Raw genomic sequence first — 56211 nt, 5'->3', positions numbered from 1 at the left:
CACCCTGGACACGGTTCCGATACCATAACCTGATATACGTGCAATATCCTTTATTGTCATAAGCTGTATCCCACTTTTCTCTTTTATTCCCAATAATTATATTATCCCAATATGTGGAGGTCAAGAAAATACTCTACTTATCATTTCCCGGTAAATATTTTTAGAGAGTACTTTTTCACATCTTGCTTCTCCCGGTCATCAGTGTAAGTCTGCCTATTTCCTCTGCAAGATCATCATCCGTATCGTCGGATATCATGCGCCACCTCCAGTTATCGCCAACTGTGGATGGCTTATTCATCCTCGATTTATTGTCTAGCCCCAAATAATCCTGCATCGGTATAATACAAAGATCTGCAATACTTCTCATAGCAAGCGTGATAAATGGGACATTGATCAGACGGTCCGGTGTATAATGAGCTGCCATATAATCCCTTGCCATGTCTCTGGATCTCTGATCTATACTGCTCCACCAGCCAATAAGGGTCTCATTGTCATGGGTTCCCGTATATACAACACAATTTCGTATGTAATTATGTGGAAGATAATCAGATGCCGCCCCGGTGTCTCTCACATCAAAGGCAAACTCCACAACCTTCATTCCCGGAAATCCGGAATCATGCACAAGCTTTCTGACCGAATCAGTCACAAAACCAAGATCCTCGGCAATGACATCTCTCTTACCCAGAGCTTTTTCTATATTCCTAAACAGATCCATCCCTGGGCCCTTTTTCCACTTGCCATTCACAGCTGTTTCCTCACCATATGGAATGGCATAATATTCATCAAAGCCTCTGAAATGATCAATCCGGACTACATCATAAAGCTTATAGCTATGTCTCATTCTGGCTATCCACCAGCTGTAACCGGTCTGCCTGTTCAGCTCCCAGTCATATATTGGGTTTCCCCACAGCTGTCCGGTCTCCGAAAACCCATCAGGCGGACATCCGGCAACCTCGTATGGTCGCCTGTCCTCATCAAGCCTGAAAAGCTCCGGGTGTGCCCATACATCTGCGCTGTCCATAGCTACATAGATTGGGATATCTCCTATGATCCTTATATGGTTCTTGTTGGCATAGCTCTTTAGTGCATTCCACTGAGTATAAAACAAATACTGCATGTACTGCTGAAAATGTATCTCATCCGCAAGCTTAATCTGCATCTGCTGCACCGCATCAGGCTGCCTGTTTCTTATATCCTGCGGCCACTCTGTCCACGGAATTCCACCAAGCGAATCCTTTACAGCCATAAATAGTGAATAATCATATATCCACTCTTTGTTCTCATCCATGAACATGGAAAACTCCATGCTGTCAGTCATTTTCCATCTCTCATATGATTTTCTCAGGATTGGATATCTTCCTTCATATATTGTTCTATAATCCACATATCTGCCATCGTCGCCCCAGTCTATCTCTCTGCACTCGCGGTCTGTGAGCAGTCCCTGATCCACAAGTGTATCAAGATCTATAAAATATGGATTTCCAGCAAATGTCGAAAATGACTGATACGGCGAATCCCCATACCCGGTGGGACCCATGGGAAGTATCTGCCAGTAACTCTGGTGTGCAGACCTAAGCCAGTCAACGAAACGATATGCCTCTTTTGAGAAGCTGCCAATTCCATACTTTGACGGGAGGCTTGATATAGCAAGCAGTATTCCTGCTGATCTTTCCATCTGAAATCTCTCCTTTTAACCAATTTCAGGCGGCTGAGAATCTCACAACCGCCTGTTTTTTTACACTTAATAGTATTTTATCTTACTATCCCTTTACAGCACCGGCTGCAACACCCTTGATGATGTACTTCTGTGCACAGAGGTAGAATACAACAACTGGAATGATCGCCATAACAAGACACGCCATGATCGCTCCCATATCTACTCTTCCGTAGCTGCCCTTCATATACTGAACAACTATAGATATCGTCTTGTATTTCTTGATGTCGAGTACCAGATATGGCAGAAGGAAATCATTCCATATCCACATAGCCTCAAGTATTCCTACAGATATGTAAGTAGGTTTCATGATAGGGATAACAACCCTGAAAAATGTATTGAGCGGCGTACATCCATCTATCATCGCAGCCTCCTCGACCTCCAAAGGAATGGACTTGATAAATCCGCAGAACATGAATACTGCAAGACCTGTTCCAAATCCAAGATACACGATCACGATTCCCCATGGAGTAGTAAGGTGAAGTGCATCCGCAGTTCCAGCCAAAGTAAACATAACCATCTGGAAAGGTATTACCATAGAGAACACGCAGAGCAGATATATGATCTTTGTCACCATATTCTTGACTCTGGTTATATACCAGGCTGTCATAGAGCAGAACAGTAGAATTGCTGCTACTGAGAGAACCGTTATCACAACTGTCCAGCCCACTGCCTTTATGAAATCATACTGTGTTATAGCCGTTTTATAATTGTCCAGGCCTATGTAGCTGTGCTCATTTGGCAGTTCAAATGTCTCCAGACTGATAAACGTCTTGGCTTTCAGAGAGTTTATAATTACGATTATTATCGGTGAAACAAATATTATGGAAATAATGGTAAAGAATAAAGTAGCCAGAATTCCCATAGCCGTCGGTTTTCCTTTCACTCTGTATACCGGTTTTTTATCCGCTGTATTTGCCGTTTTCTGTATCTTTGCCATTACTGCTGCACCTCCTTTGATCTTGTAAGCCTAAGCTGTATGAGTCCTATCGCTACTACCAGTATAAAGAATATGACTGCCTTGGCCTGACCTACTCCCTCATATCCTACTCTTCCATAAAACGTCTCATATATATTGAGCGCAAGCATCTCTGTCTTATGAAGAGGCTCGCCTCCTGTGAGTGCCAGGTTCTGGTCAAACAGTTTGAACGAGTTGGTTATTGTGAGGAATGTACATATAGTTATGGATGGCATCATGTTCGGGATCGTAACTCTGAAAAGTCTCTGTGTTCTATTTGCGCCATCAATCATGGCCGCTTCCTGAATGTCTTCAGGTATTGCCTGAAGTCCTGCAATATAAACAATCATCATATATCCTATCTGCTGCCAGCACACCAGTATAACCAATCCCCAGAAACCGAGGACTTCATTGAGTTTCAGGGCTGTGTCAAACTTTGAGAATATGGCATCAAATATAAGCTGCCATACATATCCAAGTACGATACCACCTATAAGATTCGGCATAAAGAATATCGTTCTGAATACATTAGTTCCTTTGATCTTCTGTGTAAGTGCCAGTGCCACAAGAAATGCAAGAACATTTATAAGCACAAGTGTGACAATCGCAAATAATGTTGTAAACTTAAATGCATCCGGGAATGTTGAGTCCTTGAATGCGTCTATATAATTCTGTAATCCTACAAATTCAGCGTCCCTTATGGTCGTGAACTTACAGAAGGACAGATATATTCCCTCGGCAAATGGCACGATAAATCCTATAACAAACGCAGCCATTGTCGGTATCAGAAACACCGGCCAATATCTTTTTATCGTTTTCTCCATAATTTTTTTGATAACCTCCACTCTGTTGCATATCAATTTTCTTTCCAATATCTTTTGAGTCTAAAAATGGATATGTAGACATATTTGCATATGAATACATATCCATCTCTAGTCTGGCACCTCCGGGTATGAGCTGCCTTTGCAAAGCTGTTAGCCTTCCTGGTGTCCTGCAGCTTGCAGGACTTTATTCATATTTTAAGTTGGGTTTATTTTGTGATGTTTTTTATTTTTGGGTTGTGTACTATTGTTTATTTGTTAATATGTTTTATTTTGACTTTGCTGCAGCAGCCTCTTTAGCCCATCCATCTACAAATGCGCTCTTTACAAGATCCCAGTTGGCATCTGTCTGATCTGCCGCATATGTTGTAAGTGCTGATCCGAGGTCGTTCTTCCACTGCTCTGATGGCATTGTTGTGAAGTTCCAGCTTACAGGTGTCTTGCCCTCTGCTACATACTCATTTGCAATGTTTACAAGAAGGTTTGTTGACTCAATGTTCTTCTTGAATGGTGTTACAAATCCCATTCCATCAGCTCCTGATGGCATAGCACCCTCTGAACCACAGATTGCCTTAAGTGCGACATCATCTGTAGCACACCACTCCATGAAGTCAAGAGTTGCCTGGATATCTTCCTCTGAAGCCTTAGCATTTACACACCAGTAATTCTCACTTCCTGTACAGAGTCCCTGATTCTCCTCACCATCTACTCCGATATAGATAGGGAGCATTCCGAGGTTGTCATCGCCAAGTGATGATACATCTGAGTATGCCCATGTACCATTCTGATAAAATACTGCCTGTCCTGAAACAAACTCTGCAACCGCATCATCACCAGTCTTTGTGCTGAGCTGCTTTGGATCGGTTGTTGAGTTGTTGATGTACAGATCCCATACATTTCTGTAATTATCAAGATATGTACCCTTGATCGCATCTGTAGTATCGATTCCATCAGCCTTGTATTCATAGTAGATTGGAAGATTTGCAAGATGTGTCTTGAATCTCCAATCTGATGATCCGTCCATTCCAGCTGATGTAAATGCTGAGAATCCTAATTTGTCTGAGTTAGCTGTTATATCCTCTGCCACCTTCTTGAGGTCTGCAAATGATTTGATATCATCCTCTGTGTATCCAGCTTTGCTTAAAAGCTCTTTGTTGTAAATGATTCCGTATGACTCTATAACATATCCGATTCCTGCGACCTTATCGCCATCCTTAAGTGCAAAGTCCTCAGATGTGAGTTCTTTATACACCTGTGATGATCCAAGATCATAACAATAGTCCTTCCAAGAAGCAAGACCAACCGGTCCATTTACCTGGAACAGGGTAGGTGATTCTGACTTACCCATCTCACTCTTAAGAGTAGTCTCATACTGACCAGAAGCTGCTGTAACTACCGTAACATCAACGCCTGTCTTCTCTGTGTACACCTTAGCAAGCTCCTGCCACTGTGCATCCTGCTCCGGCTTGAAGTTCAGATAATATACAGAGCCCTTTGCATCTGCCTTCTTTCCCGCTCCATCTGAATCTCCTGAGCCACATCCTGTCAACATGGTACCTGCCATCATAAGTGACAGTCCAAGTGCCGCAATACCTTTCTTGTTCATATTGGTTCCTCCCATAAAATAATAAAAATTTTTCCTTCAGTCATCTCTTATACGAGCTGCTTAATGGTTACTTTGTTTTTTCGGAAACGTTTTTGGAACCGTTTCCATTTGATATATCTTATATTAGTTGTTTATGTACAAAATGTCAATACTATTTTCAATTTTTTTATCACTTTTTGCATTTTTTCACATAGCTCACAATCCAGGTTACATAAAAATGTATAATTTTTGTCATATTCTATCCTTTCTGAATACTATAAATAGAACTATTAAATCTGAAAGGACTATCCTATGAAATGCAACAACCATTGTTCTCCGAACAGACCTGACTGTCGTGACAACATCTGCACTATAGACCTCCGGGATAAAGCGTTACAGAACCACAATTACCGCGAAACCGTGTGGACCGGCTGTTTCATGCAGATGACAGTCATGTGTATACCTGCCTGCTCAGACGTAGGTTTGGAAATCCATGATAATACCGATCAGATCATCCGGATCGAACAGGGACAGTGTTCAGTCAGAATGGGCTGCTGCCCAAACGAACTGTGCTTCCGTCAGAATCTTTGTGCAGGAGAATGCGTCTGTATACCAGCCGGCACATGGCACAACATCATCAACATTGGCAATAATCCACTGAAACTCTCATCCATATACGCCCCACCACATCATCCCAGGGGAGAGACACAGACCACCAAAGCCAGGGCTATGGGAATGGATTGCTGATATGTTTTCATGTGACATGAGGTAGAACGCATTGCCGGATTTATTGTCCCATTGTTTTTAGCATGCTTCTGTCCTCCATCAAAAAAGACACCAAATTCTGCCTGCCCGTCTGATATTGGGCAAGCGGCATTTAGTGTCTTTGCTGTTTCTGTATTAATTTTTCATACACATGCCATAATACATTGCCATGACCAAGTTATTTTTAATCTCGGTCAGTCGACATAGATATATTTATAGTAAATACCTCGCCGGCAACCTCCGCGCTCACCTCATGTCCCAGCTTGTCTGCAAGGCACCTTACTATGTAAAGTCCCAGCCCTGCGCCCTCCTTCTGTCTGGACTTTCCACGGCAGAACGCATCGAATATCATATCCACATCTATCTCATCGTCCGAATCTATGTCAGAGTGCCGCCACGTCCACGTCTACAGTCTCTATCGCATCGTCCAAGAACGGATTCCACCCTGACAAGCAGCTCATCCAGATCAAACGGCTTTGTGATATAGTCATCAACTCCATAAAAAAAATCCCGAAATATCGACTCCTGTCGATACTCCGGGATCATATACATTCTTTATGAATACGATGAAAGGAACTGTTTTGTCCTCTCCATCTTCGGATTGTCAAATACCTGGTCAGGTCTTCCCTGCTCAAGTATATATCCATCATCCATGAATATGACCTGACTTGCAACATCCTTTGCAAATGCCATCTCATGGGTAACAATTATCATGGTTGTCTTTTTGTCTGCAAGGTTTCTGAGAACCTTAAGTACCTCTCCTGTGAGCTCCGGATCAAGAGCCGATGTAGGCTCATCGAAACACAGGATGTCCGGCTGCAACGCAAGCGCCCTTGCTATAGCAACTCGCTGGCACTGTCCGCCTGAAAGCTGGTGAGGATAGTTGTTCATTCTTTCCTCAAGTCCCATCTGGCGGAGAAGTTCCTCTGCCTGGACTCTTATCTCGTCGAGTATATTCTTCTTGTTTACTTTGAAATCCGGTCTCTCCTTTGCCAGAAGCTCTCTTGCGAGCATCACGTTCTGAAGTGCCGTGTACTGCGGGAAAAGATTAAATGACTGGAACACCAGTCCAAAATGCAGTCTCTTCTTGCGCACCTCCGACTCCTTAAGGGTTTCCGGCTTGTCTGTATCAAGCAGGATCTCATCTTTTACACGGATTACTCCGTTATCCGGCATCTCCAGAAAGTTCAAACAGCGAAGAAGTGTTGTCTTTCCACTTCCTGATGATCCTATGATAGAAAGGACCTCGCCCTGCTCCAGAGAAAAGCTTATATCCTTGAGCACATCTGTCTTGCCAAACTTCTTTTTTATATGTTCAACCTCTAATATAGCCATTTGCGGCTCCTCCTATTTAATATGTATCGCCCCTCTGCTCCGCAGCGGGGCAGGTTGTCAGAGCCGATTCCGAGTATGAACTGCGTTCATTGCGGCTCCTCCTATCTAATATGTATCGCCCCTCTGCTCCGCAGCGGGGCAGGTCGTCGGAGCCGATTCCGAGTATGAACTGCGTTCATTGCGGCTCCTCCTATCTAAAAAAATCAAGTTTCTTCTCTAATTTGCCAAGTAAAACTGTGAGTACGCCATTCCATATCAGATAGTAGAATGCGCAGAAGAAGAGTGGCCATATCGCACCAGAGATTCCCTGTGAACCCTTCATGAATGCCTGTCCTGCCCAGATTATCTCCTGAAGTGCGATGATACGGGCAAGGGACGTATCCTTGACCAGAGTTATGATCTCGTTGGACATCGCCGGAACTATCTTCTTTATCATCTGCAAAAGCTTGACCTTGAAGAATATCTGCTTTGGAGTCATGCCAAGCACAAGTCCGGCCTCCTCCTGTCCTACAGGAATACCCTGAATACCTCCACGGTAAATCTCTGAGAAATAGCAGGCATAGTTCACTATGAATGACACCGATGCCGCTACAAATCTTCCGCCTTCGCCGCCGCCCCATACCGGGTTGTGGAATACAAGTCCCGGGAAATAATATATGATGAGCAGCTGTATCATAAGTGGTGTACCTCTCACTATCCATACAATGAACTTCATAAGATAGCTGAGCGGTTTAAACTTTGACATGGAACCGAGTGCTATGAGAAGTCCAAGTGGAAATGCACCGAGCAATGTCACGAAGAACAATTTTAATGTCTGTATAAATCCTGTATTAAGAGCTCCAAGTACGACCGGGAGCTGTTCAAAAAACAAATCCATAATAATTTTTCTCTCTAAGTGATGGTAAAAATACTAATTATATCTTATCTATTACTTTGCAAGTGCAGCCTGTACCTTATATGTCTCAGCACACTTCTCCATTGAACCGTCAGCCTTACTGTCTGCAAAGAACTTGTTGAGCTCAGCTACAAGATCTGAGTCCTTTCTGAAGCCAACGCCATACTCCTCGCTGTTGAGACCTACGGTATATGTGAGCTTGTCATAACCTGTTCCCTCACCAACCATAGCTGCTGCCATAAGCGAATCAATGATTGCTGCATCTGATGTTCCAGCTGCAACTTCCATGAGTGCATCTGCCTGTGCCTTTACCGCTGTATAGTTGAGACCAAGCGCCTTGGCCTGATCCTCGCCTGCGCTTCCTGCCTCTACAGCAAATGTAAGCTCCTTGATGCTGTCTACTGTCTGATACTTGTCTGCCTTATCATTTGGCACGATAACTACCTGAGCATTGTTGCAGTATGCATCTGAACATGCCATTGAGCTTGTAACCTCATCTGTAAGTGTCATACCATTCCATACACAGTCGATGGTCTTGCCGTCAAGCTCCATGATCTTGTTGTCCCAATCTATCTCTACGAACTCTGCCTTTACCCCAAGGCTCTCTGCAAATGCTGATGCCATATCCGCGTCAAATCCGATCCAGTTGCCTGACTCATCCTTGTAATCCATCGGTGCGAAGTCTGTAACGCCGACAACGAGAGTTCCCTTATTCTTTACATACTCCAGATCACTCTTTGACTCACTCTTAGATCCGTTATCAGATCCGCCACATCCAACCAGTGAAAGTCCCATTGCTGCCACTAAGAGCAGTGATAATAACTTTTTCATACTTTTTTCCTCCTGAAATATACTTAAATATACTTGGCAGATGCATGAAACACACTACACTGGGCATCTGCATGATATACAGCCCTATTAGGGCACAACACGGTAACATAGTAACAGTTTATCATGGTAAAGTCAAATCTAAGATTATGAAAAAACATGTAAATATATTATGTAATAATAATAACCACAGAAGGTCTTACTCTTCTGTGATCAGGATGCTCACCATCTGGAATTATTTTACATACGCTCTGTCAATATGTATCACACAATAGTAATTTTTATTGTACTCACTAACTTTTTCCTTGATATAGGATATTATCTGTTCTTCTGACATTTGATATCCATGTGGCAAAACCACATCAAAAATCAAATTGGAATGTGTTGAACCCTTTACCATTCTAAAGTCGTGAAACTGAACATTTTCATTTTTTCTGCTATCCTTATTAAGTGATTCTATAATTTCAGTGATCCGCGCTTTCACAGCATTTGTCTCCTCATCGTCATCTACTATCGGGTCCATGTGAATGACAGGCTCACAATTTAGTTCTTTTCTGAGAGAGAATTCTATCTGATCGATCAGATCATGCAGTTCAAGAATATCTTCCTTATAAGGAACTTCTGCGTGCAAGCTGACCATAAGTCTGCCAGGTCCATAATCATGGACCACAAGATCATGAATACCAAGGATCCTTTTATCACACCTCACGATCTTCTCGATCTCATCCACAAGCTCTGGTTCCGGTGCCTGACCAAGCAATGGGCTGACCGTATCCTTCATTGCAGTGATGCCAGCTATGAGTATCATTACGCCCACCAATAACCCGCAATATCCATCTATAGGTATTTTCCAGAAATGAGCAGCAAGTGCAGATGCAAGAACAACCATTGTGGAAAATGTATCAGATAAACTGTCTTTCGCCGTCGCTATCATGGTCGCACTCTCTATCTTTCTGCCTATACTCCTGTTGTAGAAATACATATATATCTTTACTCCAATTGAAACAACGAGTATAACGGCAACTAGACTGCTGAATTTTGGAAGTTCCGGATGTAGGATCTTTCCGATTGAATCTTTAATAAGCTCGTAGGCCATCAATATGATCATGACTGCTACAAATAAGCCTGATATATACTCTATTCTTCCATGTCCAAACGGATGATCCGGGTCCGGTTTTCTGCCAGATAACTTAAAGCCTATCATAGATATAAACGAGCTTCCTGCATCTGATAAATTGTTGAACGCATCCGCCGTGATCGAGATGGCACCCGAAAGTAATCCAGCGAAGAATTTTCCCAGAAACAATAATACATTCAAAAATATACCAACAGCTCCGCAAAGAACACCATATTTCTCCCTCACCTTGCTATCCTTATAATTATCTGATTTGATCCACAGCTTCGACAATAATGTCACCATATCTTTTGTTCCTCCTAATCTGAATCTCAAAAGTTCTGAAAAAAAGAACCCACAAAAGCGTTGGACTTCTGCGGGTTCTTGATATATCTGAAATGATATATAATTATCTCTTTGTTAACGTTTTGAGAACGAGAAAAGCCCATAAATAGAGGATTTGTGTATGGCAGTGTTGCATATGTGTTGTATGCGGTTGGCTGCCCACACATTCCCAGAGCTACTCATTACTTTAGCAAAAAAGGACTACTACTATGAAAATACATTTTGCTTACTACAACCAATACAAGAATGGAATTGACATTGCTTTTGCTGATAATACACTTCTATTCTTATCCTGTGCTGAAGCTAAAAAGAATCTCCATACTACACCTAACTCACAAAGGCTTATTGATAACCTTGCAATTGATAATCCACTTATGTATGCTGCACTTGCTCTTGATTGCGAGTTGCAGGCTTGGGCTGATGCTATGGATGAGGATTGGAATGTGTAAAAAAGTTTATCCTCACTTATTTTTGAATATAGGATTATTGGCAAGTTCCAGTAATCCTTGTAATTTTTGCGGTTCCTTAATTATATCAGTCATCACACTAAACATTGCCGCATCACTTTGCTGTTTTTCGTTGCTTTCAAGAGCATTTTTGTGTTCAATCTGCATTATTTCAATTTTATGTTTATGCTCCTGCTCACATTTCTCAGTTTCAAGCTGATGTTTTTCTTTTAATGATTCAATATCAACCTCATGTTGCTTCATTAGCTTTTCTATCTCATGCTTATTGCTTTCTTGTAATGTTGCAATTTCTGCTTTAACTTTCTTATTTGCCGTCAAATAAGAAATTATTCCTGTAATAATAGCAGGTACGCATGAAACCAATAACGTATTTAATATTTCTTTCAATTCTTTTACTCCTCCCACTCTTTATCATTTATCTTATATAGGTTACTTTATTGTTGCTTCTATTCGGTTCTTCAATCGTAATGGAATATCATCTTCCTTTTCCCACATAATCGTATTGACCTGTGCTATATCAAAATGTAATTCAACACCTTTTTTACATAATTGAATTACGTTTTTCCCTAGTCCCATTGCATATCCTTCTTCAAAGTAGGCTCCATTATTTTTATGCGTTAAATCAGCTACAACAAATCGACTCTTACTAATTCTGTTTAATAACTCTGGTGTTATAAACCCATTGTGTTCAACTTCGTCAATAAATACTGCATGATATCCTGCATCAAAAACGCCTTTTCTAATTGCTTCTCTTAATTTACTAGTTTCATTCCCAAATCTCATTGCCACCAATACATCTTTTCCATCATCACTATTTTTTTGTAATTTATCTATTCTGTCATAACCCTTAGGAGTAATTGAAATCCCTCCGTAATAACTCTCTTCGCTTGAGACATCACCATTTACACAATTTATCCCTTGAATATATCCTATTTCATACAAATATGCCGTCATATATAATGCTTGATTTACTAATTCTTTATCATCTAATTTTTCCCCACTATCCGGATTAAATCTTCTTACAAACATACAACTTAAAAAAGATGGAACATCTAGCATTATGTCCTGACCAACAAAATCTGTCAATTCATTTAATTTAAGCAAAATCATATCTATTTTTTGAGAAAAACTTTTTGGAAACCACAATGAAATAATATCTTGATCCATATGAACCGGCATTCCAGCAATGTTATTACCATTTCTGAATTCTGTTGTATATGTATCACAACTTTCTCTTGATTTTGTAGAATAATACCTGTGTTCTACTCTGCCTTGCTTATTTCTAAACCCCTCATAAAATAAAAATGGTGCTAATTCATTATAATCTAATTCTTCATATGTACTATTCTCCATTGAATATTCATATTGTCCACAAACTGGACATTCGTAAAAAACCGAATTAGGATCATAGCATACTTTCTTTAATATTCTTCTTCTACCACATACAGGGCACTGTTCATCATCATTCATATTTCTCATCTCCTAATTATTTATACATCATCTTTTTCACATCAGTATCTTCAAATTTTGATTGAGCTTAACTCCCTCTTTTTTATTAGTTCATAACCAAACACACTTTGCAGTATAATACTGATACCCGATTAGCATGGAATTAATAGCATACACTATCTAACCAGTAGTATATCTATATAGAAAATTATTTGTGCGTCTTTTTCCAATATTCATAATTTCTTTTTAATCTTGCAATGTCATTTCCTTGTTCTTCTTGAACATCAAAATATCCATCTAACGAAGTATATGTCAACTCTCCTCTATACTTCTTATATCCAGCCCAATAATCTTCATATATGTCAATTCCTAACCCGGAAAATGGACCTTCTCCATTTACTAAATATTCCATTCTATTTGTTTTAAAAGAACCGATATTTTCTGTATTTCCACTTCCTGGCTTATCACCTGATATTTTATATTTTTCTTGTACAAATACCTCTACATCTTTGTATGGCACTGGCAACTTACCCAAATCCTTAATATCAAACATTTGACCTTCTGAAGCATTGTCATTTCTAGTATATACAAAACCAATTACATAATGCTTTGCATATTGGTCATATGGAAATGAAATATTTTTCTTCCCATCTCGCATATATGAAGCAAAAGAACCTAATGTAAACACATATCCCGATGGCTGTCCATTCTTCAAAAACTTTCTGTATGTAGTCTTTATATCAACAGCAATTTTTTCTGTATCCGCTTCACTTTTCATTAATGTAAAATCTGGATATACTGTTTGCTGTTGAGATGGATATAAAATCAGTCCATTCTCATCTGCTATTTCTTGTAAAATATTGTACGAAATCAACTCGAAAATTCGTCCAATAAGTTTTGAATCACTTCCAAGTGAAAACAGCTTTCCATCTGGAGATGCTAATGCACTGACTTCCCAATCAATATCTTTTTCTTCTAACTTCTTGTTAAATAACCTTATAAAGTCTAATCCCATTTCATTCCTCCTCGTATATTGCTAAGCATTTGCCACTTCATCCAAAAAAGACATCTGGATATATGACTCCTCATTTTTTTTCATTGCTGGAACATTTTGTGGATTATAATTCATTAAAAGCGCTTCCAACATCGAATTCCTATTAGATTCCTTTGCCCCAACATGATAAAAATGTTCTTGATTTACCTTCCAACATTCTTTCCAAACTGTGTCGATATACTCATTTTTTCTATACTTGTTTTTGTCCCATGTAGATAACATAAAATGAGCTCCGGAATCTACTAGCACATCATGTAATCTAACCTCGTGATTCTCATCCCAACTATCATAATAATCAACATGTCTTCCAATATATGGTGGATCACAATATATAAAAGATTGAGTATCAGCTTCGCTTATTGTCTGTTCAAAAGATTGGCACTTAAATTTCCAATCGACATCTGGAAATATATCTTCCAGTCGTTTAACCTGATTCACTATCTTTGTAACATATGCCTTTGCAAATCTCTTCGGTTTATGTCCATATGGAACATTGAATTGATAATTTCGATTAAATCGAATCATTCCATTAAAACAACTTCTATTCAAAAACAAAAAATCAAGTGGATTATGCTCTTCATTAAATCTATCTCTAATATAATAATAATGCTTTTCGTCTTTTTCTTCTAATTTCTTTCCCTCCTTCTCCAAAAATTCTCTAACATCATATGATGTGATTTTTCCACTCTGTATGGCATTATATAATGCTATAGTATGCGGATTTGTATCAGCAAAAACCGCGTGCTTAGGTGCTAAATTTAATCCAACAACACCAGACCCCATAAAAGGCTCAATCCAAGTAATATTATCATCTACCCACGCAACTTCTGAAATAAGAGGAACAATTTTTGTTTTTATTCCCTGTATCTTTATTGGTGGAACATATACTTTATCAATCATTTTATCATCCTTTCAGCATACACATATATCTTTAGATGATATATGCGTAAAATCATGTTCTATTCTTTTATTTTTGTATTTAGTCCTTAAATCAATATATTTCAATAACTCTGGTTTATCATCTAGAAACATATATGATATAGGCACTCTAAAGCCAGAAATATCTTTCTCCATCCTACGCATATCAATTGGTTCTATTTCTTGAAAAGAAAATATCGGCATAGCAACTTTATTTCTAGTAAGATAATCTTTTATCCTTTCAACTGCTTCTTCATCATAGCTGTATTTTTCAAGCCAATCTTCGATATTTTCAGGTTTTCCCAATTCAACAATCGCAACCAATTGTCTATATGGCAATCCAATATATATATATGCTTCCACTGGCTCTTTACAGAATCTTTTCCTATGCTCATATATTTTCTCCCCTGATTTTAACTGTTCATACCATTCGAAGCTAAAACTTAATATCATTTTTCTCATAGAGAATCCTCGCTATTTAAATTGCAAAATATCATCAGCAGAACAATCTAAGGTTCTACATATCTTTTCTATTGTCTCCATAGAAACATACTCATTATTACCCAATCGTGCTAATATATTACCACTTATCTTCGCAGCCTTTTGCAATTCAATTTTCTTCATATTTCTATTTTTTAATATATCCCATAGTTTGCTATATTCTACACTCATACAGTCCTCTCCATTTTATATAACAATCTTCATATAGGATATCACGATATCGGTATGTTTTCAACTTATATTTTCCTAACCGTCGATAATAATATATATTTCATCGACACTTAAATAGCTGTTTCCCATTCCCAATATTATTTACTATACACCTCCCACAATCTCTCCTGCTCCGCGCCAATCCTCAATATCTCCTGCAAATCCCTAGCCATAGTCTCGACATTGGCATCCATCTGCTCAACTGTCCCCGTCCTATTACCAGCCTTAATCTCCCATTGGATTGTCTCTTTAGTAAAACAGAAAATGGCATCAAAAAAGTTCCAATAGCAGACAAAATTCTGCCATATTACAAGGCTTGGTATGAATCCTGCCCTGAATGTGAATATTTACTTCATACAGAAGATGGAAAACATTTTGAATACAGAAACTACTACGATAGCTATTTCAAGCCATTGATGGAACAGCTAGGTATTAATCGTACACCGCACTGTTGCAGACACACATGTATCTCAATGTTAGCAGAAGCTGGTATTAACCAGACGATTATCAAAAAGATTGTGGGGCACTCTGGTGCAATTACACTCACCGAAAAAGTGTATACCCACTTTGATATAAAGGAGCTTGTAGATGCGATTAATAGAATTTAAATTAAGAAAGGACATTCCCCAGTGTTTCTACTGAAAAATGTCCTATACATATCAATATCTTTGTTGCATACCTGCTGCATATGTGTTGCATTCGATGTAAATTCCAACACATCTGACAGCATTCCACAACTTCTGTAACCCTTGAAAAATGGGCTTTTCTTGATATCTTCGTTCTTGAAAAATTATCTCTTTGAGAACTGTGGAGCACGACGAGCGGCCTTGAGACCGTACTTCTTTCTCTCCTTCATTCTTGGATCTCTTGTAAGGTATCCAGCCTTCTTAAGGATTGGTCTGTACTCAGCATCAACCTCAAGGAGTGCTCTTGAAATACCATGTCTGATAGCTCCAGCCTGACCTGTGAAACCACCACCACATACGTTAACGAGTACATCGTACTTGCCCTCTGTGCCTGTAGCAACGAGTGGCTGCTTTACGATAACCTTGAGTGTATCAAGGCCAAAGTACTCATCCATATCCTTCTTGTTTATAACGATCTTACCAGTACCTGGAGTGATGTAAACTCTGGCGATACTGCTTTTTCTTCTTCCTGTTCCATAGAACTTTGTTGTCTTAGCCATCTGTTAATCTCCTCCTTCTTAGTACTTAATCTCTAATACTTCTGGCTTCTGTGCCTGATGCTTGTGATCTGCACCAGCGTATACGTGAAGCTTTGTGATCATCTCTCTGCCAAGTGGTCCCTTTGGAAGCATTCCCTTAACTGCAAGGTAGATAACATCCTCTGGCTTCTTAGCCATCTTCTCACGAAGAGTTGTCTCTTTCATACCACCTACATAATCTGAGTGGTTGTAGTATACCTTCTGATCTAACTTCTTACCAGTTACCTGGATCTTGTCAGCGTTTACTACTATTACATAATCACCTGTATCAATGTGTGGTGTAAATGTTGGCTTGTTCTTTCCTCTTAAAATGCTTGCAATCTCTGATGCAAGACGACCTAAAGTATGTCCTGTAGCGTCAACTACATACCACTTTCTCTCTATTGTTGATGGGCTTGCCATAAAGCTCTTCATCGTGGTACCTCCTAAATTATTCTTTTATAATCTTCTTTACTAATGTATATTCAGCACATTCCTTACCGGGGCATTGGTTCGAAACGCACTTATAAACTTCGCATACTTTGCAAGTATATTATAATTACATTTTGTTGTCAACTATTTTTTCCAACAAAAATATCCGGCAATACATGTGCACCGCCGGATACCATATTATCATTCATTCTTCTGTCTGTAAATACTATCTTTTATTTAGAAATCCACCTCTGTGTCATAGTAGCAGCACTTCAGCAGCTTCTCCATCTCCTCCTGGCTTGGCTGTCTTGGGTTGGAGCCTGTACATGCATCAAGTATCGCATTTGCAGCGATCTCAGGAAGTCTCTCAAGGAATACGTCCTCCGGAACAAAGCCCTGCTCACATGGATAGCTGTCCGGTCCATAATTCTTGATACAATGAGGAATGTTAAGCTCGTCATTCATCTTGCGCAGATACGCAATAAGAAGGTCTACCTTCTCGTCGAGTGTCTCTCCGCCAAGGCCCATGAAATCTGCTATCTCGCCGTAACGAATCTTTGCTGTCTCATCCTTTGCATTGAAAGCGATAACCTTCGGGAGATACATCGCATTTGCTGCTCCGTGGATGATATGTGCACCATAATCGGCAAATGCTGCTCCGGTCTTGTGTGCCATTGAATGTACGATTCCAAGCAGTGCATTTGAAAATGCCATGCCTGCAAGGCACTGCGCATTGTGCATTGCGTCACGCTTCTCCATGTCTCCGTTATATGATCCAACCAGATCATTCTGGATCATCTTGATGGCATGAAGTGCCAGTGGATCTGTGAAATCGCAGTTTGCTGTCGATACATAAGCCTCGATTGCATGTGTCATGGCATCCATACCGGTATGTGCAACCAGTTTCTGTGGCATGGTCTCTGCGAGCTCAGGATCAACGATCGCAACATCTGGTGTGATCTCGAAATCTGCAATAGGATACTTGATTCCCTTCTCGTAATCTGTGATGATCGAGAACGCTGTAACCTCTGTTGCAGTTCCCGATGTTGAAGAAATAGCACAGAAATGAGCTTTCTTTCTAAGTTCAGGGATTCCAAATACCTTACACATATCCTCAAATGTCGCATCAGGATACTCATACTTTATCCACATAGCCTTTGCTGCATCTATAGGTGAACCACCGCCGATGGCCACTATCCAGTCAGGCTCAAATTCAAGCATGGCTGCTGCGCCCTTCATAACTGTCTCAACCGAAGGATCTGGCTCAATTCCCTCAAATAACTTAACTTCCATTCCAGCTTCCTCAAGGTACTGAACCGCCCTGTCAAGGAATCCAAATCTCTTCATGGATCCGCCTCCGACACAGACCATAGCTCTCTTACCCTTGAATGTCTTGAGTGCCTCCAAAGCACCTTTTCCGTGATATAAATCTCTTGGTAACGTAAATCTTGCCATTGTTTGCCCTCCTAAAATCAAAATTAAAAAAACAATCATGTTATCTTCACTGAAACACCTTGAAATATTCCGAACACTTCGAAACAATTCCTGACATATCCGTCATGTAGCAGCATTTCAATGTAATTATAACATGATTGGCTCTTATTTTCATTATTTTTTGTGCATTTCAGACAATGTTTTTCATTTATTTTTCACTGTTTTGCTAGATGTTTTCCACTTTTCATTCTTATTTCTAGATTATTTCAAGTCCACTTTTCCAAGTTATAATATACAGAATATAACCACGCTGTTTTGTGAACTGCCAACACATTATCAGCAATTTTATCTTATCCCGGCAGATATTATACGTCTGCAACCGTTTACGTTTACAGATATTTTATCTCCACAAGAGTAAGCCCCTTTGCTTCGGCTTTCGGCCCTGCTTTCGTCCTATCCTTCGCCGCAAGTATTGACTCCATACAGTCCTCCGGCCAGATTCCAAGACCTATCTTCATCAAAGTTCCCACTATGATGCGGACCATATTGTACAGGAAACCATTGCCACTGATCCTTATATGTATCATGTCGCCCGCCTTGTCTATGGTTATATCTGTTATTGTACGGACTGTATTCTCCACCTGAGACCTTGATGAACAGAAGCTCTTGAAATCATGCTCCCCAACCAGCACCGCCGCAGCCCGCTTCATCTTATCTATATCAAGTGGATAATAGACGAATGTCGAGTAAAGACGCTCCGTCGGCATATCAAATCTTCTGTTTAATATCTTGTATTCATATGTCTTGATCGTGTCACAGTATCTCGGATGAAAATCGTCAGCCACCTGGCATGACTCCTGTATCCTTATGTCTTCCGGGAGCCGCTGATTAAGCGCAAATGAAAACTTCTCTCCAGGTATTCCTGATTCTGTATCGAACACCGCCACATTTCCCAGTGCATGTACACCGGAATCCGTTCTGCTGGCTCCTATAACCTTTATATCCTCATGACAAAGCTCGCTGAGTGTCTTATTCAGGACTTCCTCAACCGTTATTCCATTTATCTGAACCTGCCATCCACAATAATTTGTTCCATCGTAGGCTACGATCAATTTTACTCTCTTCATATTCATACTAGGGATGTATCTGACACATCCGTATCCTTTTCTATATTATCGATGTATCTGAATTACGCTCCAATTCTTAATCAAGCCCGATCGTCATTGACTCTGTAATGTTTAAAACAAATCTATATACAAACGACTTTTGATCCCGAAGTGCGCATGTATCCCGAAATAAGATTGCATGATTTCCTACATCACACATCTGTATACTATCATGCATCCCAGATACACCAACACTATAGCATAACTTACATAGTCTGTTCCACTGTATTTTAACGGATTCATGCGGCTCCTGCCTTCGCTGCCGTCAAAACATCTGGCATCCATGGCCTGGGCAAGATCTGTGGCCCTTCTTATCGCCGATACAAATAATGGTACAAATACAGGTACATAACTCTTTATCCTCTTGAATATATTGCCACTCTCGAAGTCCGCACCTCTGGAAAGCTGTGCCTTCATGATCTTATCCAGCTCCTCCATAAATATCGGGATAAATCGCAATGCGATCATAAGCATCATGGCCATATCAGACACCGGAACCTTTATTTTCTTCAAGAATCCCAGACTGCTCTCCAGTCCATTTGCCAGATTCATCGGTCTTGTAGTGTACGTCATGACAGATGAGCCTATTATGAGGTATACAAGACGTATAACCACAAGCACCGTAGTCATCACACTGTTATCTGTTATGCGAAGTCTGTGCCAGCTCCAAAGTACCCGTCCGTCCCCGTTGAACACGCTGAATATTGCTGTAAACAGAATAAACATCCATATGACCTTCAGTCCCCTGCAAATGTATGTTATCGGCACCCTGCTCACCGCCACATATATACAGAGGAATGCCGTTGCGGCAAGTATCATGATCCAGTCCTTGCAAAGAAACAGCGATATGGCATATAGAAATGTTATTGCAAGCTTTGTTCTCGGATCCATTCTATGTATCACAGAATTGCCACTGTAATATTGTCCTATTGTAATATCTCGTATCATAGTAAATCTCCTATTCCGGGCCCCCGGGAACATCTATACCGTACTGCTCAAGTAAGCTCCTGTCCTCAAAAAACTCACCTGTCCCTCCATCATACACTATCCTTCCATGCTCCATAAGAAGAATCCTCTCTGACATCTCATACACATCCTCCATGTCGTGGGATACCAGTATGATCGTCACATTTTTCTCTCTGTTGAGCTTTCTGACGAGATTCCATAACTGCTCTCGGCTCTCTCCGTCAAGTCCGCATGCAGGCTCATCGAGGATCAATACGTCTGGCTCATATGCCAGTATTCCCGCTATTGCCACCCTCTTTTTCAAACCACCAGACAATTCGAATGGAGAATACTCCGCATATTTCTCCGGTACTCCCACCAACTCAAGCGCCTTTCTGGCTGCATCCTCAGCCTCTCTCTTTGACATTCCAAAGTTTATCGGACCATACATTACATCCTTGAGCACCGTATTCTCAAACAACTGGGCCTCAGGGAACTGAAATACATACCCTATCCTCCTGCGGATATCCTTGATATTCCTTACACTCTGCACATCCGTATCATACAGATATACCTTGCCACTCTGTGGAACTATCAGCTTATTTATCATTTGAAGCAGTGTACTCTTTCCCGAGCCGGTCTGCCCTATTACAGCGACAACCTGTCCTTCATATATCTTGATGTTTATATCAGAAAGCGCCTGAAATGACTCATTTCCATTCACATACGAATATGATACATTCTGAAGCTCAACTATACATTTTTCTGAATTATCTGCAGTCTTCTCATCCTCAGCATGATTACTCTGCGCATTGTTCATATCGCTGCTTATATCCATATGCCTGTTCTTATATTTATAGCAGATATCGATCGGTATTCCGGCCCTACGCTTCATATCAACCGGTATCTCCAGTCCATAGCTCTTAAGCCGGTCAACATCTGTGAATACATCTCCAGGTGTACCCTCTGCCACGATCTTACTATTATCCAATATGTATACTTTATCCGCCATAAGTGCCTCAGCTATCCTGTGAGTCACCATTATTACGGTTATTTTCTTTTCTTTGTTCAATCTCTGCACAAGCTCCAGCATATCCTTTGCTCCCTGCGGGTCAAGCATGGATGTCGCCTCGTCTAGCACTATACAATCCGGAGTCATCGCCATGGACGATGCGATTGCAAGCCGCTGTTTCTGTCCACCGCTTATTCTTGACGTATTGGCATACTTATAGGCTGTGAGCCCTGTGAGCTCCAGCATCTCATCTATCTTCTTCCATATATCTTCGCTGGAGATGCCAAGATTCTCCAGCCCAAATCCTATATCCTCAGCGAGGGTGTTGCCGACTATCTGGTTATCGGGATTTTGAAACACCATTCCTACCTGTCGTCTGACGGATGTAAGCTCTCCCATCTCCGCCATGTCTTTTCCACCTATGACTATCGAACCCTCATGCGGTGCAAGCAGTCCATTCAAATGTCTTGCAAACGTAGACTTCCCTGAACCGTTTCTGCCAAGGATCGCGATTATCTCCCCCTTGTCGGCAAGAAAATCTACATCCTTTATTGCCCAGTTCTCCCCTATCTTATTGCCGTCTTTGTCCTTTATATTAAATTTATGAGATAGTCCTTTTACATTTATGAAGCTCATAATCTTTCCAATCTATATCAATGAAATCTCTCTATATTTCACTAAATTTTATTAAAAAACAGGGCCGCCGTACACGAACGTAAACTAATACGTCTATGTACTGCAGCCCTGTTTATTTATCTGTATAATATCAATCTATCAATCGATTATACTAACTCGAGAATAACCTCAAGAGCCTGATCACCCTTACGCTGACCGATCTTGATGATTCTTGTGTAACCACCCTTACGTCCTGCGTACTTTGTACCATACTCATCGAATAACTTCTGTGTTAAGTCGATCTTCTTAGTACCGGCCTTCTTACCAGCAGCATCTGTAGGAACTTCAACAACTGGATATAAAACCTTGAGCATCTCTCTTCTGGCATGAAGTCTTGAAGGCTGATCCTTCTTAACTGTCTTCTCAACTGTGTCGTATACTGTAACCTTCTTACCGTCTACAACTTCCTTGATTCTCTTGCCATCTTTATCCTTCTTAGCAACCTTAGCCTGAACTGTAACCTCATCGTAGTTGTCCTTCTCAGCAACTGCTAAAGTGATGAGCTTCTCTGCGATCTTAACAACTTCCTTAGCTCTTGCCTCTGTTGTCTTGATCTTTCCATGATACAGTAACTGAGTTACCTGGTTACGAAGTAATGCGTTTCTCTGTGCGCTTGCTTTTCCAAGCTTTCTATACTTTGCCATTTTAATTATCCTCCTATACCCTTTGCGGGTCTTCACTGTGCTTACTATTATTCAGCTTGAGTGGTATACGGGAACTGCTATTAGTCCTCGTTCTGATTAAGTGATAAGCCTAACTCCTTAAGCTTAGCTAATACTTCATCCAGTGACTTACGACCAAGGTTACGAACCTTCATCATATCCTCTGGTGTCTTGTTTATAAGTTCCTGAACTGTGTTGATGCCAGCTCTCTTCAAACAGTTGTATGAACGAACTGATAACTCGAGCTCATCGATATTCATCTCAAGAACCTTTTCCTTCTCGTCTGTTGTGCTCTCAACCATAACATCTACAAGACGTGCGTTCTCTGATAAATCTACGAACAGCTTCAAGTGCTCTACCAGAAGATTTGCAGCAAGACTTACTGCCTCATCTGGAGCAAGAGCTCCGTTTGTATATACATCAAGAGTTAACTTATCATAGTCAGTAACCTGACCAACACGTGTATTCTGAACTGTAAGGTTTACTCTTTCAACAGGGGTGAAGATTGAGTCAATAGCGATGACATCAATTGGTGCATCTGCTTCCTTGTTCTTGTCAAGGCTTACATATCCACGTCCGTTGACAATTGTAAGCTCCATCTCAAGCTTTGCGTCCGGACCACTAAGGTTTGCGATTACAAGATCAGGATTTACGATCTCTATATCTCCGTCAACCTTGATATCTCCTGCCTTAACAACGCGCTCACCAACAACATCGATGTATGCCTGCTTTGGCTCAAATGTATCTGAGTTATTCTTGATAACGACATTCTTGATGTTCATTATTATCTCAGTAACATCCTCTTTTACACCTGGTATTGAGCTGAACTCGTGTAAAACACCCTTTATCTTAACGTGGCTTACAGCGGTACCTGGTAATGAAGAAAGCATTATTCTTCTAAGTGAGTTACCAAGTGTTATACCGTAACCTCTCTCTAAAGGCTCGATTACAAACTTGCCATATTTGTTGTCATCTGAAGTCTCAACGATCTCGATTTTTGGTTTTTCAAACTCAAACATCTAAGCCCCTCCTTTACGGGTTTTAAAATGCTACACTCCAAGTTACAAAATGTATAAATAAAGAACAAATCTTACTTAGAATATAACTCGACGATGAGAGTCTCATTTACAGGAACATCGATCTGCTCTCTGCTTGGCTTCTCTACAACTTCACCTGCGAGGTTATCTCTGTCTGCTGTTAACCAACCTGGTACGAGAACACCCTCTGTTGCAGCCATGATATCCTTGTATCTCTGAAGAGACTTGCTCTTCTCTCTGATCTCGATCTTATCGCCTGGCTTAACTGAGTATGAAGGGATGTTTACACACTTGCCATTTACAAGTACGTGCTTGTGATCTACGATCTGTCTAGCCTCTCTTCTTGTTCTTGCAAAGCCTAATCTGAAGATGATGTTGTCAAGTCTAAGCTCAAGTAATGTCATGAGGTTAGGACCTGTTAATCCCTTCTGCTGCTCAGCCTTTGCATAAAGGTTACGGAAAGGCTTCTCAAGTACACCATAAATGAACTTAGCCTTCTGCTTCTCGCGGAGCTGAAGTCCATACTCGCTCTGCTTTCTATTTGATCTGTTTGGTCTTCTGTTTGACTTCTTGTCTATTCCGAGATACATTGGCTCCATGCCTAAAGATCTGCATCTCTTAAGAACTGGGGTTCTATCTACTGCCATCTTGTTTGTACCTCCTCTAATTAAACTCTTCTTCTCTTTGGTGGACGACATCCGTTATGTGGAACCGGAGTAACATCCTTGATACTAACTACATCTATACCACATGCTGAGAGTGCACGAATTGCAGCCTCTCTTCCTGAACCTGGTCCCTTGACAAATACGTCGATTGTCTTGAGTCCGTAAGGTGCAGCAGCCTTTGCGGCTGTCTCTGCAGCCATCTGAGCAGCATATGGAGTTGACTTCTTAGAACCCTTAAATCCTAATCCACCAGCGCTTGCCCATGAAAGCGCATTGCCTTCAGCGTCTGTTAATGTAACAATTGTATTATTGAAAGATGACTGAATATGAGCCTGTCCGTGCTGTACGCTCTTTCTGACACGCTTCTTAGCCACTTTTTTAGTTGCCTGCTTAGCCATTAGCCTAAACCTCCTATGGTTTTTTACAAATATATTCTATAAATATTACTTCTTCTTATTAGCAACAGTCTTCTTAGGACCCTTACGAGTTCTAGCGTTAGTCTTAGTCTTCTGTCCACGAACAGGAAGTCCCTGTCTATGACGCTTACCACGATAGCAAGCAATCTCCTGTAAACGCTTAATATTGAAGCCTATCTCTCTACGTAAATCTCCCTCTACTACCTGAGTTGCCTTGATAACCTCGCTGAGTCTTCTAACCTCATCGTCAGTCAGATCTGCGCAACGTGTATCAGGATTAACGTTTGCTTCCTTAAGAATACGCTGTGATGAAGGAAGTCCGATACCATAGATATAAGTAAGACCAATTTCAACACGTTTCTCTCTTGGTAAATCAACACCTGAAATACGAGCCATTATAATAACCTCCGTAAAATCTTCTTTTAAGCTGAATCCACAAATGTATCCCATAGCACACGCTATGGGGTGAAATGCATACACCGCAAACTTCAACTAAGTTGTATATTTCTATAATTGTATTGGCATATCTACGTATGCCACAGCCGCTTTTAAATAATACAGTACATTAGATATATGTACTGACGCACGAAAATAAGTATACTTCCGGATGGGCTATCATCCATATACTTCTTTTCCTTTTTTGATTAACCCTGACGCTGCTTGTGCTTTGGATTCTCGCAGATAACTCTAACGATTCCCTTTCTCTTGATAACTTTGCACTTATCGCAGATAGGTTTTACTGATGCTCTAACCTTCATTAGAAACTCTCCTTTCAAAAAAAGTCCGCTACGAATTAGCATTCTATCATTTTCATTGATAAAATGCAATAGGGAAATTCATTTTTTTATTATTTATCTCTCCAAACGATTCTTCCCTTGGTAAGATCGTATGGTGATAACTCTATTGTAACTTTGTCGCCAGGAAGAATCTTTATATAATTCATTCTCAGCTTTCCACTTATATGAGCAAGAACCTTGTGTCCATTCTCAAGTTCTACCTGAAACATGGCATTTGGAAGTTTCTCAACTACTGTTCCTTCTACTTCAATTACATCTGCTTTTGACATTTTCAAAAATCCTCCTATATATATAAATCAACTTATGAGTTCTCCATGATATAATGAATATGTCATCGTGCTTACGAACGACGACATATGATATCACATCTACAGCTCAATTCCATCGGCCCTTGAAAGTATCTCAGGCTCTCCATCTGTTATAAGTATTGTATTCTCATAATGTGCCGCCAGTGATTTGTCTGCGGTGACGACCGTCCATCCATCCGGCATCCACTTCACTTCGTAATCGCCAAGTGTGATCATCGGTTCTATCGCTATCGTCATTCCTGCTTTCAGCTTCGGTCCTCTTCTTCTTGTTGCGAAGTTTGGGACCTCCGGCTCTTCATGAAGATTTTTTCCAACTCCATGTCCCACCAGATCGACAACAACTCCAAGTCCACACTCATCGGCATAGGACTCGACCGCTATTCCTATATCCCGCACATGATTTCCCGCACGGGCCGCTGACAGTCCTTCAAAGAAGCTTTGCTTCGTTGCCTCTATGAGATACTTTGCCATATCAGATATCTCGCCAACTCCATATGTTCTGGCTGAGTCTGAATGGTAACCCTTATAGATAACACCGGCATCAAGACTTACTATATCTCCATCCTGAAGCACTCTGTTCTTTGATGGAATTCCGTGTACCACCTCATCATTTACAGATACACACACCGACGCCGGATATCCCTGATAGTTCAGAAATGATGGTTCACAGTGATAACTTCTGATAACCTCTTCACCGAGCTTATCTATATCATATGTGGTCATTCCCGGCTTCAATGCTTTTCTCATCTCCTCATGAGTTATCGCCAGAATTCTTCCAGCCTCTCTCATAAGCTCAATCTCTTTCTGGGATTTTATGGAAATACCCTTCATATTTACTCACCTAATATATCAGTGATAGCAGCGAATACATCCTTCATATCTACGGTTCCGTCAACCTCTTTCAGGATGCCCTTTGCCTTGTAGTAATCGATGAGAGGCTGTGTCTGCTCATGATATACATTAAGTCTCTTCTCTACTGTCTCTGGCTTATCATCGTCTCTAAGGATGAGATCAGCTCCACATGCATCACACTTGCCCTCAACTTTTGTTGGGTTGTATACGATATGGTATGTTGCTCCACAACCTACACATGCACGTCTGCCTGACATTCTCTCGATGATATTCTCATCAGGTACCTCAACATTGATAGCGTAATCAACTGAATCGCCGATTGCTGAGAGTGCCTTGTCAAGTGCCTCTGCCTGTGGGATAGTTCTTGGGAATCCGTCAAGGATATATCCCTTTGCACAGTCATCAGCCTTGAATCTATCTATTACCAAGTCGACAACGAGCTCATCTGGTACAAGAAGTCCCTTATCCATGTACTCCTTTGCCTTTGCACCAAGCTCTGTGCCGTTCTTTATGTTCGCTCTGAATATATCTCCTGTTGAGATATGTGGTACGCCGTACTTTGCAGCGATCATCTTTGCCTGTGTTCCCTTGCCTGCGCCTGGTGCGCCTAACATGATTATCTTCATATATTCAACCTCCATTTTTTTGAACGTTTCCCATTCTTATCAAATACTATTCTCTCTATAATACACGAATAGGAAGTGTACTATACGGCACACTCCCATTCGTGTTTATTGCCACGTCATATTTTAGTCTAAAAGGAATCCCTGATAGTTCCTTACCAGCATACGTGACTCAATATTCTTAATTGTCTCTATAACAACACCTACAACGATGATAAGTGATGTTCCTCCAAATGAAACATTTGCTCCAAAGAAACCACTGAAGAACATTGGTATACATGCTACTATGATAAGTCCTACAGCACCTATAAATATGATGTAGTTTAAAATCTTATTAAGGTAATCCTGTGTTGACTGTCCAGGTCTTATACCAGGGACAAAACCGCCACTCTTCTTCATATTGTTGGCAATCTCCATTGGATTGAATGTGATCGCTGTGTAGAAATATGCGAAGAAGAACACAAGTAAAATATATACGATCAAACCGATCGATGCCCAAGGATAAGATCTGTTAAACCAGTAGCCCTGACTCATACCCTGGATTATCTTTGCTCCTACACCAGATGTCTTGATGTTGAACAGATTCACTACGATCTGTGGAACAGACAGTATGGATGATGCAAAGATGACCGGAATAACACCTGCAGTATTGACCTTAAGTGGAATATGAGAGGACTGTCCGCCCATCGTCTTTCTTCCTCTTACTGTCTTGGCATACTGTACAGGAATTCTTCTCTCTGCGCCCTGAAGTGCACATACAAATACTACTGTAATAACTACAACTGCAAGGATAATGAGTCCTACAAGTGTAAATCTTACAAAGTCTCTGCCCTTCATGAACTGTGTGTATAAATTCTTGAAGTCATTTGGCATTGTTGAAACAATGTTGATCAAAAGGATTACTGATATACCATTGCCAACACCCTTCTCTGTTGCTCTCTCGCCAAGCCACATTACTATAGCACTTCCTGCCGTAAGAATGACTACGATGCAAAGAACTGTCCAGAAGTTATAATTCTCAATGACTCCCTTGTTTCCAAATCCTACTACAAGACCAGCACTCTCAAGAATAGCAAGACCTACTGTCATATATCTTGTGATAGCGGTGATCTTCTTTCTACCATCTTCTCCGTCTTTCTGCAGTTCTTCCAAAGCCGGTATAGCAATGGTGAGAAGCTGTATGATGATGGAAGCTGTAATGTAAGGTGTTACCGACAATGCAAAAATCGACATCTGCTCGAACGATCCTCCGGTGAATGAACTGAAGATGTTCAGTGAATCACCGAGTGCATTCTGCATGTACTCTCTTATTGCATCCGCACTTATTCCCGGAACGGTAATCAGACTACCAAGTCTGACTACCACGAGAATGAAGAACGTATATAAAAGTCTTCTTCGTATATCCTGTACCTTAAATGCATTGATTAAGGTTTTGAACATATTACATCACCTCTGCTTTTCCGCCAAGAGCTTCAATTTTCTCAGCTGCTGACTTTGAAAAAGCATTAGCCTTAACATTGAGCTTTTTAGTTAACTCTCCATTTCCAAGAATCTTAACTCCATCACGAGGATTCTTAATGATACCTGCCTCTACTAATGTCTCAACAGTTACGTCTGAGCCATCCTCGAATCTCTCAAGAGCTGATACATTGATTGCAACGATCTCTTTGTGATTGATGCAATTAAAGCCTCTCTTAGGAAGACGTCTATATAATGGCATCTGTCCACCTTCGAAACCTGGTCTAGGTGATCCAGAACGTGCCTTCTGACCCTTATGTCCCTTACCTGCAGTCTTGCCATTTCCTGAACCATGTCCACGGCCTACACGGAAATTAGCACTGTGCTTTGAGCCTTCAGCCGGCTTTAATGTAGATAAATCCATGATCTGCGTATCCTCCTTCTCTTATACTTCCTCAACCTTTACCATATAACTTACCTGCTTAACCATTCCAAGTGTTGCAGCGTTATTTGGGAGCTCTACTGACTTATTAACCTTCTTAAGTCCAAGAGCCTCTACTGTCTTTCTATGCTTTGGTACAGCACCGATAGGGGACTTTACCAAAGTTACCTTTAACTTATCTGCCATCTTCTAATACCTCCTTAGTTAAGTATCTCATCAACAGATTTTCCACGAAGTCTTGCGATATCCTCTGGGTTCTTGATCTCTGTAAGGCCCTTGATTGTTGCAAGAACTACGTTCTGCTTGTTGTTTGATCCTAAGGACTTTGTACGGATGTTCTTATATCCTGCAAGCTCAAGTACGCTACGAGCAGGACCACCAGCGATGATACCAGTACCTTCTGGAGCTGTCTTCAGAAGAACTGAAGCACTGCCGAACTGTCCATTCCAGTCGTAAGGGATACTACCAACTTCATTTACAGGAACTGTAACTAAATGCTTTGCAGCATCCTCCTTACCCTTACGGATAGCTTCTGGAGTCTCAACTGCCTTGCCAACACCAACGCCAACGTGGCCATTTCTATCACCAACAACTACGAGAGCTGCAACTCTAGAATTACGTCCACCCTTAACAACCTTTGTTACACGCTTGATGGCAACAACTTTATCTTCTAACTCTAACTTACTTGCATCAATTATTTCACGCTTCATACGTTGTTCTTCCTCCTTACTAGAATTCCAGACCAGCTTCTCTCGCTGCATCTGCTAATGCCTGAACCTTACCGTGGTATACGAAACCGCCTCTATCATAGATAACAGTCTTGATACCCTTCTCAAGTGCTCTCTCAGCAATAACCTTACCAACGTAAGCTGCTGCATCAACATCATTTGTCTTCTCAAGCTCATCCTTAATAGCCTTCTCTGTTGTAGATGCTGCTACTAATGTCTTACCAACTGAATCATCAATAATCTGAGCGTACATATGATTATTACTTCTGAATACAGCTAAACGTGGTCTCTCTGTTGTTCCAGCTAAACGATTACGAACACGCATATGCTTCTTTACACGAATTGCGCTTCTTGATTCTTTATTAATCATCTTATCTCACTCCTTTATTATTTCTTACCAGTCTTACCAACTTTACGTCTGATAGTCTCATCCACATACTTGATACCCTTGCCCTTGTATGGCTCTGGTGCTCTCTTCTCTCTGATCTCAGCAGCGTACTGGCCAACCTTTTCCTTGCTGATTCCGCTTACTATGATCTTGTTTCCATCAACTGATGTTTCGATACCATCTGGATCAACCATCTCAACTGGGTGTGAATAACCAAGAGCAAGAACAAGCTTATTACCCTGCTTCTGAGCTCTGTAACCTACACCGTTAACCTCAAGCTCCTTCTTGTAACCCTCTGTAACACCTACTACCATGTTGTGGATAAGTGTTCTTGTGAGTCCGTGAAGTGATTTCATCTTCTTTAAGTCGTTAGGTCTTGATACTGTGATTGTATCGCCGTCTAACTTTATATCCATTTCCGCAGGGAGAACTCTCTCAAGAGTTCCCTTTGGTCCTTTAACAGTCACTTTATTATTTTCTGCTATATCTACAGTTACGCCTGCAGGTACAGCGATAGGCATTCTTCCGATACGTGACATTTTGCCGTCCTCCTTTTACCAAATAAACGCAAGTACTTCTCCACCTACGTTCTGTTTTCTAGCTTCCTTATCTGTTAATACACCCTTGTTTGTGGAGATAATAGCAGTTCCAAGTCCACCAAGTACTCTTGGAAGCTCATCCTTGCTTGCGTATACTCGAAGACCAGGCTTTGAAATTCTCTTAAGACCTGTGATGATCTTCTCGTTCTTATCTGCACCATACTTCAATGTGATCTTGATTGTCTCGAACTTACCGTCCTCAACGATATCTACAGCCTTAACATATCCTTCTGATAAAAGTATGTCGGCAATAGCTTTCTTCATCTTTGAAGCAGGGATTTCTACTGTATCATGCTTTGCTGTATTAGCATTACGAATTCTTGTAAGCATATCTGCAATTGGATCGCTCATTGACATAATAAATTTCCTCCTTCTTACTCTTACCAGCTTGATTTCTTAACGCCAGGAATCTGTCCCTTATATGCTAACTCACGGAAGCAGATTCTACAAATTCCGTACTTCTTTAAAACTGAGTGTGGACGTCCACAAATGCTGCAACGTGTGTACTCTCTTGTTGAGAACTTCTGCTTGCGCTGCTGCTTAACTTTCATTGATGTCTTAGCCATTTCTCGAATCTCCTCCTTTATTATTTGCTATAAGGCATGCCGAACAGTGTAAGTAACTCACGAGCTTCCTCGTCAGTCTGTGCTGTTGTTACGCAAATTATATCCATACCTCTAACCTTATCTACCTTATCGTACTCGATCTCAGGGAAGATAAGCTGCTCCTTAATACCGAATGCGTAGTTACCTCTTCCATCAAATCCGTTTGGATTGATACCTCTGAAGTCACGTACACGTGGGAGTGCAAGATTTACAAGACGATCAAGGAACTCATACATCTTCTCGCCACGAAGAGTTACCTTACATCCGATAGGCATTCCCTCTCTCAGCTTGAAGTTAGCTACTGACTTCTTTGCTCTTGTTACAACTGCCTTCTGACCTGTGATTGTCTCAAGATCCTTGATAGCAGCGTCGAGAACCTTAGCGTTCTCTCTAGCTTCACCAACGCCCATATTGATAACGATCTTATCGAGCTTTGGTATCTGCATTACATTCTTATATCCAAATTTCTCAACCATGGCGCTCTTAATTTCAGCGTCATACTTTTCTTTAAGTCTACTCACCTAAGACGACCTCCTTCCAATTAATCTATCTTCTCTGTCTTGCCATCAACTTTGGCTACACGAACCTTATCCTTACCAGTTCCTTCAAAACCAACTCTAACTGGCTTGCCCTTGTAAAGATACATTACATTAGAGATGTCAAGTGGGGCTTCCATCTCGATGATTCCGCCCTGCTGGTTAGCCATGCTTGGCTTGCTATGCTTAAATACTTTGTTGATTCCTTCAACTACTACGGTACCATTCTTCTTATCTACTGAAACGACCTTTCCGCTCTTGCCCTTGTCCTTACCAGCGATAACCTGTACCATATCATCTTTCTTAATCTTCATTGTTGCCATAGTCACACCTCCTTATAATACTTCAGGTGCAAGTGATACGATCTTCATGAATTTCTTATCACGGAGCTCTCTTGCAACTGGTCCAAAGATACGTGTACCTCTTGGATTCATATCGTCTTTTATAATTACAGCAGCGTTCTCGTCAAACTTGATGTATGAACCATCCTTACGACGAGCGCCATGCTTTGTTCTAACTACAACGGCCTTAACTACATCGCCCTTCTTTACAACTCCGCCTGGTGTTGCATCCTTAACAGAGGCAACGATGATATCGCCGATATTCGCATATCTTCTAACTGATCCGCCTAACACTCTGATACAAAGTAACTCTTTTGCACCTGTGTTATCAGCAACTTTAAGTCTTGTTTCCTGCTGAACCATTTAATTTGCCTCCTTACTTTGCCTTCTCGATGATCTCAACAAGTCTCCATCTCTTATCCTTTGATAATGGTCTTGTCTCCATAACCTTTACTCTATCGCCAATCTTGCACTCGTTATTCTCGTCATGAGCCTTCAGCTTTACTGTTCTCTTTACAATCTTACCATAAAGAGGATGCTTAACATTATCTACGATAGAAACAACGATTGTCTTATCCATCTTGTCACTTGTAACTATACCAACACGTGTTTTTCTCAGATTTCTTTCCACAATAATTCCTCCTTCCAAGATAATTAAGCATTAGCCTTCTGGGCTATAACTGTCTGTATTCTTGCTATATTCTTTCTAACGTCCTTGATTCTGCTTGTGTTGTCAAGCTGATTTGTAGCATTCTGGAATCTCAGGTTGAATAATTCCTTCTTTGCAGCTACTAAATCTTTCTGGAGATCGTCAACGGACTTGCTATTTAATTCGTTCATAAAATCCTTAGTTTTCACTGCCTGCTACCTCCTCTAACTCTTCCTTTGATGCGATCTTACACTTAAGTGGAAGCTTGTGCATAGCGAGTCTGAGAGCCTCTTTAGCTACCTCCTCAGGTACGCCCTGAACCTCAAACATAACTCTGCCTGGCTTAACTACTGCTACCCAATACTCAAGTGCTCCCTTTCCAGAACCCATTCGGGTCTCAGCTGGCTTTGCTGTAACTGGCTTGTCAGGGAAAATCTTGATAAATACCTTACCACTACGCTTCATATATCTTGTCATTGCAATTCTGGCTGCCTCGATCTGGTTTGACTTGATCCAAGCTGGCTCTAATGCTACGAGACCATACTCACCGTTTGTAATCTTATTGCCTCTAAGTGCCTTACCAGCCATTGTTCCTCTGAACTGCTTACGACGCTTTACTCTCTTTGGCATTAACATTATTTATTTCCCCCTTCCTTTACTGTCTTTGTTGGAAGTACTTCACCATGGTAGATCCATGTCTTTACGCCAACCTTACCATATGTTGTATCTGCTTCAGCAAATCCGTAATCGATATCAGCACGGAGTGTCTGAAGAGGAATTGTTCCCTCGCTGTAGAACTCTGTTCTAGCCATATCAGCACCGCCAAGACGACCTGAACATGCACACTTGATACCCTGTGCGCCTGACTTCATTGTTCTACCCATGCAAGACTTCATAGCCTTTCTGAATGCGATACGATTCTCAAGCTGTGCTGCGATGTTCTCTGCAACGAGCTGAGCGTCAGCATCCGGCTTCTTGATCTCCTTAACGTCGATAAAGAGCTTCTTATCTGTTAACTTCTGAGCGTCAGCCTTGATCTTCTCGATTCCGGCTCCACCCTTTCCGATTACTACTCCAGGCTTAGCTGTGTATAATACGATCTTTACATTCTTTGCTGATCTCTCGATCTCGATCTTTGAGATGTTTGACTTGTAAAGAGTTGTCTTTAAGTATTTTCTAAGGATCTGATCTTCTGCTAAGTTCTTAGCAAACTCGTCATTTCTCTTGTCAGCATACCAGTTTGAATCCCAATCTTTGATAATGCCGACTCTTAAACCATGAGGATTAACTTTCTGTCCCATATTTTACCTCCTATTTCTCGTCAAGCACGATTGTGATGTGGCTTGTTCTCTTCTCGATTCTATATGCTCTACCCTGTGCTCTTGGATGAACTCTCTTCATTGTAGGTCCCTTGTTAGCGTAACACTCTGCTACGTAAAGGTCCTCCTTCTTCATGCCATTGTTGTTCTCAGCGTTAGCAATAGCAGACTTCAAAAGCTTCTCTATAACGCTTGAGCCATATCTTGGGTTGTATTCTACGATAGCAAGTGCTGTCTGAACATCCTTACCTCTGATAGCATCAAGCACAAAACATGCCTTGGTTACTGATACTCTTGCGTATGAAACCTTAGCTGATGGTCTTGTATCTTTGTTCTCATTTCTGAGTCTCTTGTCATGGGATCTATGTCCTTTAGCCATTTTGAAAAGTCCTCCTTTCAAATATTCCTAATATTATCTTCTACCCTTCTTTTCGTCCTTACCATGACCTCTGTATGTTCTGGTAACTACGAACTCACCGAGCTTATGTCCTACCATATCTTCTGTTACATATACTGGTACGTGCTTTCTTCCATCATGAACGGCAAATGTGTGGCCAACGAATGATGGGAAGATTGTTGAACGTCTTGACCAGGTCTTTATAACTTCTGTCTTATTAGCAGCGTTTAAAGCATCTACCTTCTTAAGCAGATGTGCATCTGCGAATGGTCCTTTTTTTAATGAACGAGCCATATTTCTTCCTCCTTAACTATTTAACATTCTTACCGTCTCTACGTCTTACGATCAACTTATTAGACTGCTTGTTCTTCTTTCTTGTCTTGAGACCCATTGCTGGCTTGCCCCATGGAGTAGAAGGACCTGGACGACCGATAGGTGCTCTACCTTCTCCACCACCATGTGGATGGTCATTAGGGTTCATGACAGAACCACGAACTGTTGGTCTAACGCCCATATGACGCTTACGACCGGCTTTACCAATGTTAACAAGGCCATGCTCGATGTTTCCTACCTGTCCAACTGTTGCTCTACAGATAATCGGAACCATTCTCATCTCGCCTGATGGAAGTCTAAGTGTTGCATACTTTCCTTCCTTAGCCATGAGCTGTGCAGCGTTTCCTGCTGAACGAACTAACTGTCCGCCCTTACCTGGATAAAGCTCGATGTTGTGTACCTGAGTACCAACTGGAATATTCTGAAGTGGAAGACAGTTACCAACCTTGATCTCTGCCTCTGCGCCATTCATCAGCACATCGCCAACTGCAAGCTTGAAAGGAGCAAGGATGTATCTCTTCTCTCCATCTGCATAGAACAGAAGTGCAATATTTGCTGATCTGTTTGGATCATACTCGATTGCAGCTACTGTTGCTGGAATACCATCTTTGTCATTTCTCTTGAAATCTATTATTCTATACTTTCTCTTAGCACCACCACCGTGATGTCTTACTGTTATCTTACCCTGATTGTTACGACCGGCTGTCTTGCTTGTTGAAACAACGAGTGACTTCTCTGGAGTTGTCTTTGTGATCTCTGAGAAATCAAGGCCAGTCATATTTCTTCTGGAAGGTGTATATGGGTTATATGTCTTAATTCCCATTGTTGTTCTCCTTTCGGTTCAATTTATTCTCACGCTTTGATTGCGTATACAACTAATGTGATGAGCAGCTATACTGTGCAGCCACCCACGGCTATATCTTAAAGTCCCTCGAAGATCTCGATGTCCTTGCTGTCAGCTGTAAGCTGAACGATAGCCTTCTTGTACTTTGCTGTGTTACCAAGTGTCATACCACGTCTCTTGACCTTACCGTCATTGTTCATTGTGTTGACCTTTGCAACCTTTGTTCCCTCGAACATCTTCTCTACAGCTTCCTTAACCTGTGACTTGTTTGCTTCTGGATGAACAAGGAATGTATATTTCTTCTCAGCCATAGCGTTCATGCTCTTCTCTGTGATCACTGGCTTAAGTATAACGTCATAATATTTGATATCTGCCATTATGCGTACACCTCCTCAATTGCTGCAACTGCTTCCTTAGTAAGAACAAGCTTCTCATACTTGAGAATATCGTATACGCTAAGTGAATTAGCTACTGTTGTCTTAACTGTTGGAATGTTGTTTGCTGAAAGAACAACGTTATTGTTCTTATCCTTTGTTACTACAAGAGCCTTAGGAGCTGAAAGCTTTGCAAGGATCTTTGCAAATACGCTTGTCTTAGCCTCCTGAAGATCAAGCTTGTCAACTACTACCAGCTTGTTCTCAGCAACCTTTGATGAAAGTGCTGACTTCATAGCAAGCTGCTTCTCTTTCTTATTCATCTTAACTGAATAATCTCTTGGCTTTGGTGCGAATACAACTCCGCCGCCTGTCCACTGTGGAGATCTTGTTGAACCCTGTCTAGCATGACCAGTTCCCTTCTGTCTCCAAGGCTTTCTTCCACCACCAGAAACTTCTGAACGTGTCTTAGCGCTCTGTGTTCCCTGACGGTTGTTGGCTAACTGACCAACTACAGCCTTATGCATTATATGCTCATTTATTTCTACACCGAAAACTGCATCATTGAGCTCTAATGTCTCAACTTCTTTGCCTTCAATGTCATAAACCTTAACTGATGCCATTGTTGTCTCTCCTTTCCAAAGCCCTACTTACCAGACTTTACTGTATCTTTAATCATAACCAATGACTTCTTTGGTCCTGGAACAGCGCCCTTAACCAAGATTACATTGTTCTCAACATCTATTTTAACTACCTCAAGGTTCTGGATTGTAACTCTTACGCTACCCATATGTCCAGGCATCTTCTTGCCCTTGAATACTCTACCTGGAGTAGTTGCAGAACCGTTTGAACCTGCATGTCTGTGATACTTTGAACCATGTCCTGAAGGACCTGACTTAAGGCCGTGTCTCTTAAGACCGCCTGCGTATCCCTTACCCTTTGACTTAGCAGTAACATCAATCTTGTCGCCAGCAGCAAATACGTCTGCCTTGATCTCTGCGCCAAGCTCGTACTCAGCAGTGTTCTCAAGTCTGAACTCTCTATAGAAAGCCTTTGGAGTTGTTCCTGCCTTCTTAGCATGACCAACCTCTGCCTTACCAGCACCATGTGGATTTCTGATAACTTTCTTTCCTGATACGTCCTTTGTTGTTACTCTTTCCTTCTTCTCGCCGAATCCTACCTGAATTGCATCGTAACCGTCATTCTCAACTGTTTTGATCTGGGTTACAACACATGGACCAGCCTGCAATACTGTAACTGGTGTTAATACACCGTTCTCGTCGAAAATCTGTGTCATTCCGACTTTTGTAGCTAATATAGCCTTCTTCATTTCTGTTTCCTCCTAATTTAATTCACAGCGGATTGCATCTGCAATCATACTAAATTACATCCGAAAATGCATTAGGTACTGTTATTTAATTGTTTCTGCGGTTTGTTTTAAATTAGTCCGCATCTAATTGGGTTTCTTTTGAATTGCTGTCTGACTTTGATTATTTCATCTTAACATCGATGAACACGCCAGCGGACAGATCGATCTTCTGTAATGCATCAATTGTCTTCTGAGTTGGTGCTACAACATCGATAAGTCTCTTATGAGTTCTCTGCTCAAACTGCTCTCTTGAGTCCTTGTACTTATGAACTGCTCTTAAGATTGTGATCTTCTCAATCTTAGTAGGCATTGGAACTGGTCCGCTTACCTTTGCGCCAGTCTTCTTAACTGTATCAACAATCTGTGCTGCTGCCTTGTCGATAAGTTTGTGGTCATAAGCCTTAAGTGTAATTCTCATAATCTGATTTGCCATAAAAAAAGCCGCCTCCTTTTCGCACTTAATCTTAGTACAACAAGCGGTGACTGTACACTCTCCCGTGTGTGTCCTAAGTTAAAACCCAGAACCATCACGTCGTTTCTGTCCTCTTGACAGACGGTTATATTGTACAGTGACTTGTCGCCAGTTTTGTAAATTGACATTCGCTCCACGAAAAACCTGCGTCATATATGTACGCAGCAACCTCCGCTTCTCAGCTATCATGCCACAGCACGTTTGATTATATACTAGGGATTTCTTTAAATCAAGAGGTTTTTTTAATTTTTTTATGTTTTTTTGAATTTTTTTAACGGGAATTTACAGGGTATCACTCGCCAGATTCACTCAGCTTGAATGTCCTCTTCATCTTGATCCCCTTATTCTCCCATATCTCAAACTTCGAAAAGCTTAAGATGAACCCATATTCTGTATGGTAACCATAATTCTCCATCGCAAACCCAGGGAATCTGCTTCGAATCGCATCGAGCAGCTCTGCCATATCATCTATCTTATATCCCCTGCCCGTCATATACTCATATGCAAATGTGTCTATCTCCTCCCTGTCATCGACCAACGCCAGCTTTGTCACGCCATTCTCATCGGTATAAACCTTCACTCCACTCACATTATTCTCCACAAATGTATCAAGATGAGTATAGCCATAATTTCTGACATCAAAATCCGGGTATCTTCTCACAACGCCTTCATACACCTGTTCCATGACAGCATCTCTTCCCTGTCCTTTATAATAGGAAGAAACCGAATATATCTCCTTTGCTATATCACCTATATCCGGTATATCAGCAGTGCATTTTCCTCCGGCAAGAACATCTATATACATATATCTCTGGGCGCTATTCACAAGGATTTTGTCTGCGTCACATGGACCGGCAACCACAACCTCTATATCCGTGAGCCTCAGCTTGTCGAGAAGCGGTACCGTCAGACTGTCCCCCGTTGCTATATATATGCGCTCTGGCTTTGAAAGCGCAGCATCCGCCATAACCTCCACGGCCAGCGCAACCATCGCCGATGACACCTTATACTCTCCGTGCATGCAGTCCTGTATTCTGAACCTCCCTGCACTCTCCATAAAGCTGTCATCGTCTTTGTCGGAATTAAACATCTTGCAGATCACAAGCTTGTCCGTTCTGATTATATCCTCATATATAACAGGCACAGCCTTTGCCTCTATGCTATCACAATCTATATACAGCGCAGCCCTCATGATATCCTCCTTAATAATATGCCACAACCATCACACACACAACAAACCACAGGTTTAATCCAATTATATCCTGCCATCCGCCTTAATCATCTCCATCAGAGTCTGTCTGAATCCAAACTCCTCACAAAGTACTTCCGCATCCTTAAGAGCCTTCTTTCTCCTGTCCGGAGATACATTTTTCTTCACAGCTCTTATGAGCAGATTTTTAGGCGAATGTGCAATGTCTATAAATTCCATTATATCAGTCTTATATCCACACGCCTCAAGCATATGTCCGCGGATAGAATCTGTTGCCAGCGCAGCTATCCTCTCCTTGATGATACCGTATCTTGTCAGCGCAGCCAGTTCATCAGAATGCATCTGTTTATTCAGCTCATGCTGGCAGCAGGGCACGGACAATATATACTGTGCGTTCCAGCAAATGGCATTGTACAGCGCATAGTCCGTGGCAACATCACACGCATGCAGCGTCATGACCATATCCACATCCACATCCGTCTTATACCCATTTATATCCCCAAGTTCGAATTTTAGTCCGGTATATCCAAACTGTTCCGCCAGCGCATTGCAGTCTTTTATCACCTGCTCCTTGAGATCCAGGCCGGTTATATGGACATCAAGCCCCTTAACCTCATGCAGATAATAATAAACTATAAATGTCAGATACGATTTGCCGCATCCAAAATCTACTATATTAATAGAAGGTTTATTGTAGCTCTTCATGACATTGTCCACGATCTCCGCAAATCTGTTGATCTGCTTAAACTTGTCATACATGGAGTGCACAACCTTGCCATCCTTTGTAAATATGCCCAGATGGGTAAATACAGGGATATCCATTCCCTCTTCAAGTATATATTTCTTTCTTCGGTTGTTCCCCTGAACAGTTATGAGTTTATTCTCCGTGTGTCTCTTATTCACAGCTATTTTGCCCTTCTTTGAGATCTTCACATCCCACTCCTCCTGGGCCGAGAACATGTTTATCTGTCTGAATCCATCCTGCAGATCTCCGGCCAGTGCTTCTTCAAGCTCGTCCTCATCTATATTCTGGTGGAACACCTGCTTCTCCGTATACCTTTCTATCTGAAAGCACCTTTTACCGCCTATGATTTTTCTCTCAAATACCACTTTTCTATATTCACCGCGTCCGCCACTGAGGATAATCTTGTGGGGATCACTCTGTACCATCTCTTCTATTAATTCTTTTATACTTATATCTGCCATTATTCCAACTTCTCCATTACCAACAATCTGTATCGTCATTAATCTCTGTCATCAATCTATGCACACAGCAGCCTTGACGCAGTGCTTTGATACAAGTATAATCTATAGGATATATTTTTTGAAGTTATTTTTATAAGGAAGGATTACATATATGTGGATAGCAGATGGATGGAAGGATTATGAAGTTATTGACTGCTCTGACGGAGAAAAGCTTGAGCGTTGGGACAAATACACTCTACTCAGACCAGATCCCCAGGTTCTGTGGAGCACTCCAAAGAAAAATCCTGCATGGAATAAACTGAACGGACATTATCATAGAAGCAACAAAGGCGGCGGAGAATGGGAGTTTTTCAGCCTGCCTAAGCAGTGGACGATAAATTACAGGGATCTGACTTTCAATCTGAAGCCATTCAGCTTCAAGCACACTGGTCTGTTCCCTGAGCAGGCTGCCAACTGGGACTGGTTCAGCGAACTGATAAAGAACTCACCTAAAAAGGATATTAAGGTGTTGAACCTGTTCGCATACACAGGGGGCGCAACATGCGCAGCCGCCAAAGCCGGAGCTGCAGTCACCCATGTTGATGCATCCAAGGGAATGGTTACCTGGGCAAAGGAAAACGCAGCATCATCAGGGCTCGCCGACGCACCGATCAGATGGATAGTTGATGACTGTGTAAAATTTGTCGAAAGAGAGATCAGACGAGGCAACAAATATGACGCGATCATCATGGATCCTCCTTCATACGGCAGAGGACCAAAGGGTGAGATATGGAAGATCGAAGAGAAGATCCATCCTTTCATCAAGCTCTGCAGCCAGCTTCTCTGTGACAAGCCGCTTTTCTTCCTTGTAAATTCATATACAACAGGTCTCGCGCCTGCGGTGCTCACATATATGATATCCACAGAGGTAAAGAGCAGATTTGGCGGACATGTTGTGGCAGATGAGATCGGACTTCCTGTCACAGAGACAGGTCTTGTTCTTCCTTGCGGTGCCGCCGGAAGATGGCAGAGATAACAACGGATCGGTCGAGGCAGATACGTTTTGCAGATAAACTAAAAGCAGGAATATGAAACCCAGCAAACTTCGTTATAGGGGCTCATATTCCTGCTTTTTTAATTTTTCAGCTTCTTAATTTCAGCTTTTTTGTCACGTAATTTAGTCCTTTACACCGTCACATCCACATACTCCAGACGTATGACCTTCTCCAGATCCGCAGGGGCTATCTCTATCTGATACCCAACCTTACCCGCACTCACATACATCTTATCAAGATTTTCAGCACTTGCATCTATCGTGGTCCTGAAAAACTTCTTCATACCGATAGGTGAGCAGCCGCCATGTATATATCCGGTAAGAGGGAGGAGTTCCTTTGCCTTGAGCATATCTATCGACTTCTCTCCCACAGCCTTCGCAGCCTTCTTGAGATCAAGTTCCTCCTTGACAGGAATTACAAACACGTAATTTGCGCCGGACTTCGCAACGGTCACCAGGGTCTTATACACATACGCAGGATCCTGTCCAAGTATGGCAGCAACCTTCTCTCCATTCGTCTCGCCCGTCTCCACATAACAATAATGGTTGTACTTTATCTTCTTGCTGTCAAGTATGCGCATGACATTTGTCTTTTCCTCAGTCTTTGCGTTCTTATTCTTATCTTTCATGTTCCAGGTCATCTCCTTGTCATCAAATGCACTAAGCGCCCCAACCTTGTCTATTGAAGATTGAAGCGCTGTATGCATGTCTATTGTATTCTCCGGCTTTATCTTAATCTGCCGTACATAACTTTATCTGTCTTCCATCGGCAGATACTCTCTGTGTGTTCCCACATACTTGTATGCAGGTCTGATGATCTTGCCGGCATTGACAAGCTCCTCTATTCTATGCGCTGACCATCCTGCAATACGTGCGATGGCAAATATAGGAGTAAACAGCTCGATAGGGATACCGAGCATCGTATATACAAATCCACTGTAGAAGTCTACATTTGCCGATATAGGCTTGCCGCTGCGTCTTCTGGCCGCAAGCAGTCTTCCTGATATCTCCTCAACCTTCTTGTACAGCTCAAATTCCTTTGTCCTGCCCTTCTCCTGGGCAAGTCTCTCTGCATATCCCTTGAGTATCCTAGCTCTAGGATCTGAGTTGGTGTATACCGCATGACCCATTCCATATATAAGGCCTGAATGGTCAAAGCCCTTCTTGTCAAGAAGTCCTGTGAGATATTTCTCCAGTGCAGCCTCATCATCCCAGTTCTTGACATTGCTCTTGAGGTCATCAAACATCTGCTGAACCTTGAGGTTCGCACCACCATGCTTAGGTCCCTTCAGCGATCCAAGTGAACTTGCAACTGCAGAATATGTGTCTGTTCCTGTCGACGATACTACATGAGTTGTAAATGTGGAGTTATTACCACCACCATGCTCAGCGTGTATAACCAGACATATGTCAAGCACCTGCGCCTCAAGCTCTGTATATTTCTTATCCGATCTGATAAGCCTCAGGAAATTCTCCGCAGTGGAAAGCCCCGGCTTCGGATTGTGTATTACAAGACTCATGTCGTGGAAATAGTGCTTGTAGCCCTGATAACCATATGCGGCAATCACAGGGAACTGTGCTATCAATTCCATACACTGTCTGAGAACATTCTCTATGCTTATATCATCCGGATTATCATCATATGAATAGAGTGTGAGAACACATCTCTGCAGAACGTTCATCATATTCTTGCTTGGTGCTTTGAGGATAACATCTCTTGTAAACTTTCTAGGAAGCTCCCTGTAGCACTCCATCATCTCAACAAATCTCTTAAACTGCTGCTCATTTGGAAGCTTTCCAAACAACAGAAGATACATAGTCTCCTCAAATCCGAATTTACTTCCGTGAAAACCTCTCTCGAGATCCTCAACATTGTACCCCTGATAATACAGACGGCCATCAGTCGGCACTCTCTCTCCATCTATTACATCATATCCTATGACATCAGATATCTCTGTGAGTCCCGTGAGTACACCTTTTCCTGTGGAATCTCTGAGGCCTCTCTTGACATCATAATTGACATAGAGGTTCTGGTCTATCTTGCCAGATTCTGTACAATAACCTGTAAGCTCATCCAGTATTCTGTTATATTCCTCGCTGTTTCTTTCCAAACCTCATGTCTCCTTCCTTTATCCAATCCCTGTTCATCATCCCGGAGCTTCTCCGGATTTTATCAATAAACTATATCAACTCACCACAGTTTATCAAAAAAACTCCATTTTCGCAAGAAAGACAGCAATAAATTTGATTTATTCCTGTCTTTTCGCCGAAATTATTTAATTTCAAAATATTTCTGCCTAAATTTCAATAATATATCTCTCATAGGCATTTATGATCGTCGTGTCCTCGTATTTTGATTCGCGGACAAAATCTCTTCCATAATTTATATGCACATGGCCATGGACAAAATACTTAGGTCTATACTCCTCCATAAGCGTTCTGAAACACTTAAAACCTGTATGTGGGAGATCCTCGGAATCATTTATCCTGTATGCAGGCGAATGGGCAACAAGTATGTCAAAGCCCTTGTTCCTCATGATCTTAAACCTGAGTTTCCGTACTCTTCTGGCCATCGCACGCTCGGAATACTGATGATCCGCACCACCAAACTTGTATTCCATCGAACCGCCAAGTCCCAGAATTCTGACACCCTTATACACATAAAGCTTGTCGTCTATGCACTCGCAGCCCCCCGGCGGTGTATCCTTGTAGCACACGTCGTGATTGCCATGGACATAGAGAACGGGCGCATGACTGAATGTCGCAAGGAACGACAAATACTGTGGCGATAAATCGCCACAGGATATTATCAGGTCTATTCCCTCGACCTTACTCTTATCAAAATAATCCCACAAATACTTGGATTCTTCATCCGCCAACAACAAAATCTTCACGTATCTATTCCCCTGTACTACAGTATACCTTCTCCGTAGGAGATTTATCTTATTTCACTTCCGGAACCGACTTGAGCTCCAGACTCTCCGGTGTGTCTATACCCTGAAGTGCAACTACCGTCTTTGCCTCATCGACAAGATCGTCCTCTGTAGGGAGCATGCCCACTACATTCTCAGCAAGCCAATCCATCTTGAGTATATCTTCATGGAGCATCGCTCCGTCATCTTCATTTCTCACTATTCCGTTCTGGGATGTAAGCTTTCCGCTGAACGGTGTGATAGCGCCCTCTCTTATGAGGTTTGTCATAACCGATATGAGCTTCTGTGTTCCGGCCGGAAGGTGCTTTGAGCATATGACGTCAACTATTCCCGCTGACATACCCCACCAGTAGCTTATCGCATTGCTGGTCTCGTTCTTCTCCTCCTGCTTCCAGTTGCCCTCCAGTATGGATTTAAGGATCCTCTCATAGAATGCACCCCAGTTGTAGAAAGGCATGGCAAGGTTGACGACCTCTCCATTCTGATCATAGTGATAAAGTCCGAAGTTTCGTGACGCATCATCCGGCATGATCATGTCTCTATCGGATATATATGTTATTCCATTTCTCTCGAAGAACTTCTGTGGATCAGCATTCTTAACCTTCGTCCACTGCAGATATATCTTTGCCCTAGGGTTGACCATCCTTGCTCCGATGGCAAATGCATTGATGTTCGCTGTTGTTCCGAATATCGGATAATCAGCTACATATCCTATCTGTCCGTCAGCACACAGGCTTCCCGCTATCATACCGGTGAGGAACTTCACCTCGTACATTCTTGCATAATAGGTACGCACATGGCTGTTCGCAAGGCTGAGGGAACAGTTAAGTATCTTTATCTCCGGGTGGAGCACTGCAGTCTTAAGAGCCTCAGGAAGCATCTCAGGCCCTGTCGTAAATATCACATCATACTTCTCATCCACAAGTCTTCCAAGGCACTCTGTCAGCTTGGCAGGTGTATCCACATTACAGAAGGTTCTGCTGTCGACAGAATCTCCGAGTTTATTCTCCATGTCCATTCTACCCAGTTCATGGCTGTATGTCCAGACCGAGTTGGCTGGCGACTTATCATACACAAATGCCACCTTCAGGTTCGAAGGGCCTGATGGCTTTATAACCCTGTCGAGTATGGACTTCTTAGGCTCCACAGGATCGAGCTTTGGAAGAACCGTCTTATCCTTCTTCTCATTTGTGAGGACTATCTCATTCCATACCTTGTCAACACTGTCCTTCACCTGGGATGTAGTCATGTTCTTAAGAGCTTCATAGCCATACACATTGAGGAATACAAGCATGGCATCGTCCACTGTTATAGTAAGCTCCTCATTGCCCTTCTTAGCAAGATAAGCCTTCTCAAATGCGAGATGTGCCGAGTTGAAATCCAGTCTCTCATCCTCTGTGAAAACCGCATCCTTAGTGATCCCTATGAACTCCCTGAGCTTATCATATCCACCGAGCTGTGAGAAATATACATAGTTGATCCCCGTCTGCTTGTGGAAATCTATAAATTCAAAATATATCTTATTCTCAAGTGAGTCGGTCCTTCTAGGTATCTTTCTTGTAACCATGGCAGGAACTGAGTCCGCACCAAAGTATTTGAGCACACTCACTCTCTTATTTCCTTCTACTACATAGAATTTGTTCATATACTCATATACCTTTATCGGGTCATGTATACCTTCCTCTATGTGGGACTCACACAATGCGGTCCATTTCATTCCAAATTCAGTATGATAATCCAATATAGGCATAAAATTACTAGCAAACGCCGTCGTCCTTGCAGCGGTAGCGGTTCCAACCACGCGGTCAAGCGATATGGTCTGGAGACCAAGATTCACCTCACCCACAGTGTCGGATGGTGATATTATTTCATCCAAAACCGGAAGATATGGATATTCATTTTTTGCTACGGCTGCCTGATATCTCTTCTCACCAAGCTTCTGAGCCCTTAAATATTCGTTTGCTGACATACTATCACTCTCCTTATTCAAGACCATATAGTAATACTATAAAATTCAATAATCAAGAATTTGTTTCCTTCCGATCCGCCAAAATTATCTGCCTTTCAACTGCATGTTTTGTGAATTATGTATAAACCGCATTGTATGTTATGCATAATTACCACTTGATTTTTTTCGTAACATGCTGTATTATATTATTAAATTCAGAAGATTTCACATATTTTCGAACTTAATGTCGGTGTGTGTGAATACCAATATACTTAAGGAGTCTGGCTAATACACTTCCACCAGGCTCCTTTTTATTGTAGCATCTATTCTGTTCTTTTACAGCATTCCCCATCAAAATTCATTGATTTCGACTGCATCATTGTTCATCTTCCCTATATGCGTCAAATGTAACCTTTATGTCAGTTCCCTTACCTGGTTCACTGTCCATATCAAGCTGTGCATTGTTGCGGGCAACTATATGCTTTACTATGGCCAGGCCAAGTCCTGTGCCACCTGTGGACTTCGATCTGCTCTTGTCCACTCTGTAGAATCGTTCAAATATCCTCTCCTGATGCTCCTTCGGGATTCCTATTCCCGTATCCTTCACCCTGAGTATAACCTTGCCATCCTCTGCCTTTACAGATACATCCACACTTCCATTCTTATTGTTATATCTGATGGCGTTGTCTGTGAGGTTATACACAAGCTCCTCCATCATCATCTTGTTCGCATATATATATCCGTGACTGCCATCATAGCTGAGTGTCACACTGTTCTTCTCTGCGTTTATCGCCAGCATATCCGTGGCTGTTCTGGCTATGACCGCCAGATCGATCTTCTCCATCAGTGGCGCATCCTCAGATACATCCAGCTCTGACAGTCTGATTATGTCATTGATGAGGGTGAGAAGTCTGTTGGAGTTCTTGTGGATCTCAGTTGCAAAATGATGTACATCCGCCTCGGTGGCCATACCTGTCTCGATAAGCTCCGAATACCCCGATATGGATGTGAGCGGCGTCTTGAGCTCATGTGATACATTTGCCGTGAACTCCTGTCTCATCTGTGAGCTCTTCACTATATCCGCATGCTGCTTCTGTATCATATCTATAAATGGCCGCATCTCCTTGTACGCAACTATGTGGGTATCGTCGTCCAGACTGTTTGCCATCTGCTCTATTGGTTTCAATATGTTTCTGGTCAGATAGTGTGTCACTATGATGGTGACACAGACCAGGATCGCCATCACCACCAGCATGACCGGCACAGCCGCAAGGAACATACTGATTACATTGTTGGTCTCCCTCGCTATTCTCAGCACCCTTCCAGCCTTGAGCAGTATCGCATAGTAATATGTGCTCTTATTGAGGGTTTCCGACTTTCTTATAACCTGTCCATCACCATTTTCAAATGCCTCTGCTATCTCTGGTCTGTCAAGATGGTTCTGCATGGAAATCTCATCGGCCTGATTGTCATACAGAACACTGCCGTCGGGCGCTATAAGCGTCAATCTGAGGTCATTGGTATCCACGCTTGCATACACACCGGGGTCATCCGCATCGAAATCTCCGGTATTCTTAAGCACCTCAGCATACCCCTTCAGATCCCTTATGATCTCCGCCTTGTACACCTCATAGAATATAAACGTCGACAGGACCATGGTCACCGCTATGGCCACCAGTGAAAAGATAATAAACTCCAGATTGATAACCTTTTTCAGTCTTTTATCGTCTCTCTTACCCATATGCTACTCCATCTTATACCCTACATTTCTAACCGTCTTTATCATATTACCTGCTTCGCCAAGCTTCTGTCTCAAAGTCTTGATATGCATATCAAGGGTTCTGGATTCGCCCTCGTAATCCGTTCCCCACACATCCGACATGATCGTGTCTCTGTGAAGGACTATTCCTGCATTAACCATGAGAAGCTTTAAGAGTTCAAACTCCTTGAAGGTAAGCTCACACAACTCACCGCCCACATGCACCTCGCGTCTCTCTGAATCAAGGGTTATATCCCCGAGTACCATCTGCTTGTCATCCTGCAGCGCCCTGCTTCTTCTGAGCAGCGCCTTGACTCTGGATATGAGCTCCATCACGCCAAATGGCTTGGTGAGGTAATCATCCGCTCCTATATCCAAGCCCTTGACCTTGTCAAGCTCTGTAGTCTTGGCTGTCACAAGGATAATCGGAACTCTGACAGTATCAGGTCTGCTCCTGAGCTTCTTCACAATTTCAAGACCATCCATGTCTGGGAGCATGATATCCAGGAGTACCAGATCAGGGACCTTCTCCGCAGACCTTGAGAAGAAGGATTTCGCATTCTCAAACTCCTCCACCGCATATCCGCTGTTTTTCAGAGCAAACATCTCTATCTCTCTTATATTCTTATCGTCTTCTACAATATAAATATGTACTGCCATTTTGTCTCCTTTCCCTGTGTAATACCACTTTCATTTACATGCGTATTGCAATTTTATTTTTATCATTATTTTTTTATTTATACGTGCCAGATATCACTTCAGCTTGTACATCTCTCTGTAATATGTGTACATGCTCTGGAAATCTATGTTGGAATCCTTCTTCATGTTATCCAGATATTCATGTGTATCAAAGTTATCTGATTTTAACTGAAGCATTGCCACCGCCACGTTGGAACAGTGATCTGCAACTCTCTCATAGTTGTTGATAAGATTCTCCAGTGATATTCCGAGCTCAATGGTACATTTCCCCTTCTGAAGTCTCTTGATATGCTGCTTCTTAACCGCGCTGTTGAGCTCATTGATGGCTTCCTCAAGCGGCTCCACATGGGATGCCTCCTGAAGGTCTTCTTTGTCGTAAGCCTCCACAGTCATGCTGACTATGTTCTGAACTGCATCCTTGTATACACCCAGCTCTGACTTTGCCTTTTCTGAGAAGGACGCGCCCGCCTCATTCATCTTCCTGCATATATCCGCTATGGTTATGGCGTGATCCGACATTCTCTCAAGATCACCTATGACATGAAGTCCGATCGATACCTTCTGGCTATCCTCATGGGAGAGCTCCTTGCTGCTGAGCTTTACCATATAAGAACCGACCTCATCCTCATAGGTATCTATGATGCCCTCAAGATCCTCAACCTTATCCCTGACCGCTTCATCATAATTATCAACCAGTGACAGTGCCATATCAACACTGTTCTTTGAAAGCTGAGCCATGTATTTTACGACCTCTATACAGTGTCCAACAGCAAATGCTGGTTTCTCAAGGAATCTGGCATCCAGACGCTTGAGCATCTCCAGCTCTGCAGGAGTATTTTTCTCCACCTCATCCTTATCTCTGACAGTGAGCGTTGCAAGCTTCTCAAGTCCGCCTGAGAACGGAAGCAGAAGAAGTGTCGCTGCAACGTTGAACACACTGTGTACAACAGCTATACCAGCTGCATTCGCTGAATCATTCAGGAACTGGAAGTGTACAAATGAATTGACCGTGTAGAACACCACCATGAACACGACTGTTCCTATGATGTTGAAGTACAGATGCACAAACGCAGCTCTCTTGGCATTCTTCTTGGTTCCTATACATGATATCAGTGCCGTTACACAGGTTCCTATGTTCTGACCCATGATGATTGGGATCGCCGTCCCAAATGACACAGCCCCGGTTGCACACAGCGCCTGGAGTATACCTACAGACGCCGAAGAACTCTGTATGATAGCTGTTATCAACATTCCCACAAGCATTCCAAGGAATGGATTGGAGAACATGGTGAGTATATTCGTAAATTCCGGTACATCCTTAAGCGGAGCAACCGCACCGCTCATCATCTCCATACCAAACATGAGCACTGTAAATCCAAGAAGGATTCCACCTATATCGTGCTTCTTCTCAGACTTGGTGAACATGAGGAATATTATTCCTATTACTGCGAGTATAGGTGAAAAGGATGAGGGTTTCAACATATTAATAAATATATTGTCACTCTGTATTCCTGTAAGGCTGAGTATCCATGATGTTACTGTTGTTCCTATATTTGCACCCATGATGATACCCACTGCCTGTCTCAGCTTCATGATGCCTGAGTTTACAAGTCCAACCACCATAACTGTGGTCGCCGATGATGACTGGATCACTCCTGTCACCGCGGCGCCCAGCAGAACACCCTTTATAGGTGTGGATGTGAGTTTTTCCAGTATCTTCTCCAGCTTACCGCCAGCCGTCTTGGCAAGGCCATCTCCCATCACGTTCATTCCATACAGGAACATTGCAAGTCCGCCCAGAAGGGATAACACATTGAAAATATCCATATTTTTTGTCTCCTTATTACATTTCCAATTACTTCTGTATAAGGACTTGTATACACAATATCCCTTTTACAGCGTCTGTTTTATCAGAGTCTATTGTAAAAGGGATATGTAAAATGTGAGATATGTGTATGTAAAATCTGTGTAAATTTAAAATCTATGTAAAATCCTGCAAAATATTTGGCACAGTTTTGTGGTATCACATAGACCTTTTTTCTGTTTTCATCTGTTTATTTGCTTCCCAGAGGCTCATTTATGAGCAGATACACCGCACTTCCAAGCATTCCTACCAGGAACATGCCATAGCCGCCACATATGAACATCAGCTTTGCTAATGATACATCTCCCAGCACAGGGATCATGTGGAGCAGCAATGCTGCAGCACATCCCGCAAGTCCGCACACCACCATGCTGACTGTTATGAAAAGTTTCATATTGCCTATACCTGTTATGTGTGACAGTTCATTTATCTTCGTACATACCCACTTCATAGAAATCACCTCTTTTCGTCCATGACTCAATCATCAGTCTATATGTTCTCCTGTTATCGAGAAGAGTACCCACTCTGATATATTCGTTGCGTGATCGCCAATCCTCTCAAGATACTTGGCAACCATAAGAAGGTCACAAGCCTGCTCTCCATCATCCGAATTCTCATGTATCATTGTGATGAGTTCATTCTTGACCTTGTCAAAAAGATCATCGACGACATCGTCATGCTCTATTACACTCTTTGCCTTTTTCTCATCTGCGTTGACATATGCCTCTATGCTTGATACCAGCATGACGATCGTCTCTTTTGCCATCTGCTGTATGTGCTCAAGCTTCTTTATATATGGTGTGCCAGCCATGCACAGTGTGAGTTCTGATATATCTGAGGCGTGATCTCCGATCCTCTCCATATCCGTTATCATCTTGAGTGCTGCGGATATATTTCTCATATCCCCGGCAACCGGCTGCTGGGTAAGGAACAGCTTGAGGCACAGATTCTCAATCTCTCTCTCCTGATGGTCGATGGCGTCATCCGCCTCGATCGCCTTCTTTGCGAGCTCTGTGTCCTGGGCCACGAGAGCCTTGATCGCTGTCTCGATCGCCTGCTCAATCATAGTTCCCATCTCTATCATCTCTGCGTGAAGCTTTCTAAGCTGCATCTCATATTTGTCTCTCATCGTGTCCCTCCTAACCAAATCTACCGGTGATGTAATCCTCTGTACGCTTGTCAGCCGGCTTGCTGAACATCTTTTCTGTCTCTGCGTACTCAACGACCTCTCCGAGAAGGAAGAACGCTGTGTTGTCCGCAACTCTGGTTGCCTGCTGCATGTTATGCGTAACCATGATAATGGTGTAATTGTCCTTCAGTTCAAGTACCAGGTCCTCTATCTTGGATGTCGATATAGGATCAAGGGCCGATGTAGGCTCATCCATGAGAAGTACCTCAGGCTCCACTGCCAGTGCTCTGGCTATACAGAGCCTCTGCTGCTGTCCTCCTGAAAGGCCAAGTGCTGACTTCTTCAGTCTGTCCTTAAGCTCATCCCATATAGCTGCCTGTCTGAGAGATCTCTCAACTATCTCATCAAGCTTTGCATGATTTCTTATGCCGTGTGTTCTAGGACCATATGCTATATTGTCATAGACACTCATCGGAAAAGGATTCGGCTGCTGGAACACCATTCCAACTCTTTTTCTCAAAAGGTTAATATCCATTCCGCTGTATATATCCTCTCCATCAAGCCTCACATCACCTGTTATCTTGCATCCCTCTACCAAATCATTCATTCTGTTGAGCGACTTAAGGAATGTTGACTTACCACAACCTGATGGTCCAATAAATGCTGTAACCTCATTTGACGGAATATCCATATCAATACCCTTAAGGGCATGGAACTTTCCATAATAGAGGTTAAGATTTTTAACGCTGAACTTAACGTTATTATTCATCTATTTTTCTCCATTCTTAATTTGCTTTATCTGCTGCAACCCTGCCTGCAATCTTGTCGGACGCAAAGTTGATAAGCACTACAAGTACAAGAAGCACTACCGCTGTTGCATAACCCTGATCCGTGTGAAGTCCTTCTTTTGACAGAAGGTACATATGAACCGCCAGAGTTCTTGTTGAATCGGTAAGCTTTGTCGCCATCTTTGCAACCGATCCTGCTGTGTATATGAGTGCTGCCGTTTCGCCCACGATACGTCCTGTCGCAAGTATGATTCCTGACAGTATTCCAGGAACGGCACTTGGAAGCACTACTTTGAATACTGTTCTGAGCTTTCCGGCTCCCAGTCCAAAACTTCCTTCTCTATAAGACTTAGGCACTGCCATAAGTGCCTCCTCTGTGGTTCTCATTATGACCGGAAGAACCATTATCGCCAGGGTTAACGCACCTGATATGAGTGATAATCTAAGTCCACACGCATTTGTGAAAAACAGCATTCCAAATAGTCCGTATACGATCGAAGGTATTCCTGTAAGCGTCTCCGCTGTGATCCTCACTACCCCCACCAGCTTATTGCCAGTCTTTGCATATTCTACAAGATATATCGCTGCAAATATTCCTATCGGACCTGCTATCAGGAGGGACAGCAGCGTCATGTAAACCGTATTTATAAGTGCCGGTACCAGCGAACAGTTGTCCGATGTATATTCCCAGCTGAATATGTCCGCATTAAGATTTGGGATTCCCTTTACCAGTACATACACCAACAGAAATCCTATGGAGAGCACAGTTATGAGTGTCGCCAGATGTACAAAGATAAACATTATGAATGATCCCGGTCTCTTTCTGTACTCAGCCCATTTCTCAGACCATGTGCTCTTGTTTATTGCCTCTATGCTGTTCACATCAACTATGGATGAAGGATCGTCCTCAGGTGCCGTCTTTTTCGTGCTGATTATTGTATTTTTTGTTCTGTCATCGCCACATGCGACAACTGTCTTTATTCCTTCTACTCTCTCTGTCATCTATGCCACCGTCTTTCTCTTTATGATGGAGAACAGGAGGTTGATAATGAGTATGAATACGAACAGTACAACGCCCGTCGCTATCAGAGCCTGTCTGTGCAGGTCCGTCGCATATCCCATCTCCATTACTATATTTGTGGTGAGTGTTCTGACACCTCTCAGTATTCCGTCAGGCATATGGACCTGATTTCCAGCAACCATGATGACCGCCATAGTCTCTCCAACTGCACGGCCAACACCAAGGATAATCGCTGCCATAACTCCTGACTTTGCTGCAGGGACAACAGTCTTGAACACGCTTCGCTCATGTGTTGCTCCAAGTGCCAGGGCTCCCTGATAATATTTGTCAGGTACCGCTCTTATTGAGGTCTCTGATACACTGATGATAGTTGGAAGTATCATCATTCCAAGAAGTACTGATGCCGTGAGCATCGTATTTCCATTTACTCCAAATATGCTTCTCACCATCGGTACAAGCACACACATTCCAAAGAATCCATATACTACCGAAGGTATTCCGGCCATCAGATTGATAAATGGCTTTATAACTTTATATAATCTGTCGGGACAAAACTTTGCCAGATATATCGCTGTCAGAAGTCCTATCGGAACTCCAATTATCAGTGCTCCGGCTGTCACATATATACTTCCTAATATGAAAGGAAGAATGCCGTAGTACCCATTTGTAGGCTTCCAGACCTCACCAAGGGTGAAATCCCCGAAGCCTATCTCTTTAATGGCCGGTATTCCATTCACAAACAGGAACACACATATGAGTGCTACTGCTGCGATGGATACCAGTGCCGCTATCAGGAATACTACATGCATAATTGTTTCTTTAAGTTTATGCATAAGCTGATTACTTTACGTCCTCCCACTTTGCTGCTGAACCTGTGAATATGTCCTTGACCTGATCTACTGTGTAGTCCTCAGCAGGGTTGTTGTTATTTACTATAACTGCAATTCCGTCCATTGCTATTACTGTTGCCTTGAGACCAAGTGCTGTCTCTGTATCCTTGAGTTCACGTGATGCCATACCTATGTCGCATGTTCCATCTGATGTTGATGTGATACCTGTTGTTGAATCGCTCTCCTGAAGCTCGATGTCAGCGTTTGTGTTGATTGCCTTGTATGCCTCGATAAGTTTTTCCATAACAGGTGTTACTGAAGATGATCCTGCAACAACAATCTTGCCCTTTGGATTTGTTGAAGTAAATGCTCCGCTGTTTGCAACCTCGATGTACTTATTTGCTGAGATGATCTTCTGTCCATCCTCGCTCATGATGTAGTTGATGAAATCCTGTGCAACATCGCTGATGCCATCCTTTGTAACGATGTTGAAAGGTCTTGAAAGTGTGTATGAACCATTGTTGATGTTCTCCTCACTTGCCTCAACTCCACCGATCTTGAGTGCCTTTACTGTATCGTTGAGTGCTCCGAGAGATATGTAACCGATTGCATAATCATCTCCTGCTACTGTTGTGAGTACGACCTCTGTGCTGTTGCATGTGATGGCATTTGTTGTTGTGTTGTCGACCTTATTGCCATCTGCATCCTTCTCCTCAACTCCTGTGAGCTCTACGAATGCTCCTCTCGTTCCTGAGCCTTCCTCTCTTGATACTACTGATATATCCTGTGCTGCATCGAATCCGCCATCTGCGCTCTTTGATGAATTATTTCCACAGCCTGCAAGACTTCCTACCATAAGTGCTGCTCCAAGTGTAACTGCTAATACTTTCTTTAATTTAACCATTTTCTTTTTCTCCTTACTTTGTCCATATTCTTTCTTGGAACATCAGCCATGCAAAATCACTTTATGGTATGGCTGATGCTGCATAACAAGTTTTCTACGAAAACTTATTACATGTGCCGGTTATCTCTTGAACCGGTCTTTGCAAATATTGTATTATTGGGACATATCATTCTTTGCTTATGTCCCGGAAAAGAACTCGCGCGCCTTTCGTTCTTTTCTTTGAACTATAATAAATGGCATAAGTAAAATACATAACCAACGCAATGTAAATTGAATGTAAAGTCGGCGTTAATCAATGCATGCTGAATGTACAGCAAATAATCTGCCATGACTTATAAATTGCAACCAGAAAGTGGGATAAATATACATGACAAATACCAGTTTAGAAGTAATAGGATATGTGAGATGCGACTACAAAGAGAAGTTCGGGATTCCAAGGCAGAGCGGTCTGACAGGCCGCGCCGCCGCTTTTATAGAGATACTTCCACCGTACAATCAGGCAGAGGCGTTCAGAGGACTTGACGGATTCTCCCACATATGGCTGCTGTGGGACTTCTCCAGGGCTCACAAGAACGGTTTTACCGCAACAGTAAAACCCCCAAAGCTGGGCGGTAACCAGCGGATGGGGGTTTTTGCCACCAGATCGCCATTCAGACCGAACAACATCGGACTATCATCGGTGAAGCTTCTGGACATTATATATAATGAAGAAAACGGCTGTGTACACGGACTTGTGGTGTCAGGAGCCGATATACTGGACGGAACACCGGTGTACGATATCAAGCCTTATCTACCATACACCGACAGCCATCCGGATGCGACCGGGGGCTGGACAGACTCCCTTGA

74 protein-coding genes (1 of these 74 only partly in view) are annotated in these 56211 nt (G+C 42.1%); 5 read left to right on the top strand and 69 right to left on the bottom strand.

The genetic code is table 11. From position 1 onward, the window contains the following. From AB5150_RS07550 to AB5150_RS07530, 5 genes are all read right to left on the bottom strand, one after another. Positions 1–60, bottom strand: partial view of a LacI family DNA-binding transcriptional regulator gene (locus AB5150_RS07550; protein ID WP_243147883.1) — the beginning only. The gene continues 948 nt to the left of window position 1, outside the view; 60 of the gene's 1008 nt are visible here — the first part of the coding sequence; it begins with the start codon at positions 58–60; the stop codon falls past the left edge of the window. A gap of 115 nt (positions 61–175) precedes the next feature. Continuing rightward, positions 176–1675 carry a 4-alpha-glucanotransferase gene (malQ, locus tag AB5150_RS07545; RefSeq protein WP_117874578.1) on the bottom strand — a complete coding sequence of 500 codons (1500 nt, stop codon included), beginning with the start codon at positions 1673–1675 and terminating at the stop codon, positions 176–178. An 85-nt stretch (positions 1676–1760) separates the two neighbouring features. Beyond that, positions 1761–2654: a carbohydrate ABC transporter permease gene (locus tag AB5150_RS07540; RefSeq protein ID WP_082423632.1), complete on the bottom strand. Its 894-nt coding sequence runs from the start codon at positions 2652–2654 to the stop codon at positions 1761–1763. After that, positions 2654–3496: a carbohydrate ABC transporter permease gene (locus tag AB5150_RS07535; RefSeq protein WP_055223162.1), complete on the bottom strand. Its 843-nt coding sequence runs from the start codon at positions 3494–3496 to the stop codon at positions 2654–2656. The genes AB5150_RS07540 and AB5150_RS07535 overlap by 1 nt, the downstream gene beginning before the upstream one ends. 265 nt (positions 3497–3761) lie before the next feature. Beyond that, complete coding sequence (locus tag AB5150_RS07530) at positions 3762–5099, bottom strand: ABC transporter substrate-binding protein (protein WP_055223160.1); 1338 nt, start codon at positions 5097–5099, stop codon at positions 3762–3764. Between the two features lie 291 nt (positions 5100–5390). Here AB5150_RS07530 and AB5150_RS07525 point away from each other — a divergent pair, with 291 nt between their 5' ends. Beyond that, a complete protein-coding gene (locus AB5150_RS07525; RefSeq protein WP_238051488.1) occupies positions 5391–5825 on the top strand; it encodes a cupin domain-containing protein in 435 nt (144 codons plus the stop codon). 202 nt (positions 5826–6027) lie between these two features. Here AB5150_RS07525 and AB5150_RS07520 read toward each other — a convergent pair whose 3' ends face one another. From AB5150_RS07520 to AB5150_RS07495, 6 genes are all read right to left on the bottom strand, one after another. Beyond that, positions 6028–6195, bottom strand: coding sequence for an ATP-binding protein (locus tag AB5150_RS07520; RefSeq protein ID WP_022216657.1), 168 nt, complete (start codon positions 6193–6195; stop codon positions 6028–6030). Between the two features lie 26 nt (positions 6196–6221). Further along, positions 6222–6389 carry a hypothetical protein gene (locus AB5150_RS07515; protein WP_242859161.1) on the bottom strand — a complete coding sequence of 56 codons (168 nt, stop codon included), beginning with the start codon at positions 6387–6389 and terminating at the stop codon, positions 6222–6224. A 9-nt stretch (positions 6390–6398) separates the two neighbouring features. Continuing rightward, positions 6399–7178, bottom strand: a complete 780-nt coding sequence (locus AB5150_RS07510; RefSeq protein ID WP_055223157.1) for an amino acid ABC transporter ATP-binding protein — start codon at positions 7176–7178, stop codon at positions 6399–6401. Positions 7179–7368: 190 nt separating this feature from the next. Then, positions 7369–8055 (bottom strand): amino acid ABC transporter permease, encoded by a 687-nt coding sequence (locus AB5150_RS07505; RefSeq protein WP_004850185.1) that lies wholly within the window; start codon positions 8053–8055, stop codon positions 7369–7371. Positions 8056–8106: 51 nt separating this feature from the next. Then, positions 8107–8904, bottom strand: coding sequence for a transporter substrate-binding domain-containing protein (locus AB5150_RS07500; RefSeq protein ID WP_055223155.1), 798 nt, complete (start codon positions 8902–8904; stop codon positions 8107–8109). Positions 8905–9136: 232 nt separating this feature from the next. Next, entirely contained in the window at positions 9137–10321 is a 1185-nt protein-coding gene (locus AB5150_RS07495; protein ID WP_055223152.1) for a cation diffusion facilitator family transporter, read from the bottom strand. Between the two features lie 248 nt (positions 10322–10569). Between AB5150_RS07495 and AB5150_RS07490 the strand changes: the two genes are divergently transcribed. Continuing rightward, positions 10570–10809, top strand: a complete 240-nt coding sequence (locus AB5150_RS07490) for a DUF6061 family protein (protein WP_349093396.1) — start codon at positions 10570–10572, stop codon at positions 10807–10809. A 12-nt stretch (positions 10810–10821) separates the two neighbouring features. Here AB5150_RS07490 and AB5150_RS07485 read toward each other — a convergent pair whose 3' ends face one another. The 6 genes from AB5150_RS07485 to AB5150_RS07460 all read right to left on the bottom strand — a co-directional run bounded on the left by AB5150_RS07485 (position 10822) and on the right by AB5150_RS07460 (position 14920). Then, on the bottom strand, positions 10822–11214 hold the full coding sequence (locus AB5150_RS07485) for a hypothetical protein (RefSeq protein WP_173794872.1): 393 nt from the start codon (positions 11212–11214) through the stop codon (positions 10822–10824). 42 nt (positions 11215–11256) lie between these two features. Continuing rightward, positions 11257–12297: a hypothetical protein gene (locus tag AB5150_RS07480; RefSeq protein WP_201859025.1), complete on the bottom strand. Its 1041-nt coding sequence runs from the start codon at positions 12295–12297 to the stop codon at positions 11257–11259. A gap of 187 nt (positions 12298–12484) precedes the next feature. Then, positions 12485–13291, bottom strand: a complete 807-nt coding sequence (locus AB5150_RS07475) for a type II restriction endonuclease (RefSeq protein WP_349093395.1) — start codon at positions 13289–13291, stop codon at positions 12485–12487. Positions 13292–13312: 21 nt separating this feature from the next. Beyond that, complete coding sequence (locus tag AB5150_RS07470) at positions 13313–14230, bottom strand: Dam family site-specific DNA-(adenine-N6)-methyltransferase (RefSeq protein WP_238051503.1); 918 nt, start codon at positions 14228–14230, stop codon at positions 13313–13315. A 12-nt stretch (positions 14231–14242) separates the two neighbouring features. Continuing rightward, complete coding sequence (locus AB5150_RS07465) at positions 14243–14710, bottom strand: hypothetical protein (RefSeq protein WP_173794875.1); 468 nt, start codon at positions 14708–14710, stop codon at positions 14243–14245. A 12-nt stretch (positions 14711–14722) separates the two neighbouring features. Continuing rightward, the gene (locus AB5150_RS07460) at positions 14723–14920 is read right to left on the bottom strand and encodes a helix-turn-helix transcriptional regulator (RefSeq protein WP_022015336.1); all 198 of its coding nucleotides are present in this window, start codon (positions 14918–14920) and stop codon (positions 14723–14725) included. Positions 14921–15195: 275 nt separating this feature from the next. On the opposite strand from AB5150_RS07460, the gene AB5150_RS07455 reads away from it, so the two are divergent. Beyond that, entirely contained in the window at positions 15196–15567 is a 372-nt protein-coding gene (locus AB5150_RS07455; protein WP_238051517.1) for a tyrosine-type recombinase/integrase, read from the top strand. Between the two features lie 182 nt (positions 15568–15749). Here the strand turns inward: AB5150_RS07455 and rpsI are convergent, their stop codons facing one another. From rpsI to AB5150_RS07260, 39 genes are all read right to left on the bottom strand, one after another. Beyond that, the gene (gene rpsI, locus AB5150_RS07450) at positions 15750–16145 is read right to left on the bottom strand and encodes a 30S ribosomal protein S9 (RefSeq protein ID WP_004850181.1); all 396 of its coding nucleotides are present in this window, start codon (positions 16143–16145) and stop codon (positions 15750–15752) included. An 18-nt stretch (positions 16146–16163) separates the two neighbouring features. Next, positions 16164–16598: a 50S ribosomal protein L13 gene (gene rplM / locus AB5150_RS07445; RefSeq protein WP_117550692.1), complete on the bottom strand. Its 435-nt coding sequence runs from the start codon at positions 16596–16598 to the stop codon at positions 16164–16166. Positions 16599–16832: 234 nt separating this feature from the next. Next, the gene (locus AB5150_RS07440; RefSeq protein ID WP_238051519.1) at positions 16833–18050 is read right to left on the bottom strand and encodes an iron-containing alcohol dehydrogenase; all 1218 of its coding nucleotides are present in this window, start codon (positions 18048–18050) and stop codon (positions 16833–16835) included. A 368-nt stretch (positions 18051–18418) separates the two neighbouring features. Beyond that, on the bottom strand, positions 18419–19156 hold the full coding sequence (gene truA, locus AB5150_RS07435) for a tRNA pseudouridine(38-40) synthase TruA (protein ID WP_055146746.1): 738 nt from the start codon (positions 19154–19156) through the stop codon (positions 18419–18421). A gap of 186 nt (positions 19157–19342) precedes the next feature. Then, positions 19343–20143, bottom strand: a complete 801-nt coding sequence (locus AB5150_RS07430; RefSeq protein ID WP_015533803.1) for an energy-coupling factor transporter transmembrane protein EcfT — start codon at positions 20141–20143, stop codon at positions 19343–19345. Positions 20144–20153: 10 nt separating this feature from the next. Next, complete coding sequence (locus AB5150_RS07425; protein ID WP_349093394.1) at positions 20154–21788, bottom strand: energy-coupling factor transporter ATPase; 1635 nt, start codon at positions 21786–21788, stop codon at positions 20154–20156. A 146-nt stretch (positions 21789–21934) separates the two neighbouring features. Next, complete coding sequence (locus AB5150_RS07420; RefSeq protein ID WP_015533801.1) at positions 21935–22471, bottom strand: bL17 family ribosomal protein; 537 nt, start codon at positions 22469–22471, stop codon at positions 21935–21937. 80 nt (positions 22472–22551) lie between these two features. Next, positions 22552–23508 (bottom strand): DNA-directed RNA polymerase subunit alpha, encoded by a 957-nt coding sequence (locus tag AB5150_RS07415; protein WP_015533800.1) that lies wholly within the window; start codon positions 23506–23508, stop codon positions 22552–22554. 71 nt (positions 23509–23579) lie between these two features. Further along, positions 23580–24173 carry a 30S ribosomal protein S4 gene (gene rpsD / locus AB5150_RS07410; protein ID WP_015533799.1) on the bottom strand — a complete coding sequence of 198 codons (594 nt, stop codon included), beginning with the start codon at positions 24171–24173 and terminating at the stop codon, positions 23580–23582. A 20-nt stretch (positions 24174–24193) separates the two neighbouring features. Further along, positions 24194–24589 carry a 30S ribosomal protein S11 gene (gene rpsK, locus AB5150_RS07405; protein WP_004850165.1) on the bottom strand — a complete coding sequence of 132 codons (396 nt, stop codon included), beginning with the start codon at positions 24587–24589 and terminating at the stop codon, positions 24194–24196. 45 nt (positions 24590–24634) lie between these two features. Next, entirely contained in the window at positions 24635–25003 is a 369-nt protein-coding gene (gene rpsM, locus AB5150_RS07400) for a 30S ribosomal protein S13 (RefSeq protein ID WP_015533798.1), read from the bottom strand. A gap of 248 nt (positions 25004–25251) precedes the next feature. Further along, on the bottom strand, positions 25252–25365 hold the full coding sequence (rpmJ, locus tag AB5150_RS07395; protein WP_015533797.1) for a 50S ribosomal protein L36: 114 nt from the start codon (positions 25363–25365) through the stop codon (positions 25252–25254). 89 nt (positions 25366–25454) lie between these two features. Further along, positions 25455–25673 (bottom strand): translation initiation factor IF-1, encoded by a 219-nt coding sequence (gene infA, locus AB5150_RS07390; protein ID WP_004850160.1) that lies wholly within the window; start codon positions 25671–25673, stop codon positions 25455–25457. 99 nt (positions 25674–25772) lie between these two features. Beyond that, on the bottom strand, positions 25773–26543 hold the full coding sequence (map, locus tag AB5150_RS07385) for a type I methionyl aminopeptidase (RefSeq protein WP_238051526.1): 771 nt from the start codon (positions 26541–26543) through the stop codon (positions 25773–25775). 2 nt (positions 26544–26545) lie between these two features. Beyond that, positions 26546–27190: an adenylate kinase gene (locus tag AB5150_RS07380; protein WP_022216653.1), complete on the bottom strand. Its 645-nt coding sequence runs from the start codon at positions 27188–27190 to the stop codon at positions 26546–26548. A 123-nt stretch (positions 27191–27313) separates the two neighbouring features. Beyond that, on the bottom strand, positions 27314–28627 hold the full coding sequence (gene secY / locus AB5150_RS07375) for a preprotein translocase subunit SecY (protein ID WP_022216652.1): 1314 nt from the start codon (positions 28625–28627) through the stop codon (positions 27314–27316). A gap of 1 nt (position 28628) precedes the next feature. Continuing rightward, on the bottom strand, positions 28629–29069 hold the full coding sequence (gene rplO / locus AB5150_RS07370; RefSeq protein WP_004850150.1) for a 50S ribosomal protein L15: 441 nt from the start codon (positions 29067–29069) through the stop codon (positions 28629–28631). Positions 29070–29090: 21 nt separating this feature from the next. Further along, positions 29091–29273, bottom strand: coding sequence for a 50S ribosomal protein L30 (gene rpmD, locus AB5150_RS07365; RefSeq protein WP_004850147.1), 183 nt, complete (start codon positions 29271–29273; stop codon positions 29091–29093). A gap of 14 nt (positions 29274–29287) precedes the next feature. Next, complete coding sequence (gene rpsE / locus AB5150_RS07360; RefSeq protein ID WP_015533792.1) at positions 29288–29797, bottom strand: 30S ribosomal protein S5; 510 nt, start codon at positions 29795–29797, stop codon at positions 29288–29290. A 19-nt stretch (positions 29798–29816) separates the two neighbouring features. Then, positions 29817–30185, bottom strand: a complete 369-nt coding sequence (gene rplR, locus AB5150_RS07355; RefSeq protein ID WP_022216651.1) for a 50S ribosomal protein L18 — start codon at positions 30183–30185, stop codon at positions 29817–29819. Between the two features lie 17 nt (positions 30186–30202). Next, positions 30203–30742 (bottom strand): 50S ribosomal protein L6, encoded by a 540-nt coding sequence (gene rplF, locus AB5150_RS07350; RefSeq protein ID WP_022216650.1) that lies wholly within the window; start codon positions 30740–30742, stop codon positions 30203–30205. Between the two features lie 15 nt (positions 30743–30757). Beyond that, positions 30758–31159: a 30S ribosomal protein S8 gene (rpsH, locus tag AB5150_RS07345; protein ID WP_022216649.1), complete on the bottom strand. Its 402-nt coding sequence runs from the start codon at positions 31157–31159 to the stop codon at positions 30758–30760. 23 nt (positions 31160–31182) lie between these two features. Beyond that, positions 31183–31368 carry a type Z 30S ribosomal protein S14 gene (locus AB5150_RS07340; protein ID WP_004850137.1) on the bottom strand — a complete coding sequence of 62 codons (186 nt, stop codon included), beginning with the start codon at positions 31366–31368 and terminating at the stop codon, positions 31183–31185. Positions 31369–31388: 20 nt separating this feature from the next. Further along, on the bottom strand, positions 31389–31928 hold the full coding sequence (rplE, locus tag AB5150_RS07335) for a 50S ribosomal protein L5 (RefSeq protein ID WP_004850134.1): 540 nt from the start codon (positions 31926–31928) through the stop codon (positions 31389–31391). A 20-nt stretch (positions 31929–31948) separates the two neighbouring features. After that, positions 31949–32266 (bottom strand): 50S ribosomal protein L24, encoded by a 318-nt coding sequence (gene rplX / locus AB5150_RS07330; RefSeq protein WP_004850132.1) that lies wholly within the window; start codon positions 32264–32266, stop codon positions 31949–31951. A gap of 12 nt (positions 32267–32278) precedes the next feature. Further along, positions 32279–32647, bottom strand: coding sequence for a 50S ribosomal protein L14 (gene rplN / locus AB5150_RS07325; RefSeq protein ID WP_022216648.1), 369 nt, complete (start codon positions 32645–32647; stop codon positions 32279–32281). A 13-nt stretch (positions 32648–32660) separates the two neighbouring features. Then, positions 32661–32915: a 30S ribosomal protein S17 gene (rpsQ, locus tag AB5150_RS07320; RefSeq protein ID WP_022058713.1), complete on the bottom strand. Its 255-nt coding sequence runs from the start codon at positions 32913–32915 to the stop codon at positions 32661–32663. A gap of 23 nt (positions 32916–32938) precedes the next feature. Continuing rightward, positions 32939–33142 carry a 50S ribosomal protein L29 gene (gene rpmC, locus AB5150_RS07315; RefSeq protein WP_004850126.1) on the bottom strand — a complete coding sequence of 68 codons (204 nt, stop codon included), beginning with the start codon at positions 33140–33142 and terminating at the stop codon, positions 32939–32941. Then, a complete protein-coding gene (gene rplP / locus AB5150_RS07310) occupies positions 33132–33569 on the bottom strand; it encodes a 50S ribosomal protein L16 (protein ID WP_022216647.1) in 438 nt (145 codons plus the stop codon). The genes rpmC and rplP overlap by 11 nt, the downstream gene beginning before the upstream one ends. Continuing rightward, complete coding sequence (rpsC, locus tag AB5150_RS07305; protein WP_022216646.1) at positions 33569–34234, bottom strand: 30S ribosomal protein S3; 666 nt, start codon at positions 34232–34234, stop codon at positions 33569–33571. The genes rplP and rpsC overlap by 1 nt, the downstream gene beginning before the upstream one ends. Positions 34235–34244: 10 nt before the next feature. Continuing rightward, on the bottom strand, positions 34245–34631 hold the full coding sequence (rplV, locus tag AB5150_RS07300; RefSeq protein WP_004850120.1) for a 50S ribosomal protein L22: 387 nt from the start codon (positions 34629–34631) through the stop codon (positions 34245–34247). Between the two features lie 33 nt (positions 34632–34664). After that, positions 34665–34943, bottom strand: coding sequence for a 30S ribosomal protein S19 (rpsS, locus tag AB5150_RS07295; protein ID WP_022216645.1), 279 nt, complete (start codon positions 34941–34943; stop codon positions 34665–34667). A gap of 16 nt (positions 34944–34959) precedes the next feature. Next, entirely contained in the window at positions 34960–35805 is an 846-nt protein-coding gene (rplB, locus tag AB5150_RS07290; protein WP_022216644.1) for a 50S ribosomal protein L2, read from the bottom strand. Positions 35806–35903: 98 nt separating this feature from the next. Continuing rightward, positions 35904–36203, bottom strand: a complete 300-nt coding sequence (rplW, locus tag AB5150_RS07285) for a 50S ribosomal protein L23 (protein ID WP_004850114.1) — start codon at positions 36201–36203, stop codon at positions 35904–35906. Further along, positions 36203–36823 (bottom strand): 50S ribosomal protein L4, encoded by a 621-nt coding sequence (rplD, locus tag AB5150_RS07280; RefSeq protein ID WP_015533790.1) that lies wholly within the window; start codon positions 36821–36823, stop codon positions 36203–36205. Before rplD ends, rplW begins: the two co-directional genes overlap by 1 nt. A 23-nt stretch (positions 36824–36846) precedes the next feature. Beyond that, complete coding sequence (gene rplC, locus AB5150_RS07275; protein ID WP_015533789.1) at positions 36847–37530, bottom strand: 50S ribosomal protein L3; 684 nt, start codon at positions 37528–37530, stop codon at positions 36847–36849. Positions 37531–37690: 160 nt separating this feature from the next. Next, on the bottom strand, positions 37691–38002 hold the full coding sequence (gene rpsJ / locus AB5150_RS07270) for a 30S ribosomal protein S10 (RefSeq protein WP_004850108.1): 312 nt from the start codon (positions 38000–38002) through the stop codon (positions 37691–37693). Between the two features lie 331 nt (positions 38003–38333). Further along, entirely contained in the window at positions 38334–39233 is a 900-nt protein-coding gene (locus AB5150_RS07265) for an OST-HTH/LOTUS domain-containing protein (protein WP_368291586.1), read from the bottom strand. Positions 39234–39296: 63 nt separating this feature from the next. Beyond that, positions 39297–40457 carry an SAM-dependent methyltransferase gene (locus tag AB5150_RS07260; protein WP_368291585.1) on the bottom strand — a complete coding sequence of 387 codons (1161 nt, stop codon included), beginning with the start codon at positions 40455–40457 and terminating at the stop codon, positions 39297–39299. A 151-nt stretch (positions 40458–40608) separates the two neighbouring features. Here AB5150_RS07260 and AB5150_RS07255 point away from each other — a divergent pair, with 151 nt between their 5' ends. Continuing rightward, positions 40609–41472 carry a class I SAM-dependent methyltransferase gene (locus AB5150_RS07255; protein ID WP_022216641.1) on the top strand — a complete coding sequence of 288 codons (864 nt, stop codon included), beginning with the start codon at positions 40609–40611 and terminating at the stop codon, positions 41470–41472. A gap of 149 nt (positions 41473–41621) precedes the next feature. Here AB5150_RS07255 and ybaK read toward each other — a convergent pair whose 3' ends face one another. The 13 genes from ybaK to AB5150_RS07190 all read right to left on the bottom strand — a co-directional run bounded on the left by ybaK (position 41622) and on the right by AB5150_RS07190 (position 55365). Next, a complete protein-coding gene (ybaK, locus tag AB5150_RS07250; RefSeq protein ID WP_118017398.1) occupies positions 41622–42119 on the bottom strand; it encodes a Cys-tRNA(Pro) deacylase in 498 nt (165 codons plus the stop codon). 123 nt (positions 42120–42242) lie between these two features. After that, positions 42243–43601 carry a citrate/2-methylcitrate synthase gene (locus AB5150_RS07245; protein WP_055146513.1) on the bottom strand — a complete coding sequence of 453 codons (1359 nt, stop codon included), beginning with the start codon at positions 43599–43601 and terminating at the stop codon, positions 42243–42245. 186 nt (positions 43602–43787) lie between these two features. Continuing rightward, the gene (locus tag AB5150_RS07240) at positions 43788–44384 is read right to left on the bottom strand and encodes a metallophosphoesterase (protein WP_055223143.1); all 597 of its coding nucleotides are present in this window, start codon (positions 44382–44384) and stop codon (positions 43788–43790) included. A gap of 49 nt (positions 44385–44433) precedes the next feature. Further along, entirely contained in the window at positions 44434–46392 is a 1959-nt protein-coding gene (locus AB5150_RS07235; RefSeq protein ID WP_368291582.1) for a BMP family ABC transporter substrate-binding protein, read from the bottom strand. Between the two features lie 355 nt (positions 46393–46747). Further along, entirely contained in the window at positions 46748–48112 is a 1365-nt protein-coding gene (locus AB5150_RS07230; protein ID WP_368291580.1) for an ATP-binding protein, read from the bottom strand. Positions 48113–48115: 3 nt separating this feature from the next. Further along, entirely contained in the window at positions 48116–48790 is a 675-nt protein-coding gene (locus AB5150_RS07225) for a response regulator transcription factor (protein WP_022216635.1), read from the bottom strand. 93 nt (positions 48791–48883) lie between these two features. Next, entirely contained in the window at positions 48884–50656 is a 1773-nt protein-coding gene (locus AB5150_RS07220; RefSeq protein ID WP_055146525.1) for a Na/Pi cotransporter family protein, read from the bottom strand. A 227-nt stretch (positions 50657–50883) separates the two neighbouring features. After that, on the bottom strand, positions 50884–51144 hold the full coding sequence (locus tag AB5150_RS07215) for a hypothetical protein (RefSeq protein WP_022216633.1): 261 nt from the start codon (positions 51142–51144) through the stop codon (positions 50884–50886). Between the two features lie 33 nt (positions 51145–51177). Then, positions 51178–51822 (bottom strand): phosphate signaling complex protein PhoU, encoded by a 645-nt coding sequence (gene phoU, locus AB5150_RS07210; protein WP_022216632.1) that lies wholly within the window; start codon positions 51820–51822, stop codon positions 51178–51180. A 10-nt stretch (positions 51823–51832) separates the two neighbouring features. Continuing rightward, entirely contained in the window at positions 51833–52591 is a 759-nt protein-coding gene (gene pstB / locus AB5150_RS07205; RefSeq protein ID WP_055223138.1) for a phosphate ABC transporter ATP-binding protein PstB, read from the bottom strand. Between the two features lie 16 nt (positions 52592–52607). Next, positions 52608–53612 (bottom strand): phosphate ABC transporter permease PstA, encoded by a 1005-nt coding sequence (pstA, locus tag AB5150_RS07200; RefSeq protein ID WP_192934977.1) that lies wholly within the window; start codon positions 53610–53612, stop codon positions 52608–52610. After that, positions 53613–54464, bottom strand: a complete 852-nt coding sequence (gene pstC, locus AB5150_RS07195) for a phosphate ABC transporter permease subunit PstC (RefSeq protein ID WP_015533776.1) — start codon at positions 54462–54464, stop codon at positions 53613–53615. It lies immediately after the preceding gene. A gap of 7 nt (positions 54465–54471) precedes the next feature. Then, positions 54472–55365, bottom strand: a complete 894-nt coding sequence (locus AB5150_RS07190; RefSeq protein ID WP_015533775.1) for a substrate-binding domain-containing protein — start codon at positions 55363–55365, stop codon at positions 54472–54474. A 367-nt stretch (positions 55366–55732) separates the two neighbouring features. Here AB5150_RS07190 and tsaA point away from each other — a divergent pair. After that, positions 55733–56211, top strand: a 479-nt coding sequence (gene tsaA / locus AB5150_RS07185) for a tRNA (N6-threonylcarbamoyladenosine(37)-N6)-methyltransferase TrmO (RefSeq protein ID WP_368291578.1), incomplete at its 3' end; no start/stop codon positions are given.

This window comes from Coprococcus sp. RTP21281st1_F1_RTP21281_210402 (genome assembly GCF_040915325.1).
GTDB classification, from domain to species: domain Bacteria; phylum Bacillota; class Clostridia; order Lachnospirales; family Lachnospiraceae; genus Coprococcus; species Coprococcus aceti.
This window is presented reverse-complemented; position numbering and strand designations above follow the sequence as displayed.

Coding starts and splice junctions, on each gene's coding strand:
- malQ (WP_117874578.1), bottom strand. CDS start 1,675: ATGGAAAGATCAGCAGGAATACTGCTTGCTATATCAAGCCTCCCGTCA.
- AB5150_RS07540 (WP_082423632.1), bottom strand. CDS start 2,654: ATGGCAAAGATACAGAAAACGGCAAATACAGCGGATAAAAAACCGGTA.
- AB5150_RS07535 (WP_055223162.1), bottom strand. CDS start 3,496: ATGGAGAAAACGATAAAAAGATATTGGCCGGTGTTTCTGATACCGACA.
- AB5150_RS07530 (WP_055223160.1), bottom strand. CDS start 5,099: ATGAACAAGAAAGGTATTGCGGCACTTGGACTGTCACTTATGATGGCA.
- AB5150_RS07525 (WP_238051488.1), top strand. CDS start 5,391: ATGAAATGCAACAACCATTGTTCTCCGAACAGACCTGACTGTCGTGAC.
- AB5150_RS07520 (WP_022216657.1), bottom strand. CDS start 6,195: ATGATATTCGATGCGTTCTGCCGTGGAAAGTCCAGACAGAAGGAGGGC.
- AB5150_RS07515 (WP_242859161.1), bottom strand. CDS start 6,389: ATGATCCCGGAGTATCGACAGGAGTCGATATTTCGGGATTTTTTTTAT.
- AB5150_RS07510 (WP_055223157.1), bottom strand. CDS start 7,178: ATGGCTATATTAGAGGTTGAACATATAAAAAAGAAGTTTGGCAAGACA.
- AB5150_RS07505 (WP_004850185.1), bottom strand. CDS start 8,055: ATGGATTTGTTTTTTGAACAGCTCCCGGTCGTACTTGGAGCTCTTAAT.
- AB5150_RS07500 (WP_055223155.1), bottom strand. CDS start 8,904: ATGAAAAAGTTATTATCACTGCTCTTAGTGGCAGCAATGGGACTTTCA.
- AB5150_RS07495 (WP_055223152.1), bottom strand. CDS start 10,321: ATGGTGACATTATTGTCGAAGCTGTGGATCAAATCAGATAATTATAAG.
- AB5150_RS07490 (WP_349093396.1), top strand. CDS start 10,570: ATGAAAATACATTTTGCTTACTACAACCAATACAAGAATGGAATTGAC.
- AB5150_RS07480 (WP_201859025.1), bottom strand. CDS start 12,297: ATGAATGATGATGAACAGTGCCCTGTATGTGGTAGAAGAAGAATATTA.
- AB5150_RS07475 (WP_349093395.1), bottom strand. CDS start 13,291: ATGGGATTAGACTTTATAAGGTTATTTAACAAGAAGTTAGAAGAAAAA.
- AB5150_RS07470 (WP_238051503.1), bottom strand. CDS start 14,230: ATGATTGATAAAGTATATGTTCCACCAATAAAGATACAGGGAATAAAA.
- AB5150_RS07465 (WP_173794875.1), bottom strand. CDS start 14,710: ATGAGAAAAATGATATTAAGTTTTAGCTTCGAATGGTATGAACAGTTA.
- AB5150_RS07460 (WP_022015336.1), bottom strand. CDS start 14,920: ATGAGTGTAGAATATAGCAAACTATGGGATATATTAAAAAATAGAAAT.
- rpsI (WP_004850181.1), bottom strand. CDS start 16,145: ATGGCTAAGACAACAAAGTTCTATGGAACAGGAAGAAGAAAAAGCAGT.
- rplM (WP_117550692.1), bottom strand. CDS start 16,598: ATGAAGAGCTTTATGGCAAGCCCATCAACAATAGAGAGAAAGTGGTAT.
- AB5150_RS07440 (WP_238051519.1), bottom strand. CDS start 18,050: ATGGCAAGATTTACGTTACCAAGAGATTTATATCACGGAAAAGGTGCT.
- truA (WP_055146746.1), bottom strand. CDS start 19,156: ATGAAGAGAGTAAAATTGATCGTAGCCTACGATGGAACAAATTATTGT.
- AB5150_RS07430 (WP_015533803.1), bottom strand. CDS start 20,143: ATGATACGAGATATTACAATAGGACAATATTACAGTGGCAATTCTGTG.
- AB5150_RS07425 (WP_349093394.1), bottom strand. CDS start 21,788: ATGAGCTTCATAAATGTAAAAGGACTATCTCATAAATTTAATATAAAG.
- AB5150_RS07420 (WP_015533801.1), bottom strand. CDS start 22,471: ATGGCAAAGTATAGAAAGCTTGGAAAAGCAAGCGCACAGAGAAACGCA.
- AB5150_RS07415 (WP_015533800.1), bottom strand. CDS start 23,508: ATGTTTGAGTTTGAAAAACCAAAAATCGAGATCGTTGAGACTTCAGAT.
- rpsD (WP_015533799.1), bottom strand. CDS start 24,173: ATGGCAGTAGATAGAACCCCAGTTCTTAAGAGATGCAGATCTTTAGGC.
- rpsK (WP_004850165.1), bottom strand. CDS start 24,589: ATGGCTAAGCAGGCAACTAAAAAAGTGGCTAAGAAGCGTGTCAGAAAG.
- rpsM (WP_015533798.1), bottom strand. CDS start 25,003: ATGGCTCGTATTTCAGGTGTTGATTTACCAAGAGAGAAACGTGTTGAA.
- rpmJ (WP_015533797.1), bottom strand. CDS start 25,365: ATGAAGGTTAGAGCATCAGTAAAACCTATCTGCGATAAGTGCAAAGTT.
- infA (WP_004850160.1), bottom strand. CDS start 25,673: ATGTCAAAAGCAGATGTAATTGAAGTAGAAGGAACAGTAGTTGAGAAA.
- map (WP_238051526.1), bottom strand. CDS start 26,543: ATGAAGGGTATTTCCATAAAATCCCAGAAAGAGATTGAGCTTATGAGA.
- AB5150_RS07380 (WP_022216653.1), bottom strand. CDS start 27,190: ATGAAGATAATCATGTTAGGCGCACCAGGCGCAGGCAAGGGAACACAG.
- secY (WP_022216652.1), bottom strand. CDS start 28,627: ATGTTCAAAACCTTAATCAATGCATTTAAGGTACAGGATATACGAAGA.
- rplO (WP_004850150.1), bottom strand. CDS start 29,069: ATGGATTTATCTACATTAAAGCCGGCTGAAGGCTCAAAGCACAGTGCT.
- rpmD (WP_004850147.1), bottom strand. CDS start 29,273: ATGGCAGATAAGTTAAAGGTAACTTTGGTAAAGTCCCCTATCGGTGCT.
- rpsE (WP_015533792.1), bottom strand. CDS start 29,797: ATGAAGCGTGAAATAATTGATGCAAGTAAGTTAGAGTTAGAAGATAAA.
- rplR (WP_022216651.1), bottom strand. CDS start 30,185: ATGATTAATAAAGAATCAAGAAGCGCAATTCGTGTAAAGAAGCATATG.
- rplF (WP_022216650.1), bottom strand. CDS start 30,742: ATGTCACGTATCGGAAGAATGCCTATCGCTGTACCTGCAGGCGTAACT.
- rpsH (WP_022216649.1), bottom strand. CDS start 31,159: ATGTCAATGAGCGATCCAATTGCAGATATGCTTACAAGAATTCGTAAT.
- AB5150_RS07340 (WP_004850137.1), bottom strand. CDS start 31,368: ATGGCTAAGACATCAATGAAAGTTAAGCAGCAGCGCAAGCAGAAGTTC.
- rplX (WP_004850132.1), bottom strand. CDS start 32,266: ATGGCAACAATGAAGATTAAGAAAGATGATATGGTACAGGTTATCGCT.
- rplN (WP_022216648.1), bottom strand. CDS start 32,647: ATGGTTCAGCAGGAAACAAGACTTAAAGTTGCTGATAACACAGGTGCA.
- rplP (WP_022216647.1), bottom strand. CDS start 33,569: ATGTTAATGCCAAAGAGAGTAAAGCGTCGTAAGCAGTTCAGAGGAACA.
- rpsC (WP_022216646.1), bottom strand. CDS start 34,234: ATGGGACAGAAAGTTAATCCTCATGGTTTAAGAGTCGGCATTATCAAA.
- rplV (WP_004850120.1), bottom strand. CDS start 34,631: ATGGCTAAAGGACATAGATCCCATGACAAGAGACTCAGAAATGAGAAC.
- rpsS (WP_022216645.1), bottom strand. CDS start 34,943: ATGGCTCGTTCATTAAAAAAAGGACCATTCGCAGATGCACATCTGCTT.
- rplB (WP_022216644.1), bottom strand. CDS start 35,805: ATGGGAATTAAGACATATAACCCATATACACCTTCCAGAAGAAATATG.
- rplW (WP_004850114.1), bottom strand. CDS start 36,203: ATGGCAGATATCAAATATTATGACGTTATACTTAAGCCAGTGATCACA.
- rplD (WP_015533790.1), bottom strand. CDS start 36,823: ATGGCATCAGTTAAGGTTTATGACATTGAAGGCAAAGAAGTTGAGACA.
- rplC (WP_015533789.1), bottom strand. CDS start 37,530: ATGAAGAAGGCTATATTAGCTACAAAAGTCGGAATGACACAGATTTTC.
- rpsJ (WP_004850108.1), bottom strand. CDS start 38,002: ATGGCAAATCAGATTATGAGAATTACACTTAAGGCTTATGACCACAAA.
- AB5150_RS07265 (WP_368291586.1), bottom strand. CDS start 39,233: ATGAGGGCTGCGCTGTATATAGATTGTGATAGCATAGAGGCAAAGGCT.
- AB5150_RS07260 (WP_368291585.1), bottom strand. CDS start 40,457: ATGGCAGATATAAGTATAAAAGAATTAATAGAAGAGATGGTACAGAGT.
- AB5150_RS07255 (WP_022216641.1), top strand. CDS start 40,609: ATGTGGATAGCAGATGGATGGAAGGATTATGAAGTTATTGACTGCTCT.
- ybaK (WP_118017398.1), bottom strand. CDS start 42,119: ATGAAAGATAAGAATAAGAACGCAAAGACTGAGGAAAAGACAAATGTC.
- AB5150_RS07235 (WP_368291582.1), bottom strand. CDS start 46,392: ATGTCAGCAAACGAATATTTAAGGGCTCAGAAGCTTGGTGAGAAGAGA.
- AB5150_RS07230 (WP_368291580.1), bottom strand. CDS start 48,112: ATGGGTAAGAGAGACGATAAAAGACTGAAAAAGGTTATCAATCTGGAG.
- AB5150_RS07225 (WP_022216635.1), bottom strand. CDS start 48,790: ATGGCAGTACATATTTATATTGTAGAAGACGATAAGAATATAAGAGAG.
- AB5150_RS07220 (WP_055146525.1), bottom strand. CDS start 50,656: ATGGATATTTTCAATGTGTTATCCCTTCTGGGCGGACTTGCAATGTTC.
- AB5150_RS07215 (WP_022216633.1), bottom strand. CDS start 51,144: ATGAAGTGGGTATGTACGAAGATAAATGAACTGTCACACATAACAGGT.
- phoU (WP_022216632.1), bottom strand. CDS start 51,822: ATGAGAGACAAATATGAGATGCAGCTTAGAAAGCTTCACGCAGAGATG.
- pstB (WP_055223138.1), bottom strand. CDS start 52,591: ATGAATAATAACGTTAAGTTCAGCGTTAAAAATCTTAACCTCTATTAT.
- pstA (WP_192934977.1), bottom strand. CDS start 53,612: ATGACAGAGAGAGTAGAAGGAATAAAGACAGTTGTCGCATGTGGCGAT.
- pstC (WP_015533776.1), bottom strand. CDS start 54,464: ATGCATAAACTTAAAGAAACAATTATGCATGTAGTATTCCTGATAGCG.
- AB5150_RS07190 (WP_015533775.1), bottom strand. CDS start 55,365: ATGGTTAAATTAAAGAAAGTATTAGCAGTTACACTTGGAGCAGCACTT.